The 50692-nt window shown below is 64.0% G+C and carries 54 protein-coding genes and 6 pseudogenes; 32 read left to right on the forward strand and 28 right to left on the reverse strand.

The features are described from left to right. Window positions 1-155 precede the first annotated feature (155 nt). The 6 genes and pseudogenes from JW805_18230 to JW805_18255 all read right to left on the reverse strand — a co-directional run bounded on the left by JW805_18230 (window position 156) and on the right by JW805_18255 (window position 7047). A pseudogene (locus tag JW805_18230) lies at window positions 156-1216 on the reverse strand (restriction endonuclease). Then, a complete protein-coding gene (locus JW805_18235) occupies window positions 1213-2997 on the reverse strand; it encodes an N-6 DNA methylase (GenBank protein ID MBN2973948.1) in 1785 nt (594 codons plus the stop codon). The pseudogene JW805_18230 and the gene JW805_18235 overlap by 4 nt, the downstream one beginning before the upstream one ends. After that, on the reverse strand, window positions 2994-3992 hold the full coding sequence (locus tag JW805_18240; protein MBN2973949.1) for a hypothetical protein: 999 nt from the start codon (window positions 3990-3992) through the stop codon (window positions 2994-2996). The genes JW805_18235 and JW805_18240 overlap by 4 nt, the downstream gene beginning before the upstream one ends. Window positions 3993-4063: 71 nt before the next feature. Next, complete coding sequence (locus JW805_18245; GenBank protein ID MBN2973950.1) at window positions 4064-4642, reverse strand: recombinase family protein; 579 nt, start codon at window positions 4640-4642, stop codon at window positions 4064-4066. Between the two features lie 87 nt (window positions 4643-4729). After that, entirely contained in the window at window positions 4730-5560 is an 831-nt protein-coding gene (locus tag JW805_18250; GenBank protein ID MBN2973951.1) for an AAA family ATPase, read from the reverse strand. Window positions 5561-5694: 134 nt separating this feature from the next. Beyond that, window positions 5695-7047: pseudogene (locus JW805_18255) on the reverse strand (DDE-type integrase/transposase/recombinase). Between the two features lie 147 nt (window positions 7048-7194). Between JW805_18255 and JW805_18260 the strand changes: the two are divergent. Next, window positions 7195-7788 carry a recombinase family protein gene (locus tag JW805_18260; protein MBN2973952.1) on the forward strand — a complete coding sequence of 198 codons (594 nt, stop codon included), beginning with the start codon at window positions 7195-7197 and terminating at the stop codon, window positions 7786-7788. Beyond that, entirely contained in the window at window positions 7785-8579 is a 795-nt protein-coding gene (locus JW805_18265; GenBank protein ID MBN2973953.1) for a hypothetical protein, read from the forward strand. The genes JW805_18260 and JW805_18265 overlap by 4 nt, the downstream gene beginning before the upstream one ends. Before the next feature lie 102 nt (window positions 8580-8681). Here the strand turns inward: JW805_18265 and JW805_18270 are convergent, their stop codons facing one another. The 3 genes from JW805_18270 to JW805_18280 all read right to left on the reverse strand — a co-directional run bounded on the left by JW805_18270 (window position 8682) and on the right by JW805_18280 (window position 10286). Then, window positions 8682-9185 carry a DsrE family protein gene (locus JW805_18270; GenBank protein ID MBN2973954.1) on the reverse strand — a complete coding sequence of 168 codons (504 nt, stop codon included), beginning with the start codon at window positions 9183-9185 and terminating at the stop codon, window positions 8682-8684. A gap of 70 nt (window positions 9186-9255) precedes the next feature. Continuing rightward, a complete protein-coding gene (locus tag JW805_18275; GenBank protein ID MBN2973955.1) occupies window positions 9256-9663 on the reverse strand; it encodes a helix-turn-helix transcriptional regulator in 408 nt (135 codons plus the stop codon). Then, entirely contained in the window at window positions 9663-10286 is a 624-nt protein-coding gene (locus JW805_18280) for a peroxiredoxin (GenBank protein MBN2973956.1), read from the reverse strand. The genes JW805_18275 and JW805_18280 overlap by 1 nt, the downstream gene beginning before the upstream one ends. A gap of 79 nt (window positions 10287-10365) precedes the next feature. On the opposite strand from JW805_18280, the gene JW805_18285 reads away from it, so the two are divergent. The 10 genes from JW805_18285 to JW805_18330 are packed head-to-tail and all read left to right on the forward strand — an operon-like array spanning window position 10366 to window position 17602. Next, window positions 10366-11289: an MBL fold metallo-hydrolase gene (locus tag JW805_18285; protein MBN2973957.1), complete on the forward strand. Its 924-nt coding sequence runs from the start codon at window positions 10366-10368 to the stop codon at window positions 11287-11289. Between the two features lie 20 nt (window positions 11290-11309). Then, window positions 11310-11726 (forward strand): YeeE/YedE family protein, encoded by a 417-nt coding sequence (locus JW805_18290; protein MBN2973958.1) that lies wholly within the window; start codon window positions 11310-11312, stop codon window positions 11724-11726. After that, window positions 11726-12151: a YeeE/YedE family protein gene (locus tag JW805_18295; GenBank protein ID MBN2973959.1), complete on the forward strand. Its 426-nt coding sequence runs from the start codon at window positions 11726-11728 to the stop codon at window positions 12149-12151. Before JW805_18290 ends, JW805_18295 begins: the two co-directional genes overlap by 1 nt. 18 nt (window positions 12152-12169) lie before the next feature. Continuing rightward, window positions 12170-12604 carry a TIGR01244 family phosphatase gene (locus JW805_18300; GenBank protein MBN2973960.1) on the forward strand — a complete coding sequence of 145 codons (435 nt, stop codon included), beginning with the start codon at window positions 12170-12172 and terminating at the stop codon, window positions 12602-12604. After that, window positions 12601-13833, forward strand: a complete 1233-nt coding sequence (locus JW805_18305; GenBank protein ID MBN2973961.1) for an NAD(P)/FAD-dependent oxidoreductase — start codon at window positions 12601-12603, stop codon at window positions 13831-13833. The genes JW805_18300 and JW805_18305 overlap by 4 nt, the downstream gene beginning before the upstream one ends. Then, on the forward strand, window positions 13830-14612 hold the full coding sequence (locus JW805_18310; GenBank protein ID MBN2973962.1) for a sulfite exporter TauE/SafE family protein: 783 nt from the start codon (window positions 13830-13832) through the stop codon (window positions 14610-14612). Before JW805_18305 ends, JW805_18310 begins: the two co-directional genes overlap by 4 nt. Beyond that, window positions 14612-15421 carry a TlpA family protein disulfide reductase gene (locus tag JW805_18315; protein MBN2973963.1) on the forward strand — a complete coding sequence of 270 codons (810 nt, stop codon included), beginning with the start codon at window positions 14612-14614 and terminating at the stop codon, window positions 15419-15421. Before JW805_18310 ends, JW805_18315 begins: the two co-directional genes overlap by 1 nt. Then, window positions 15418-16047, forward strand: coding sequence for a DsbA family protein (locus JW805_18320; protein ID MBN2973964.1), 630 nt, complete (start codon window positions 15418-15420; stop codon window positions 16045-16047). Before JW805_18315 ends, JW805_18320 begins: the two co-directional genes overlap by 4 nt. A gap of 2 nt (window positions 16048-16049) precedes the next feature. After that, complete coding sequence (locus tag JW805_18325; protein MBN2973965.1) at window positions 16050-16691, forward strand: DsbA family protein; 642 nt, start codon at window positions 16050-16052, stop codon at window positions 16689-16691. A 44-nt stretch (window positions 16692-16735) separates the two neighbouring features. Next, complete coding sequence (locus tag JW805_18330; protein ID MBN2973966.1) at window positions 16736-17602, forward strand: MBL fold metallo-hydrolase; 867 nt, start codon at window positions 16736-16738, stop codon at window positions 17600-17602. Window positions 17603-18321: 719 nt separating this feature from the next. Here the strand turns inward: JW805_18330 and JW805_18335 are convergent. Continuing rightward, window positions 18322-19584, reverse strand: a complete 1263-nt coding sequence (locus JW805_18335) for a cytochrome P450 (protein ID MBN2973967.1) — start codon at window positions 19582-19584, stop codon at window positions 18322-18324. Window positions 19585-19914: 330 nt separating this feature from the next. On the opposite strand from JW805_18335, the gene JW805_18340 reads away from it, so the two are divergent. Both JW805_18340 and JW805_18345 read left to right on the forward strand, forming a co-directional pair. After that, window positions 19915-20523, forward strand: coding sequence for a cation transporter (locus JW805_18340; GenBank protein ID MBN2973968.1), 609 nt, complete (start codon window positions 19915-19917; stop codon window positions 20521-20523). Between the two features lie 157 nt (window positions 20524-20680). Beyond that, complete coding sequence (locus JW805_18345; GenBank protein ID MBN2973969.1) at window positions 20681-21052, forward strand: PRC-barrel domain-containing protein; 372 nt, start codon at window positions 20681-20683, stop codon at window positions 21050-21052. A gap of 156 nt (window positions 21053-21208) precedes the next feature. Here the strand turns inward: JW805_18345 and JW805_18350 are convergent, their stop codons facing one another. Next, window positions 21209-21877 (reverse strand): hypothetical protein, encoded by a 669-nt coding sequence (locus JW805_18350; GenBank protein ID MBN2973970.1) that lies wholly within the window; start codon window positions 21875-21877, stop codon window positions 21209-21211. A gap of 63 nt (window positions 21878-21940) precedes the next feature. Beyond that, on the reverse strand, window positions 21941-24856 hold the full coding sequence (traA, locus tag JW805_18355; GenBank protein ID MBN2973971.1) for a Ti-type conjugative transfer relaxase TraA: 2916 nt from the start codon (window positions 24854-24856) through the stop codon (window positions 21941-21943). Between the two features lie 111 nt (window positions 24857-24967). Between traA and JW805_18360 the strand changes: the two genes are divergently transcribed. The 5 genes from JW805_18360 to JW805_18380 all read left to right on the forward strand — a co-directional run bounded on the left by JW805_18360 (window position 24968) and on the right by JW805_18380 (window position 27792). Then, window positions 24968-25258 (forward strand): hypothetical protein, encoded by a 291-nt coding sequence (locus JW805_18360; GenBank protein MBN2973972.1) that lies wholly within the window; start codon window positions 24968-24970, stop codon window positions 25256-25258. A gap of 115 nt (window positions 25259-25373) precedes the next feature. Further along, window positions 25374-25697: a conjugal transfer protein TraD gene (locus JW805_18365; GenBank protein ID MBN2973973.1), complete on the forward strand. Its 324-nt coding sequence runs from the start codon at window positions 25374-25376 to the stop codon at window positions 25695-25697. After that, complete coding sequence (locus JW805_18370; protein MBN2973974.1) at window positions 25648-25959, forward strand: conjugal transfer protein TraD; 312 nt, start codon at window positions 25648-25650, stop codon at window positions 25957-25959. Before JW805_18365 ends, JW805_18370 begins: the two co-directional genes overlap by 50 nt. Next, window positions 25940-26224, forward strand: a complete 285-nt coding sequence (locus JW805_18375; GenBank protein ID MBN2973975.1) for a hypothetical protein — start codon at window positions 25940-25942, stop codon at window positions 26222-26224. The genes JW805_18370 and JW805_18375 overlap by 20 nt, the downstream gene beginning before the upstream one ends. Then, entirely contained in the window at window positions 26224-27792 is a 1569-nt protein-coding gene (locus JW805_18380) for a type IV secretory system conjugative DNA transfer family protein (GenBank protein ID MBN2973976.1), read from the forward strand. Before JW805_18375 ends, JW805_18380 begins: the two co-directional genes overlap by 1 nt. A 567-nt stretch (window positions 27793-28359) precedes the next feature. Here the strand turns inward: JW805_18380 and JW805_18385 are convergent. From JW805_18385 to JW805_18445, 13 genes and pseudogenes are all read right to left on the reverse strand, one after another. Beyond that, a complete protein-coding gene (locus tag JW805_18385; protein ID MBN2973977.1) occupies window positions 28360-29313 on the reverse strand; it encodes a replication initiator protein A in 954 nt (317 codons plus the stop codon). Beyond that, window positions 29310-29636 (reverse strand): hypothetical protein, encoded by a 327-nt coding sequence (locus tag JW805_18390; protein ID MBN2973978.1) that lies wholly within the window; start codon window positions 29634-29636, stop codon window positions 29310-29312. Before JW805_18390 ends, JW805_18385 begins: the two co-directional genes overlap by 4 nt. Next, window positions 29633-30286, reverse strand: a complete 654-nt coding sequence (locus tag JW805_18395) for a ParA family protein (protein ID MBN2973979.1) — start codon at window positions 30284-30286, stop codon at window positions 29633-29635. The genes JW805_18390 and JW805_18395 overlap by 4 nt, the downstream gene beginning before the upstream one ends. 229 nt (window positions 30287-30515) lie before the next feature. Next, the gene (locus JW805_18400; protein ID MBN2973980.1) at window positions 30516-30824 is read right to left on the reverse strand and encodes a DUF1971 domain-containing protein; all 309 of its coding nucleotides are present in this window, start codon (window positions 30822-30824) and stop codon (window positions 30516-30518) included. Further along, window positions 30821-31267, reverse strand: coding sequence for a hypothetical protein (locus tag JW805_18405; protein MBN2973981.1), 447 nt, complete (start codon window positions 31265-31267; stop codon window positions 30821-30823). The genes JW805_18400 and JW805_18405 overlap by 4 nt, the downstream gene beginning before the upstream one ends. A gap of 243 nt (window positions 31268-31510) precedes the next feature. Continuing rightward, a complete protein-coding gene (locus JW805_18410) occupies window positions 31511-32329 on the reverse strand; it encodes an NYN domain-containing protein (GenBank protein MBN2973982.1) in 819 nt (272 codons plus the stop codon). Between the two features lie 221 nt (window positions 32330-32550). Beyond that, complete coding sequence (locus JW805_18415) at window positions 32551-33132, reverse strand: hypothetical protein (GenBank protein ID MBN2973983.1); 582 nt, start codon at window positions 33130-33132, stop codon at window positions 32551-32553. A gap of 155 nt (window positions 33133-33287) precedes the next feature. Further along, window positions 33288-34349: a restriction endonuclease gene (locus JW805_18420; GenBank protein MBN2973984.1), complete on the reverse strand. Its 1062-nt coding sequence runs from the start codon at window positions 34347-34349 to the stop codon at window positions 33288-33290. Continuing rightward, entirely contained in the window at window positions 34346-36130 is a 1785-nt protein-coding gene (locus JW805_18425) for an N-6 DNA methylase (GenBank protein ID MBN2973985.1), read from the reverse strand. Before JW805_18425 ends, JW805_18420 begins: the two co-directional genes overlap by 4 nt. After that, window positions 36127-37125 carry a hypothetical protein gene (locus JW805_18430; GenBank protein ID MBN2973986.1) on the reverse strand — a complete coding sequence of 333 codons (999 nt, stop codon included), beginning with the start codon at window positions 37123-37125 and terminating at the stop codon, window positions 36127-36129. The genes JW805_18425 and JW805_18430 overlap by 4 nt, the downstream gene beginning before the upstream one ends. Window positions 37126-37196: 71 nt before the next feature. After that, a complete protein-coding gene (locus tag JW805_18435) occupies window positions 37197-37775 on the reverse strand; it encodes a recombinase family protein (protein ID MBN2973987.1) in 579 nt (192 codons plus the stop codon). An 87-nt stretch (window positions 37776-37862) separates the two neighbouring features. Continuing rightward, the gene (locus JW805_18440) at window positions 37863-38693 is read right to left on the reverse strand and encodes an AAA family ATPase (protein MBN2973988.1); all 831 of its coding nucleotides are present in this window, start codon (window positions 38691-38693) and stop codon (window positions 37863-37865) included. Between the two features lie 134 nt (window positions 38694-38827). Then, window positions 38828-40180, reverse strand: a pseudogene (locus tag JW805_18445) (DDE-type integrase/transposase/recombinase). A gap of 147 nt (window positions 40181-40327) precedes the next feature. On the opposite strand from JW805_18445, the gene JW805_18450 reads away from it, so the two are divergent. Both JW805_18450 and JW805_18455 read left to right on the forward strand, forming a co-directional pair. After that, on the forward strand, window positions 40328-40921 hold the full coding sequence (locus JW805_18450; protein MBN2973989.1) for a recombinase family protein: 594 nt from the start codon (window positions 40328-40330) through the stop codon (window positions 40919-40921). Continuing rightward, complete coding sequence (locus tag JW805_18455; protein ID MBN2973990.1) at window positions 40918-41712, forward strand: hypothetical protein; 795 nt, start codon at window positions 40918-40920, stop codon at window positions 41710-41712. The genes JW805_18450 and JW805_18455 overlap by 4 nt, the downstream gene beginning before the upstream one ends. A 102-nt stretch (window positions 41713-41814) precedes the next feature. Here JW805_18455 and JW805_18460 read toward each other — a convergent pair whose 3' ends face one another. The 3 genes from JW805_18460 to JW805_18470 all read right to left on the reverse strand — a co-directional run bounded on the left by JW805_18460 (window position 41815) and on the right by JW805_18470 (window position 43419). Then, the gene (locus JW805_18460) at window positions 41815-42318 is read right to left on the reverse strand and encodes a DsrE family protein (protein MBN2973991.1); all 504 of its coding nucleotides are present in this window, start codon (window positions 42316-42318) and stop codon (window positions 41815-41817) included. A 70-nt stretch (window positions 42319-42388) separates the two neighbouring features. Continuing rightward, on the reverse strand, window positions 42389-42796 hold the full coding sequence (locus tag JW805_18465; protein MBN2973992.1) for a helix-turn-helix transcriptional regulator: 408 nt from the start codon (window positions 42794-42796) through the stop codon (window positions 42389-42391). Continuing rightward, complete coding sequence (locus tag JW805_18470) at window positions 42796-43419, reverse strand: peroxiredoxin (protein MBN2973993.1); 624 nt, start codon at window positions 43417-43419, stop codon at window positions 42796-42798. The genes JW805_18465 and JW805_18470 overlap by 1 nt, the downstream gene beginning before the upstream one ends. Before the next feature lie 79 nt (window positions 43420-43498). Between JW805_18470 and JW805_18475 the strand changes: the two genes are divergently transcribed. From JW805_18475 to JW805_18525, 11 genes and pseudogenes are all read left to right on the forward strand, one after another. Then, window positions 43499-44422 (forward strand): MBL fold metallo-hydrolase, encoded by a 924-nt coding sequence (locus JW805_18475; GenBank protein ID MBN2973994.1) that lies wholly within the window; start codon window positions 43499-43501, stop codon window positions 44420-44422. 20 nt (window positions 44423-44442) lie between these two features. Continuing rightward, window positions 44443-44859, forward strand: a complete 417-nt coding sequence (locus JW805_18480) for a YeeE/YedE family protein (protein MBN2973995.1) — start codon at window positions 44443-44445, stop codon at window positions 44857-44859. After that, window positions 44859-45284 (forward strand): YeeE/YedE family protein, encoded by a 426-nt coding sequence (locus JW805_18485; GenBank protein ID MBN2973996.1) that lies wholly within the window; start codon window positions 44859-44861, stop codon window positions 45282-45284. The genes JW805_18480 and JW805_18485 overlap by 1 nt, the downstream gene beginning before the upstream one ends. 18 nt (window positions 45285-45302) lie before the next feature. Then, window positions 45303-45737 carry a TIGR01244 family phosphatase gene (locus JW805_18490; protein MBN2973997.1) on the forward strand — a complete coding sequence of 145 codons (435 nt, stop codon included), beginning with the start codon at window positions 45303-45305 and terminating at the stop codon, window positions 45735-45737. Beyond that, window positions 45734-46965, forward strand: a pseudogene (locus JW805_18495) (NAD(P)/FAD-dependent oxidoreductase). Before JW805_18490 ends, JW805_18495 begins: the two are co-directional and overlap by 4 nt. Continuing rightward, a pseudogene (locus JW805_18500) lies at window positions 46962-47745 on the forward strand (sulfite exporter TauE/SafE family protein). Before JW805_18495 ends, JW805_18500 begins: the two co-directional pseudogenes overlap by 4 nt. Beyond that, window positions 47745-48068 carry a prolipoprotein diacylglyceryl transferase gene (locus tag JW805_18505; GenBank protein ID MBN2973998.1) on the forward strand — a complete coding sequence of 108 codons (324 nt, stop codon included), beginning with the start codon at window positions 47745-47747 and terminating at the stop codon, window positions 48066-48068. Before JW805_18500 ends, JW805_18505 begins: the two are co-directional and overlap by 1 nt. 974 nt (window positions 48069-49042) lie before the next feature. Next, window positions 49043-49180 carry a hypothetical protein gene (locus JW805_18510; protein ID MBN2973999.1) on the forward strand — a complete coding sequence of 46 codons (138 nt, stop codon included), beginning with the start codon at window positions 49043-49045 and terminating at the stop codon, window positions 49178-49180. 99 nt (window positions 49181-49279) lie between these two features. Beyond that, window positions 49280-49588: a thioredoxin domain-containing protein gene (locus JW805_18515; GenBank protein ID MBN2974000.1), complete on the forward strand. Its 309-nt coding sequence runs from the start codon at window positions 49280-49282 to the stop codon at window positions 49586-49588. 7 nt (window positions 49589-49595) lie between these two features. Then, window positions 49596-49826, forward strand: a complete 231-nt coding sequence (locus tag JW805_18520; protein ID MBN2974001.1) for a hypothetical protein — start codon at window positions 49596-49598, stop codon at window positions 49824-49826. 44 nt (window positions 49827-49870) lie between these two features. Then, a pseudogene (locus tag JW805_18525) lies at window positions 49871-50692 on the forward strand (MBL fold metallo-hydrolase).

Consider the following 50692-nt stretch of genomic DNA (forward strand, 5'->3'; position numbering starts at 1 on the left):
GGTCTATCCTTTCGTTTGCTGCGCAGCAAGATGACCGCGAAATTTACAAGTTCAAGCGATATAAGAATAAAGACAAATAGCGAGGATAAATAGGATCGAGAACTGGAACGACTGCAGCGGAAGCGAGGATAAATGTGAACATTACCTCGCTGTCGCTACGGCCGGCCGCGCAGGCTCTCTCGGGCCTCGCTGAATACCATCAGCCGCTCAGGCTCCGCCGCGAACCAAGCGTAGCTGCCCCATGCGAGGCTATCGACCGTCTTCTTGAACGGCCCGGCGCTGCGATCGAGATAGGCGGTGACGAACGCGACGTGCTCGGCCGGGAAACCCGCTTCGGCGACCAGCTCCTCCAGTGCCTCCTTGCGGCGTTGGCTGATCGGACCATCGGTCGCGACCACCTCCACGAACACCAGCAGCGGATGCACCGGGCCAAGATCGACCAGGATCGTATCCGGCAAGTTCTTGTCGGCCTGGATGGCAAGGCCAATCGATCGCGCCAGCGCATCGTCGCGCGCGACCACCTTGTTCCCGCTCTCGCTGAGAAACACCACGGCCGGGGCGGTGAGAAAGGCGGGTGCGAACACCTCCACCACTGCCTTAGTGATCTCGGAACTCGGCCCCGGCTTCATTCGGCGCGTCTCCCCATTGGGGAAGGTGACAAGCACCTGGTCCGCGCTGACGCCCGCGCCCTGGCGCACAATCGCCAATCGGGCGAGCGCGCCCTTGTTCAACGCTTCGGCCTGCCATGCCGCGATGCGAGCCTGCAGCGCCTCGCCAGTGAGGCAGGATCGAACAATGCGGCAAAGCTCGCCTTCAGAGCGTAGCGCGGCTTGCTCGATGTGGTGGGAAGGTCCGTGCGCTCAATCACGGCACCGATTGCCACCAGCCCCTCGCGCAAGGTTTCGTCGCGGATCGGCTCACGGGTGTTGTCTTGATACCAGCGCCGGCCCTCTGTCTGGCTGCCAGTACGTAAGACCCCTGTCGCATAGGCGGTGCGGCTCGCATCATCGACAAGGCCGCCTGCTCGTCGGTCATGCGATAGACGTGCTTGGGACCAAGCATCGTCCCGCTGCCCTCGATCGCGTCGATATAGAGCGCGACGAACACCGTGCTCGCGGCCAGCATCCGGGTAAGATAGGCGCGGTTGGGCGGCGCCATCGGGGAAGATCTCCTGCAGGCGGGCGTGAACCTCATCGCGGGTCAGCATCGGCATCATGGCGCAACCTGCCCATAAAGCCGCGCGAGTTCGTCCTCGATCTCGGCACTGCAGGCTCCCCGGCCAACCAGGGCCTCCACCTGTCTCATCGCCGCAGGAGAGGGCAGGGGCAGCGCCTCCATCTCAAACGCCGACACGGCAACGCTACCGTTGATGCAGCGGAAGAGCTGGTCAACGATCCGGCTGTTCAGCACCGCCGCAACCGTCGCTGGCGATACGGCGGGACGTGCGACCGGGCGGACCATGTTCAGATGGTTCTCGACCACCACACCGCCGTGCTGGGCAATGAAGTCAGCCGGCAACTCGGCCGCGATCAGCCGACGTGCCTGCTCCTTGGCGGTGGTGCGCTGAACGAGGACGCACGCCTCCTCGACCAACAGCCAGACGTCGCCACGCTCGATCTTGAAATAGGGCGCGTGATTGCGCTTCTCGGCTCGGAACGCGAACCGGCCGTCTGCAGACACGGCTTCGGCCCATATGAGCGGATGCACGCCGCGGGCAGAGCGCTGCCGCATCTGGTCCTTATAGCGGTTCCACACCAAGGGACCGGTGGACACGCTGTAGCCCCAATCGGCAAGCCGCGCCGGCATAGTCTCGGCCTTGGCTATCAGCGCGCTGTGGCACGGCTCACGCGGTGCAAGCCAAGGCTGCGATGCGGGGGAGGGGAGGGCGATCGTGCCGTTGCGGATGAGGCGTGCCTCGCGTTCGCTCGTAACCTCGACATAATGGACCTGGGCGCGGCCGGGCTTGGCGCCGCGCCGATAGGCGGCCAGCAACGTCTCCTGCAGGACGTCCTCGAATACACCACGACGCGCATGAACGAAGTCGATCGCCGCCGGGGGCGCCTCCTTCGCCATCAGCTCACGCAGCGCGGAATAATAATGGCCGGACAGGAAACTGGTGGGGGTGAGATAGGCGATGGTGCCGCCCTTCTTGGTCCAGCGCACGGCAATGTCGGTGAAGACGCCATAGAGGTTCGCGTGACCGTAAAGGCCGCGCGCGAAGCGCTGGCGCTGCGCTGGGGTGAGGGTGACACGACCATAAGGCGGATTACCAATCACCAGGTCGAAGCGGGCGGTGGGCGCTTCCTCCAGCGTGTCGGCAACGCGCACGACAGTCGGCGCGGCACGTCCTGCAGCCGCGGTCACGTCCGCCAGCAGCAGCTCTATCGCGTTTTGCCCGAAGCCCGCGGCATAGGGGTCCAGCTCCAGCCCGACCAGGCGCGTGCCGATCTGTCGAAGCACGAACGCCGGCTCGGCTTCGGGAAGCGCGGCAATCATCCGTTCGGCTGCAGGCAACAGGAACGCGCCCCCGCCACTCGCCGGGTCCAGCACGCGAGCGCGGGTCCAGTCGATCCCCTGTTCCTCGGCCATGTCGAGCAATCGGTTCGCCAGCGCCGGCGGGGTGTAGAACGCCCCCAATGCCCCACGCTCCCGAGTAGCGAGCAAAGTCGTGTAGAGCCCGGTCAGGAAATAGACGGCCTCCGCGATCGGCAACGGTGCGGCCTCACGTCCCACGGCCAGCGCCAGCCCGGTGACGGCGCGATCAAGCCGACCGTAGGGCTTGGCGAAGGGCGGGCTGAGGCTCGCCTGAGGCCGCGCCTCGGCGCGATACGTCTCGATAGCGACGCGGGTGAACAGCGCCGCCATGTCGCGACGCTTCGGCTCGGGCAGCGTCTCAGCCCATGCTCGCGCAAGCTGGCGCGCGCGCGCAAGCTCGTAGCGTTGCGCCTCAAGGTCTGCGGGTTGGACAAGCGGGTGGGTAGATGCTGCGGAAATCATGGCCAAAGCTCATTGACGCGATCGATAGGGGGAGTGCCAATGGCCTCGGGTGCTAGAAGGGTGAACGTCTCTCCGTCACATTCAATCGTTGATCCTCGAACTGTGTACGTCTCCTCAAGCTCCGAGTTTGCCCATTCGCAGAGGCTGGGAAGCCAATCGGGTTTCAGGTTTTGAAGCGCTCCACGGTGTATCTCCGCCGCATCATTGAGATACTGCCTGCCCCGCCGCAGGTGGGCAAACGCCTTCGCCAGACTTACGGCATCGGACTTGTTTTCGAAGATGGCTACAGCGCAGCCGACCTCCGTGATTGCTCCATTGAGCGGGTGCGTCGGAGTTTGCCCAAGAAACATGCCCGGGTAGGGGATGCGAGCGACGACGATGACCTCTGTCTCAACATAGGTCTCTTCCCGGCCTTGGCGGTTCACACGCTTTCGCTTGCGACGGCGTTCTCGCTCTAGCCGCCCCTCACTCCTTTTGGCTTCCCCGGCCAGGACACCAAAAAGCTCTTGGGCGCGAAAGGCCGGCATCCATTTCGCGAGAAGATTGGTCCTCTGGTGCCATTCCCGGACCAGCGGCATGATCTGCTCTATCGCATCACAAGCTGGCTTCACGCGAGCTAGGTAATGAGCATGTTGAACCCGCCGGTCATAGTCGGCGACGGCCGCGTGCCATGCTCCGTCACCAAAATGCTTCTCGCCGCAATTCAGTCCGATGCGAGCCTGCTCACCGCCTTCGATCTCCACTCGAAACCCGCGATTATGGAGCTGGTGCTGCTTGCACGCTGCACACCGAACCTTGGTGTTGGTGGTGTCCCGTGTGTCGTACCCAGAGATAACGCGAACGATCTTCGCACCAGTGGGCAGCGGGAAGACGAGCCCATGGTCGCTATCGACGGAGTCCGTCAGTCCTGCTGCGGCGAGCACCTGCCATCGGATTTCCTCTTCGGCCTGTACGGCCGTTTCCAGAAGCTCGGTTGATGACGCCATGTCGCTCATAGGAACAACAGTAGAACGATTGTGCTCGGCTGAGAACTGCCGGTCTTCGTCGTGGGGTCGAAGACCAGCGATCACGCGATTGCGCCAATCCGCGCCCGGTGCGCGCGCAACACGCGCTGCACGGTCGATCGCGACACGCGAAACAAGCTGGCGAGCTGGGCAGGGGAGCCTTGGCCGGATTCTGCCTTGGCGATGATCTCGGCGCGCTGAGGTCCGGTAAGGCTCGGCCGTCGTCCAAGGTGCCGCCCCGCCTTACGCGCGTGCGCCAGTCCGTTCATGGTCCGCTCGCGGATCATGGCGCGCTCAAACTCGGCGAACGCGCCCAGCATCTGCGTCATCAATCGGCCCGGCGCGGTGGTGGTGTCGATCGCCTCCGTCACCGATCGGAATCCCGCGCCTGCGACGGTGATCGCCTCAAGGGTGAACAGTAGATCGCGAAGCGAGCGCGACAGCCGGTCGAGCTTCCACACCACGAACACGTCGCCGGCCTTCAACGCGCCGATCGCGCGCGCCAGCTCGGGACGGTCAGCTCGGCCGCCCGATGCCTCCTCCTGGTAGATGGGATCGCACCCGGCATCGCGGAGCGCGCGAAGCTGCGGGTCTATGTCCTGGGAGTCGCCTCGGGACACGCGGGCATAGCCGATTTCCATGCCTTCATTCTGGCACGGGGTTGTGACACCTGCAAACCCTTGGAAAAGCTGTGTGGCTTTCAGCGGTAAATGTCACGAATGTCAGCACTAGGTGACGCCGATGACGAGGGTGCTGCGGGCGGCTTCCACGACATCCTCGCTGATGGTTGCGAGGCCGTTGATCTTCAGCACGCGCTCGATCTGCACGAACAGGCGGTGCAGTAGCCGGAAATTGCCACCTGTGATCCGAACGATGGCCGCGACCGCTTGCGCGTCGGTGAAATCGGCGTCGTCGAGGGCAAGGCCGAGGTCGCGCCAGCGGCGGGTCAGCACGAAGGTCAGCTCCGCATCCTGCAACGGCCGATATTGGTGGGCGAAGCCGACCCGGCTGAAGAGCTGGGGATAGCGCGCCATGCGCTTTTCGATACCGGGCATCCCGATCAGGATGAGCCCGATCCCCTGCCGATCGAACACGTCACGCATGTATTCCAGCGCCGTCGTCGACAGGCGCTCGGCTTCATCGACGATCACCATTTCGACGTAGCGGGTATGACGACTGACATAACGGACCTGTCCGACTTTCTGAGGCCGGACGTGTTCGTCGATGCAATGGTCCACTCGGTCGAGCAGCCGGGGCAGATCCTGCCGCAGTTCGCGCAACGTGCTGCCGACCGAAGGTGTGTAGAAAACCGCACGTGCCTGAGCGAGGTGGGCATAGATTTCCAGGTCGGATGGATCGCGTGGTCCCCAAACGGTGAGCAGGGGCGCAGCCTTGTGCCATCGGGCATACCGGCAGGCCGAGAGCGTTTTGCCGACGCCCGCTGGGCCATGACACAGGCCGATGTAGCGATGCTTCCGAACGGCGTCGGCGAACTCGATGAAGCGGCGGTGCTCTTGGGTCGAGATGAAGCTGGTCGCGCGCGTACTGCCGGCGGTCATCAGTCGCCCTCATAATAGGTGCGTAGCTTCGGCCGGCTTGGTGGCGGCGCCGGAGTCGCTGCGGAGACCGGCGCCAATTCAGGCAATCGCGCCGGTTTCGCGATCGGAGCCGGAGTGCGCAGGATCGCTGGAAGATAGTCTATAACGCTCGATTGCTTCTCCCTGATCTCCTGCCGCAGGCGACGCCGATGCGCGATCCGCGCCGCCTGGATGTCCTTTAGGGTGACACTGTTCGCGGCATGATCCGCATCGATCGCCCGGCACAGGAACACGTTGCGATGGAACACGCGGACTTCGCCCATGTCGCGGGGGTCGTAGCGGATCGTCACCGGCTCGCCGACGTAGGCTGCCAGCGTCGGATCGAAGTAGCGCAATCCCTCGAAGCGGATGCCGTCGCGGTGAACGGTGCGGGGCTTGGCGACCATGACCAGCAGCATGTCCAGTTCGGCAAGCGTCTCCGGCATCCGGGGCAACCAGCCATCGCCCCGCCATGCGGCTATCGGTGCCGCCCCGATCGAACGGTGGGGACGCGCATTATAGGTCGAGATGATCCAGGCGCCGATCGCCGCGTCCAGTTCGGCCAGTGAAAGGGCCGGTGGGGATACCGTCTTGCCGGCGCGCAGGTTGCCGGGGAGTTCGGCCAGCAGTTCGGTGTTGATGGTCCGGAACAGCCGCTCGATCTTGCCACGCCCCTGCGGACGGGCGACGGCTGAGTAGATCAGCCTGATACGCAGATCGGCCGCGGCCTGTTCGAGGTGGAGGCTGGTGAAGTCCGATCCGTGATCGACGTGCAGCACATCGGGAATGCCGCACACCGGCCATGCCGGATCGGCCTTGCGCCAGATGGCCTGGCGCAGCGCGAGCGACGTATTGAGCGCGGATGGCGCGCCGAGAAACACCATGTAGCCTGCGATCACGCGGGAATGATCGTCCACCACCGTCGTCAGCCACGGCCGTGTCGGCCTGCCACGAGCATCGAGGATGAGGATGTCGAGTTCGGTGTGGTCGGCCTGCCAGATCGCGTTCGGGCGATCGGCGCGATGACGATGGACCATCTCGTATTTGTCGCGGAAAGCGGCAGCGCCCTCATGCGCGAGCGTCAGCATCGCAGGATCGATCCGGCGCACGATATCGCGAACGCTGCCGTAGGACGGCGTGTGCCATCCATATTCGCTAGCGACATGCACAACGCGACGATGGATGGTTGCGATCGAGGCCGGCGGCTTCGTCAGCGCCATGCCCTGGATCAGTTGGACCAGACCCTCCGGGAACGTCCGTGTGCCAGCTTCCGGACGAAGCGGCCGCGCGAGGCCCATTGGACCGTTGGCGGTATAGCGAGCGAGCCATCGCTGGACGGTGCGCAGCGAAACACCGGCATCGGCCGCGACTTTGGCCAGCGACGCGCCACCATGCAGATGGGCGCGAAGTGCCGCCATTCGCCGCGCCACCTCCGCGCCTCCTGTCTCCGATCTTCGACCATCCGCCATGGTGATCGCCCCCTGTCCGATAGAGGATCGTTCAGCGGACTCGGCCGGTCGATCTCCAACAGCACGGAAAGCGGCCGAAAGCCGAGTCTCACATAGATGGTACCATATGTTTTGCGGTGATGGGGCCTTATACGTTACACTCCGGCTATGACGCACACGCTGATCGGCTATGCCCGCTGCTCGACCGACAAACAGGACCTTGCCGCCCAGCATGACGCGCTGCTCAAGCTCGGGGTGGCGGCCGATCGCATCTACACCGACAAGGGGCTCACCGGCACGAACCGGGATCGCCCCGGCCTCGACCAAGCACTAGCCGCAGTACGAAGCGGCGACACGCTGGTAGTGCCCAAGCTTGACCGGCTCGCGCGATCAGTTCCGGACGCGCGCGCGATCGGGGACGGCCTTGCTGCCCGTGGGGTGAAGCTACAGCTTGGTGCCAGCGTCCACGATCCGGCTGACCCGATGGGTAAGCTGTTCTTCAACATCCTTGCCACCTTTGCCGAGTTCGAGGCGGACCTCATCAAGCTCCGCACCCGCGAGGGCATGGCGGTCGCCCGCGCTAAGGGGAAGCTGCGTGGGAAGAAGCCCAAGCTGTCCGATCGGCAGCAGAAGGAGCTTCGTCGCATGTACGATACCGACGACTACTCGATCAGCGACCTCGCCGAGCTGTTCTCGATTTCCCGGCCGACCGTTTATCGAACGCTCGGCAGGCATGCTGCCACAGCGGCGGCAGCGGCATGAATCTCACCGAACAACAAGATGCGAGTAGTGCTCGCCGCTTCGACTTCATCCTTCGCCAAGGGCTGTGGCTGGTTTCACTTCTAGCATCCATCACGCTGCCCGTTGTTTACTTTTCACGTCCGTTTGCGCCGGTTACACCCGGCCTCACCAGTATTCTCGGTTGGGGTAGCCTCTTAGGCGTGATAGCTGGCTTGGGGTCTGCGGCTTTTTATGTTCCTCTGATGCGGCGTCAGTCTACCATTGGCCGCATCGGTTATTGGCTTACCTCGGCCATGATGGGTGCTTTCGCCGGTTGGGCAGCACTGGGTCTGCTGAATGACCGTGGTGGCACCCCTCTCGGAGATGTCGAACTGCCGATCGCCCGCGTCGAGCAGGCAGGTGATCAGTTCAGCATTTATACTATGCTACCTTCCTCACCCTCAAATATTATGCGGATATCATCGACCGAAATCATTGGCCTTCCTGTTGCCGGCCAATGCCTGTTCGGCAGATTGCGACGTGGTCTGTTCGCGGCTTCCTGGCTGTCGCGCCTTTCGGTTACGTCATGTTCGGCAAAGCGAGGTGAAGCAGGAACGAACGTGCTGATGCCGATAAATCGATGGATGGACTGGCGCTGGCACAAACCACGATCCTTCAGGCTGGACGGATCTCACCAAGCCTATGATGAGGCCCTTCCTCAGAGCGCAACGTGCCGGACCGAGCGGGAAAGCTGGCTTTATCAGTGCTTCCCCAAAGGAGCAGGCCGCAGGAGGCGACAATCAGTGATGTCACTTCGTGACATTTACCGCTGAAAGCTACAAAGCTGGGGCAGGGGGTTGGTGTCAGAACCGACCGGTTATGACACCAGCAGCGTTACGGACTAGAACGGCGAAACAGTAAACGTGTCGGCGTGATCAGTCGGGGATCAGTGCCCAACCACGCAGTTGCAAAGTCGCCATAGTCGTCAGCGCAGACACGTCAGTTTCGACACTCTTTCCTACCGTAGCGGGGTCGATCCCGTTTCCGATAAGAGCTTGGCTGCATACCCGAACGGATACACCCGCCTTTTTCAACGCCTCAATTAAGGCAAGGTTGGGATTCGCAGCTACTCCCGTCTTTGTCGCATAGGCGCGATCTTCGGTAACGATGGGCGTCGCCGGACCGTGGACGATCACGACGACATCGCCTTGTTCTGGACGAACGCCATCGTTGCCCAGCAGGTTCAAAAAGCGGGCGACCTTCTCCAGCGATGGATTGATTTTATCCGGCGTTGCCGCGGCCTTGGTCACATTGAACAGCACGCGATAGCGCAACTTGCGATCGGGCCGTTCCGCAGCACCTTCGACGGGTGTGATCGCGCCATATCCCGGTATCACCGCCTGCCTAGGCACGCCGGCTGAAGCACTGACGCTGCTCATGAGTGACAAGCATCCTGCAAGAGCAATGATTGGCATACGCATCCGCTTTTTCCTTCTTCAGCCGAAATGATCAGCCAACTCTCGCAAAAACGGCCGCACCGATGTTTTGCGGTCGAACCACGGACGGCGTCTCGCGCGGTCGCACTGGGCGGGGGGCCGGGGCCGTTTGGGGAGCCGACAGATCGTCGGCTCCGAACATCGCCTCCAGGGTTCGCACACACAGTGCGGCTGCATCGTCGGCAAGACGGTAGTGAACCTGCTTCGCCTCACGCCTGGTCTTCACCAGATCGGCGCGCCGCAGCTCGGCAAGCTGCTGACTGAGCGCTGGTTGGGTCACGCCCGTGGCCGCCTCGATGTCCGCCACCTGCCGTTCGCCACCCAGCAGATAGGACAGGATCATAAGGCGCTGCGGCTGCGCGAACACGCGCAGCTTCTCGACTGCAACGTCGGCAAGCGCGCGGGACTGGTAGATCGCCATCACCGGTCAGCCTTCGTCTGGTGAAACCAGTCGGCGCCTGCGTTCCCCGGCAAAGCGGGAGGCAGGAGCACGTCGTCGCCCGGCTGCCAGTCAGCGGGCGTATAGGCCTCGCCATCGGCCGAACGCTGCAACGCCCTGACCGTGCGAAGCATCTCGTCGACCGAGCGCCCGACATTCATCGGATACCAGCTGAGTGCGCGGATAATGCCTTTGGGATCGATGAAGTAGGTTGCACGTACCGTTGAGGCATCGCCAGCCTGCTCGTCGAGCATGCCGTAGGCATACCCAACCGCCATCGACGGATCCTCGATCACCGGAAACGGCACCTCGACATCAAAAACGTCGTGGATCGCGCGAAGCCAGGCGACATGAGAGTAGAGGCTGTCGACCGACAGCCCCAACAATACGCAATCCAGCTCCTCGAATTGAGGGGCCGCTTTAGCCAAGGCCACAAACTCGCTCGTGCAAACCGGCGTGAAGTCAGCAGGGTGCGAGAAAAACACAATCCAGCGCCCACGATACTGATCGAGCGCAATCTCGCCCTGAGTGGTGCGGGCGGTGAAGTTCGGGGCTGCATCCCCGATGCGCAGCGAGCGCGGCATGTTCGCTTCCATCATTTCCATTCCTCCCAAATGGCACGAACACCCCGTTGACGCAATACGCTTACACAGCTACATAAACCATGAGTTTGTTTAAATGGAGATGGTCATGGACCCGGTTTTGAGCGAAGCCAACGCCCAGATCAGACGCGCAAAAGCGGCCGGATCGCCGGTCGTTCAGTCCTTCTTTGATGAGCCTACCAACACAGCGACCTACGTCGTTTGGGACGTGGCGACGAAAAAGGCTGCGATCGTCGACAGCGTCCTCGATTTTGACGCCGCGGCTGGCCGGACCAAAACCGCGTCGGCGGACGCAGTGATCGCTTACGTGCGGGATCAGGGACTGACGGTCGATTGGCTGCTGGAAACCCATGCTCATGCCGATCACCTGTCTGCGGCACCTTATCTTCAGCAGGCGCTTGGCGGGCAGCTCGCGATCGGTCGTGAGATCATCCGGGTTCAGAACGTGTTCGGCAAAATCTTCAACGCCGGCACCGATTTTGAGCGCAACGGTTCCGAGTTCGACCGGCTGTTCGAGGACGGCGACCGCTTTGCCATCGGCAACATCGACGCCATTGCGCTGCACGTGCCCGGCCATACGCCGGCGGACATGGCCTATGCGATTGGGGACGCGGTCTTCACCGGCGATACGCTCTTCATGCCCGATTACGGCACCGCGCGGGCAGACTTCCCTGGTGGCGACGCACGCCAGCTATTCCGCTCGATCCGCCGGCTCATGCAGCTGCCGGACGAGACGCGCCTGTTCCTCTGCCACGACTACAAGGCGGTGGGTCGCGACCAATATGTCTGGGAGACGACTGTAGGCGCACAGCGTGTCGGCAACGTGCATGTCCACGAAGGGGTCAGCGAAGACGACTTCGTCGCGATGCGGACCAGTCGCGACGCCACCTTGTCGATGCCGAAGCTCATCCTGCCCTCGATCCAGGTGAACATGCGCGGTGGTCATCTGCCGGAGCCGGAAGCCAACGGCACCCGCTACCTCAAAATTCCGCTGGATGCGCTGTGATGCCAGGCTTTCCCCATGCCATGCCGCTCGAAGGCTTCATCGGCGGGCTGATGATCGGTGTCGCCGCGGCGATCATGCTGCTGGGCAACGGGCGCATCGCCGGTGTCAGCGGCATGTTCGCAAGAGTTTTGGGTCTTACCGATGGAGGTCCACCATGGGCCCTCGCGCTGCTCTTTACCGCGGGTCTGCCCTTGGGCGCGGGTATTGCTGCGGCCAGTTTGGGCGTGAAAGCCAGCTTTCCGGCATCGCTTTCGCTGATTGCCGTCGCCGGTCTGGTCGTCGGTATCGGAACGCGGCTTGGGTCCGGGTGCACCAGTGGTCACGGCGTATGCGGCCTGTCCCGCCTGTCGCCCCGGTCCATCGCCGCGACCGTCACGTTCATGGCGACCGGCGTCGTCACGGTCACGATCATGCGTCTGTCCGGGGTGATACTGTGATGCGCCAGAACCTCATTTCACTCGCTAGCGGGACGCTGTTCGGCGCCGGCCTTGCCATCTCCGGAATGATCGATCCGGCGCGGGTGCGCGCGTTCCTCGATGTCACCGGCGCGTGGGACCCGACCTTGGCGTTCGTCATGGCAGGCGCGATCCTGCCGATGGCGATAGCCTGGTTCGTCGTGCGGCGTCGCTCGACCCCGATCGCGGCCGAACAATTCCACACGCCCGCCACCTCGCCGATCGACCGGCGCCTCATCGGCGGTGCGGCCTTGTTCGGCATAGGCTGGGGCATCGTCGGATTGTGCCCAGGTCCCGCCATTGCCGCACTGGCGATCCAGCCTCTGCCGGCACTGGTCTTCATCGCTGCAATGGCCCTCGGCGTTGCCGTCCACCGCTTTGCATTCACTTCCCGCCGTTCGGCCTGATCAGACAGGAGACATCACATGGCTTTCAAGCAGATCACCTCGTCCTTCTCTGCCGCCCCCCAGCTGACGCAAGACGACCTCGCCGCTGCCGCGAAGGCAGGATATCGCTCGATCATCTCAAGCCGCCCGGACGGCGAGGAGGCGGGCCAGCCAAGCGCGGAAGAAATGGCCCGAATGGCAGGCGACCACGGTCTCGCGTTTGCCCATGTCCCTATCGTACCGGGCAAGGCGACTGACGCCGATGCGGATCGCATGAAGGAGGCGCTAGCCACGCTGCCACAGCCGACGCTCGGCTTCTGCCGTAGCGGGACGCGCGCGGCGACCTTGTGGGCGTTGGCCGAGGCCGATCGCGCCGACCCGGCGACGATCGTCGACCAAGCAAAGGCAGCCGGGTACGACCTTGCCGATCTCACGCCTGCGCTGAAGCGCCGTTCCGAAAGGGCTGATCAATGACCTACGACATCGTCATCATCGGGGGCGGTGCCGCCGGCATCGCGACCGCTTCCAGCATTCTGAAGCGCAACGCCAAAGTGACGATCGCGGTCGTCGATCCGGCGACCGACCATTATTACCAGCCCGGCTGGACGATGGTGGGGGCCGGCGTCTTCACTCCCGAACAGACGCGCAAGGCCGAATCCGACATAATGCCAAAGGGCGTTAAGTGGGTACGGTTGCCCGCCGTTGCCATCGACCCCGACCGTAACACGGTCGAGCTCGAAGACGGTGACACATTGACCTATCGCGTTCTGGTCGTCGCGCCCGGGCTGCGCCTGGCGTGGGAGAAGATCGAAGGGCTGCCTGAGGCTCTCGGCCGCAACGGCGTCACCTCCAACTATCGCTACGATCTGGCACCCTACACCTACCAGCTCGTCAAGGAATTGCGGCAGGGGCGGGCGCTGTTCTCGCAGCCACCCATGCCGATCAAGTGCGCCGGCGCACCGCAGAAAGCGATGTATCTCTCCTGCGACATCTGGCGGGATAGCGGCGTTCTCCCAGCTATCGACGTCGAGTTCCATAATGCCGGCGCAGCCCTGTTCGGGGTCCCGACCTACGTCCCGGCGCTGATGGAATATGTCGAGAAGTACGGTATCGATCTCAGGCTTGAGTCCAACCTGGTCGCGGTCGACGCCGATCGCCGCGTCGCCACGTTCGAGCGCAAGCAGGACGGCGTCTCCGAGCGGATCGAACGTGAGTTCGATATGCTCCATGTCGTGCCACCTCAGGTGTCACATGCGGTCGTCGCAAATAGCCCGCTTGCGGCTGCGAGCGGCTTCGTCGAGGTCGACGAGACTACGCTGCGGCACAAGCGATTTGAAAACATCTTTGGCCTTGGCGATGCCGCTGGCACCAGCAACGCCAAGACCGCCGCTGCTGCTCGCGTCCAGGCGCCCGTGGTCGCAGTCAACGCGCTGGCCGCGCTCGACGGCAGACCCCCCGTTGCCGATTATAATGGTTACGGCTCATGCCCGCTCACGGTCGAACGCGGTAAGATCGTCCTCGCCGAGTTCGGCTATGGCGGAAAGCTGCTGCCCAGCTTCCCATCCTGGCTGCTGGACGGAACGCGTCCGACGCGCACCGCGTGGTTCCTGAAAGAGCGGATGCTGCCCCCGATCTACTGGCAGGGCATGCTGAAAGGCCGTGAGTGGATGGCCGCTCCACACGAGATCGGCAAGGCGGCATGATCCTCGAACCAATCCAGTATCTGCTTGGCGCCTTGTCCGGCAGCCTGGTCGGATTCACCCTCGGGCTCGTCGGTGGCGGTGGCTCGATCCTCGCCGTGCCGCTCATGGTGTATCTGGTGCGCGTTCCCGACGCGCACCTCGCCATCGGTACGAGCGCGTTTGCCGTGGCGGCCAATGCCGCGACCGGTCTGATCGGTCATGCCAAGGCTCATACCGTAAAATGGCGGTGCGGCGGCATGTATGCGACTGCCGGCGTCATCGGTGCGCTACTCGGATCCACCGCGGGCAAGGCCGTCGATGGCGGCAAGCTCCTCTTTCTATTCGCGCTCGTCATGATCGTCGTCGGCGTTGTGATGCTGCGCGGGCGGGGTGACGCTGGTAATCCCGGTGCAGAATGCAACCGGGAGAAGGCGCCCAAGGTGCTGGGTTATGGCCTCGGCACCGGACTGTTTTCAGGCTTCTTTGGCATCGGTGGTGGCTTCCTGATCGTTCCCGGACTGATTGGATCGACGGGCATGCCGATCCTCAACGCCGTCGGCACGTCGCTGATCGCCGTCACCGCGTTCGGGCTAACGACCGCTGCCAACTACGCGTTCTCCGGGCTTGTGGATTGGCCGCTCGCCTTCGCCTTCATCGGCGGTGGAGTTATCGGCGGGTTGATCGGCACGCGGATCGCTAAGCGTCTGGGCACGGGCAGTACGCTCACCACGGTTTTCGCAATGCTGATCTTCGTGGTCGCAGCCTATATGCTCTGGAAGAGCGCAGGCGCGTTTCTGTGATGGGCAGCGCAATTGCCATCGGGCCGCTGATGATGGCGGTCGATCGCGGATTGGCGGTTCTGTGCGTCGCCGTGTTCCTCGGTTTGACGGCGCTGGCGGGACGGTTCCGCTTCCCGCGAGTGTCGATGGTCGCGACCAGTGCTATTGTCGTCGGGCTGGTGACGGCCCGGATCGGCTATGTCGCGACGCATTGGGCGAGCTACGCCGATGCTCCACTTTCCATCCTAGCTATATGGCAGGGAGGCTTCTCGGCCGTCGCCGGCCTCGCCGGCGCTGCGGTAACGCTGGCGTTCCGGCTCGGCCGAACGCGCGCTCTGGCGATAGGCTGGGCAGCGCTTGCCGTAGCTGGCGGCCTCTGGTTCACGCTTCAGGCGCTGATCCCGCCCGTGACCTACGGCCCCTTTCCCTATCATCTCGCCCTAACGACGCCATCCGGCGCTCCGCTCCCGCTTGATCGTTTCCGGGGTCGTCCCTTCGTGGTCAATCTGTGGGCGACATGGTGCGGCCCATGCCGGCGCGAGCTGCCGATGCTCGATGCTGCTGCGTCGCGCCGTGGAGAGGTTCCGATTCTGCTCGCCGATCAGGGTGAGGCGCCGGCGACCGTTACCCAGTTCCTTACCCGCGAAGGCATCGGTGCCGGCAACGTCGCGCTTGATCCCGACCGTAGGCTTTCCCGAGCCTTCGAAGTCGCCGGCTATCCCGCAACCGCCTTCGTCGCCGCGAATGGCACGATCGTGCAGCTTCAGCTCGGAGAGTTGTCGCGCGCCGCGCTCGCCGATGGAATTGATAAGGCAAGGAAACACCGATGAACCGCCGCAACCTTCTCTTTCGCGGCGCTCTAGCCGCGCTTGCTTTCGCCGTGCCGATGACACCTGCGGTCGGGCAGCAGCAGCCTGATTTGTCGCGCAAGGCAGTCGTCGACGATCCCGTAGCCCCCAAGCGGGCCGGCACCGCCTATGACGTCACCGTTGTCGAGTTCTTCGACTACAACTGCCCCTATTGCCGTCGCATGGAGCCGGTGCTGAACGCGCTGCTTCGCTCCGACCCGAAGGTCCGGATCGTGTATCGGGATTGGCCAATATTCGGACCCGCCTCCCGTGAGGCGTCCCGGGCGGCCGTCGCGAGCCAGTGGCAGGGCAGGCATGCCGCCTTCCATGGAGCGCTGCTTGCCTCGCCGGCGCGGCTCGACAGCGCCGGTATCAGGGCAGCTGCTGTGAAAGCCAAGGTGGATTGGCCGCGTCTGCAACGTGACCTGAAGACGCGTGGCGCGGAAATCGATGCGCTGCTCGCACGCACCAATGCGATTGCCGAAGCGATCGGGTTCAATGGGACGCCGGCGCTGATCGTCGGCTCGCAGGTCGTGGCCGGCGCGGTCGATCTGCCGGCGCTCCGCCGCCTCGTCGCCACGGCGCGCAGCAAGCCCGGAGGGCGTTGAGCGTGCCGGGGCCACTCAGTCGGAGGCAGGCGGTCGGGCTCGGCGCTGTAGTCGTGGGGGGCTGGGCGGTCGGACAGGTGCTGCGGCGCACCGCCCCGATTGGGCGTGACGTTGGTCCGACCGCCGACCTGATCCTGACAGGCGGCAGTTCGCCTGAGCACGGTCCTGCCGACGCGACGTTGCGGCTTGCCGTTTTCACCGATTATCGTTGCCCGGCCTGCCGTCACGCCTTCCCCGCGTTGGAAGAGGCCGTGCGACGCGATGGCAAAATTAGGGTCATCTACAAGGATTGGCCGATCTTCGGTCCACCGTCTGAACGTGCCGCGAGCGTTGCGCTCAGCTGTGCCGAACAGGGCATCTACCCGGTCGTCCATCGCCAGCTGATGGCCGACAACCGTACGATTGACGACGACATGCTGCGGGACGTCGTAATCGGCGCTGGCGGTGACTGGCTGAGCGCAACGACGTGGCTTGCTTCGCATGCACAGGCTGTCGCGGCGCGCCTGCGTGCGAACGGCCAAGAGGCCTATTCGATCGGCTTGGCCGGCACCCCGGGCTTTCTTGCCGGACGCATGCTGGTGATGGGCGCGATCGATCCGGGTGATTTCGAGCGGTTGTTCGCGCGGGCGCGGGCAGAAAGCTAACAGAGCGAGAGGATGAAAACATGATCGAGTATAAGCACGATGGTATGACCGTTGCGTCGCTCCATGATGAGCGCACTGGTAGCTTCCAATATGTTGTCGTCGACGACACTACGAAGACGGCTGCGATCATCGATCCAGTTCTGGATTTTGACCCGCGCGCTGGTGCGACCGCGACCCGAAACGCGGATCTTATCCTCGACTATGTGCGCGAAAAGGGGCTAACCGTCGAATGGGTGCTCGACACCCACCCACACGCCGATCATTTTTCAGCCGTTCCGTACCTCACCGGCAAGACCGGTGGCAAAACCGCGATCGGCAACAAGGTCGTGGAAGTGCAAAAGCTGTGGCGGGACATCTACTGCCTGCCCGATCTCGCCGTCGACGGCAGCCAGTGGGACCGGTTGTTTGCGGATGGCGAGCGTTTCCGGATCGGCACGCTCGATGCTCATGTCATGCTGTCGCCGGGCCATACGCTTGCCTCGATCACTTATGTCGTCGGTGACGCCGCGTTCGTTCACGATACGCTGATGGTTCCCGATAGTGGCACAAGCCGAGCGGACTTCCCGGGTGGTGATGCTCATTCGCTGTGGTGCTCGATCCGCGCCATCCTCGATCTGCCACCCGAAACCGCAACCTATGTTGGGCATGACTATGGCAAGGATGGCAGGGACGTACTTGGTCGCTCGACCGTCGCCGATCAGCGTCGCGACAACATCCATGTTCACGATGGCATCGACGAAGCCGAGTTCGTCGCGACCCGCGAGAAACGCGACGCATCGCTCCCACTACCCGACCTGATGCTCGCCGCGCTTCAGGTGAACATACGTGGCGGCCGGCTGCCGGATGCGGACAAGTGTGGGACGGCGTTTCTCAAGGTGCCTCTGAACCGGTTTGGACCTGGTGCTTCATAGCTCAGTCCGCGCTAGGGCAGCTGCTGTTTCAAGTGTCAGAACCGAACGGTTATGACCCTCGGAGGGAGGGCGGCGGTATTCGACCATGCCGGCTCGGAAAGCTGCCCGGGCGCTAACCACCGCTTTTTGCCGTCCGTAAGCCAACGGATCAGCATTGCGCGTCGGTCGCACCGAATGTGGTTTCTGTCTCACGGAGCGTGCGTTCCCCGCATCGATCCGTCTCACGCAATGCGAGCCGAAAACCGCCCTATATTGCAGTTCCGGGCGATCATCATTGCGAGCCGCTACATCTATTGCAGTTCCGGGCGATCATCATTGCGAGCCGCTACAGCTATTCGGCATCGCGCTGCTGCTCCGGCTGAGGCTCGGCCTATGGGGGGCGCTAGCGCTGGCCGGCCTGTTCACCGTCGAAGTCGGGCTCACGCTGAACTTCCTCGGCGGCGAGGCCCAAACGATCGCGAGCCTCACATGGCTGTCCTGGGCGTATCTGGCGCTATCGGCCGCGGTGGTGGCAGCGAACGCGAAGTCACTCGGGGCATCTGTTGGCGGTGGGCCTCTTCACCAGTCACCCCGAAGCCTATCCGTCGCACGCCGCTCCGGCCGCCGCCGAGCAGTCATGAACGAACAACGTAGCCAAGCACCGCCGCGAGCGCGATAAGAATGGCGGCAGCATCGAACACGCCAGGCAAAGTGGCGCTCATCACATAAGATCGCCCTCGTTATAGAATGTGCCTTGGACCGGTTGTCGCGGCCCGAACGTCACGAATTATCATGCCGCTATGCGGGAGCGCCGGTAAACGGGACCAAGCGATGCCGAGGTCCTGCTCGGGCACATCGTAGGTGATTTCCGTGGACAGAAAGCGGACTGCAATCTTCATCAGCTCGACCGTGACCGGTTCGCCCGGGCAGCGATGATGGACATGCGCTTCGCCGCCCCCCTGAGGAATGAAGCCGAATGCGCCACCATCATCCTCTTGGAAGCGTTCCGGACGGAATTCGTCCGGCCCCGACCAGGTGCGCGCATCGCGATCCGTGCCGAACAGGTCGAGCATCGCGCGCCGCCCCTTCGGGAAGTGCATGCCTCGCCACGTGAACCCGGTGCGCACCCGTGCCGCCACAGCCGGGAAAAAGGGGTAAAAGCGCCGCACCTCTTGAACAAACGCATCCAGGTCGGTGTCATCGCCGGCGCGGAAGCGTGCCCTCCACTCGGGGTGCAGATGAAGCGCGTGCGCGGCGAACGTGATGAAGACCGCCACCGCGACTGTTGGCCGCAACACGTTCAGGAGTTCGACCGCCGCGATGCGGAGCGATAAGGGCTGCCCTCCAAGATCGCGGTGCGAGGCTATCGCGCCGAGGGCGGACCCTGGCGGCGTCTCGATGCGAGAGACGCGGGCGTCGTGGATGAGATTAGACAGCCAGCGCTCGGCGCGGCGGCGGGCCAAGCGCGAGCGCAAATGCCGAGGGCCGATGCTCGCCGCGGCATCAAACATGGCTACGAGCTGCCGGGTTCGACGGCGCACTTCGGTTTCGGCGAGCGGCACGCCCGCCCAGGCGCACACGGCGCGCGCAAGAGGCTCGTGTAGCGCATCGTATAGCACGATCTCGCTCCTGGAGCGCCATCGGGTCGCGGCGACGGCAAGCTCCTCGCCGAATCGAGTGCCGAGCGCCACCACCCGGTCCTGGGTCATCAGCGATACGAACAACGCCTTGCGGTGGCGGTGTTCCTCGCCATCGAGTCCCTGAACGCCGCCCTTGCCGAGCAGCGTCGCCCGAACCGGCTCGGGCATCGCGCCCTGACGCGCGAACCGCGCCTCGTCGTAGAAGAGCTCGGCGGCATCGGAGCCGCTCATGCAGATGGTCGGCCGGAGCAGAAGGCGGGTCCTGAAAGCGTCGGACCCATAGCGGCGACACCGTGTCGCGATGTAGCGGTACGGATCGCGCAGCAATCGAGCCGTCGCGTCGAGGGTCGGTTCCTGAGGCATCTTCGTCATGCTCGTCTCCCCCCGCGGTCCGGGCATCACGATGTGCGGTCCATCGGTCGTCGAAAAGTAGTGTCACTGCTCCTGAACCGCGCCGCCACATCCGCCAAGTTGAAAGCCGGCCACAGGATCGGCTGAAAGCTTGACCGCACCTGAGTAAAGAGGACAGACCAAACGATGGCGCTCGGCGTTGGTCGGTAAGCTTGCCTCATAAGCCGCACTCTGATGCCGGCTATGACACTTCGCAATCCGCAGGGAAACTCGATACCCCGCTATCAATTAAACGTTTTTAGTCGGCGTCCTCGCACTGCTGACGTTCGAGGAGATTATAGGATGGCTGCCGCTACCGATCGTCAAGCACCGGACGAACGACGCACGCTCTGGATCGTGCTGCTGCTGAACGTCGCCATTGCAGCGGGCTTCTTCGCCGCCGGGCTCTTTGCGGACTCCAGCGCCCTGATCGCGAACGGCGTGGACAACCTGTCGGACACGGCCGTGTACGCGCTCAGTCTCATAGCGCTCAGCCACGGGCAGACCTGGAAGAGGCGCGCCGCGACCGCGTCGGGCGTCATGCTGCTGATTTTCGCCGGCGGCATCCTGATTGACGTCGGCCGCCGCTATATCCAGGGCAGCGAACCGATCGGGCCGACGATGATGGTCATGTCGGCGGTTGCCGGCGTCGTGAACTACATCTGCCTGCGGCTGCTTCAGCGGCTGAAGCAGAAGGACGTGAACCTCCGCGCCGCCACCACCTTCAGCTTCAACGACTTCATCTCGAACGGGGGCATCCTGATCGCCGGCGTGCTGGTGTTTTGGCTTGGAAGCAACTGGCCCGACCTGCTGGTCGGGCTCGCGACCGCCCTCATCGCGATCAAGGGCGGCATCGAAATCCTGCGCGACGCACGCGCTGAAACCAAGAACGACGAGGGCAGGACATCATGACCGGCTCTGTTGCGTAGATCGGCGCAGGCGCTCGTCGGATAGTTAGATAACGGCACACCCAAGAGCGATGCACCGGGTTCGCAATCCGTCCGGCTGCAACCGTTCGGTCGGATACCCTGCCGGGCTCCTTCGTTCTGGCCAAGGAAGGAGAATTTGCATGGCTGACAACAACGTGGAAACCGACGAAACCGATCGTCTGATCGCCTCCAACAAGGTCGAGGGCACCGCCGTCTATGACCGCGAGGGCAACAAGCTCGGCTCGGTTTACAACTTCATGGTCGATAAGCGATCGGGCAAGGCCGAATATGCCGTCATGTCGTTCGGCGGCTTCCTGGGCATGGGCGACGACTATCACCCGCTGCCTTGGGATCAGCTCACCTACGATACCGACAAGGGCGGCTATGTCGTCAATCTTACCAAGGAACAGCTTGAAGGCGGCCCGCGCTACAGCGCCGGCAACGAGCCGGCATTCGATCGGGCCTACGGCCAACAGGTCTATGGCTATTACGGGTCGAGCTACAATTACTGAGCTGATGGGCGGCGGGTTGGCCCGCCGCCCATCATTCTCCTGACTGCGCGAGAGGCGCAATCGTGCCCGCGACCCACGCCCGATTAGACGCCCGCGCCGCTTCGGTGGCTTGCCTGGTCGACGCGACCTCGCCGCGCTGCTGACGTTGATAATCAATCAGTCCGTCGCCCTCGGCTCCTCCGGCCTAATCCTGACCGTGCATCGCGCCGGCTCGCCCGCCTTGTTCGCCGCTCGCTGGCAGCGCTCAAGCGCTTCCTCGTTGCCCCGGCCGATCACCGCGCCCGCCACCATCGCGTTCCAGGTGTCAGGCCCGTTCACCGTCGCCAACCGGCGCGCGCCCTCCCATGCCGACCCGCCAAGCGTCCGCGCCGCCATGCTTTCCGGCCATCGCCAGCTATCCGGCGTCGCCCGCAAGATCGGCCCCGCGAGCAACGTCCATAGCACGACCCCGACGAGGACGCCGCCGATTGCCACCAACCCCAACCAACGGTTCTGCTGGTCGCCGGTCCGCCCGGACACGACATAGGCGTGAAGCTGCCGCGTCATGTCGTCCAGACCCTTCCTCGCGGTCGCCAGCGCGGCCTGATCCTCGCGCCTAGCGGCAGCTCCGGCTGCGACGATGCGTTGCGTCATCTGCTCGGGCGTCATCGCCAGCGCCGGCGCTGTTTTCAGGAACTGACCGATGCGCCCGATATTTTCGGCCGCCGTGTTCAAGCCGCGCTGCAACTCGCCCAACGTCTCGGTATAGTCGGGCACGTCGATCGCGCCGCGCTCGGCCGCCAAGCCCTCCACGGCGCGGCGCAACAACGCCAGCTCGCCGCGCATGGCCTCAAACGCCTCGGCCGCGTCTGCTCCGCCCTGGTCGTCCTCGTCCGCCACCTGTCCCCCTTACCGGCTCATACCACGGTCGCGGTCACGCCCGATGCTGAGCGACCGCGCCAGCTCCTGCCCGATTGACCGGCTCCGCTCCATTTTCAGCTCCAACTCGGGCAAGCGGCGACGCAGCGCGGATTCGAGCTGCGGGTCGCGATGCAGCCCGCCCGCAATGGCCTCCATGCGCTTGCCGAGTTTTTCCGCGCCCGCGCGGTCGCCGGCACGCTCCATGCTGGCGACTGCCTCCTTCATGCCCTGCCACTGCTCCACGAACCGGCCCGCGCGCTTCTCCGGGTCGATGCGGACCTGACGCTCGGTTTCCATCGCCTTCGCCGCGCCGCCCGTGTTCCCCTCGGCCGCGTCGCGTGCGAGCCGGGGGTCACGCTCGATCGCGCTGGCGAGGTCGCGCGCGCCGTGCGGCCGCACCTGGTCGAGCGCGTCGCCGGCCTTCACCAGCGCCTGTTCCTGGTGCGCCAGCACCGGCAAGCCCTTATCCCGCATCCGGCCTATATCCGCTGCGGCGCGCCCATAGCGTTCGATCGCGCGGGCCTGCGAGGGTGCCAGCGATCGATCGGCCGCGACACGCTCGGGCGACGTCGCCCGCTCCGCTGCCGGTTTCGGCCGGAAGCCGTCGAACATGCCCCTGGCCTTGTCGCGGACCTTCGCCACCAATTGGCGCGCGCGTTCCGGGAACCGGATCTCGCGCCGATCGGCGAACGCGCGGGCCTGGTCCTGCTCGGGCCGAGCATAGTCGCCCGCCATCTCCTTGCCCCGATCACGCGACAGGGCGCGGACGAGCTGGCGCTGATCGGCGAAGTCGTCGCGGCCATAATGAAGCTGCACGCCGTCGCGGTGCCGAGATAGCCCGACATAGGCGCTGTGGCGGTCCATGCCGGGGGTGGCGAGGACGTGGGCGCTATCGACCGTCACGCCCTGCGATTTGTGGAACGTCGCCGCGTAACCATGATCGACATGGGCATAGTCCTTGGTGTCGAACGCGACCCCGCGCCCGTCATCGAGGCGCACCGCCATGCCCTCGGGCGATACCCGCTCGATCGTTGCGAGCGTACCGTTCTTCACCCCCATGCCGCGCTCGTTGCGCAGGAACATGATGCGGTCGCCGGTTGCGAACTGGCGCTCGCCGCGCTCGGCCTTCACCGTCACGTCGTCGCCAAGGTCGCCGGATGCGCGCAATCGGTCGCGCGCCTCGCCATTGAGGCTCTGCACCTCGGCATTGGTGTGGGTGAGGATGATGCGGGTCTTGCCCGGCTCGGCCTGGCGCGCGCGATCCCAACCGTCCACCAGCTCGCCGCGCGCCTGCTCCCGCGTGTCGGCCGCGTGGACCATGCCCTTGTCGTCATAGGCATGGATTGCCTCGCCCGTACGCCCGGTCGCCAGCGCGCGCGTCGCGTCGCGCTGCCAATCCTCGCGTTGCCGGCGTATCTCGGTGATCTCGGCCGCGCCGTGGCGCTCGGCGACGCTGCGGAACGCCGCGCCGGCCTCGATCGCCTGCAACTGCTCGGGGTCGCCCACCATCACGACCTTGGCCCCGGCGTCGCGGGCCTGGCTCAACACGCGCTCCATCTGGCGCGAGCCGATCATGCCGGCCTCGTCCACGACCAGCACGTCCTTCGGACCCAGCTGCTCGCGCCCCTGCCCCCACGCATGTTCAAGGCTGGCAATGGTGCGTGAGGCTATGCCCGATCCACCCTCCAGATTTTCGGCCGCAATGCCGGACAGCGCCGCGCCGCGAACGGTGTAGCCCGCCTGCTCCCATCCATCGCGCGCGACGCCCAACATGGCGGATTTGCCGGTGCCGGCATAGCCGATCACATTGGCGATGCCGCTTGGCCCGGTTATATGCTCCAGCGCGGCTCGCTGCTCGTCTCCGAGCACGAGTCCTTCACTCCCGGCAGCGGCGCTCGCTCTGCTCAGCATCGCGGCCGGGAGACCATGATCCCTCCGCGCCGCCAGCTCGTCTCCAGCACGCTCAAGCCGTGCTTCGGTCGCGATCATCTCGCGGGACGTGAACCGCTCCTGGTCGCGCCCATCCTTCCCCAATGCGACCAGCTCGGGGCTGGCGCGCACCGCCCCCATCACTTGGTCGAACTGCTCCTTGCCGTCGCTATGCCGGAACGCGAACGTCGCAAGGTCGCGGGTGGTGAACGTGGCCTGCTGCCGCGTGATCGCGTCCAACGCGACATTGGGATTGGCGATGATCCGCTCACCGTTCTCGCGGGCGATGCGCGTGTGATCCTCGATCCGCTCCGCCTCAAGCCCTTGGCTTGGTCGCCGTGATGCTGCGGGTCCGATCTTGTGCTGCGGCTCCAGCCCGATCCCCTGCGCCTCATAGGAGCGATGATCGATCCGACCCTCAAGCCCAAGCTCGGCCATGCGCTCATTGACGTGCGCGCTCCACGCTTCGCGCCAGTCCTTTAACAGCTCGGTGCTGTTCCAGTCGCGGTTCTTCTTTCCGAACCCCTCCGGCCCTACGTCGCGCATCGTCATCATGACATGCGCGTGCGGCTTGGGCGTGCCGTCCTTCGCCTTGTCCCAATGCACGTTCAGGTCCGCGACCATCCCGCGATCGACAAACTGCTTCTTCACGAAATCGCGGGCGAGCTGGACGCCCTGCTTCTCGTTCATCTCGCGCGGAATCGAGAACTCCACCTCGCGGGCAAGCTGCGCGTCCTTGCGCTTCTCGCCTGCCTCCACCTCGTTCCACAGCGTCGTGCGATCGTTTAAACGCTCCGGCGCGCCTTCCGGCAACATCACCTCGGAGTGGATGACGCCCGCCTTGTTCGAGAAATCGTGATCGCGGTTGAGTCGGTCGTCGTGCAGCTCGGATGCGGAACGATAGGCGGCGCTCGCAACGGCGCTCGATCCGTTCGCGCGGCTCACAACCTTGGCGGAGAAATGGTAGATCGCCATGACGCCTGCGATACTGCCTTACTTAGCGCACGTCGGCAACGACGTATAAGCGCGCACTCATCCTCCGCTTCGCTCCTGCTGATTGACTTGCTGTCTCTCGGTGAGGCTGGCATGCTGCCCTTCAAGGAAGGCGACATGACGATGATCCGGATTTACAGGGAATCAGGCGAGGCACCTGTCGCCACAATCGACGGCATGCGCTTGCTTAAGGGTGACGGTGACACGCAAATCGCTTCGATCGACAATGACAAGGTTTACGGCGGCTCGGGCCGGATTCAGCTCCTCTACATTGCAGGCGATCGCGTGTTCAAAGGCATGGGCAGCATGCAACTCGCTCGCATCGATCGCGGCAGGGTTTGTGCTGGAACGTCAGGCCCTCAGCTCGCGGCCTTCGAGGAATGACAGATTACCGATGATGCCGGCGCGGTGATCGGCCACATCGACCATCCAGTCACCGCCGCCGAGCTGGCAGCGGTGCTTCATCTCGTGTTCGCAATCTTCTGAGGGAGAAACGGATATGCGAAAGGTGCGAAACTACGATGCGGAGCTGAAGGCGCTGGAGGACAAGGCGCGTGCCTTGAAGGCGCGCCGTGTCGAGCAGCTCGGCCAGCTCGTCACCGCCACCGGGGCCGATGCGCTCGACATGGAAACGCTAGCCGGTGCGCTGCTCGATGCCGTCGCGTTGAAGAATGCGGAAACGAAGGAGGCGTGGCGCGTGAAAGGCGCTGCCTTCTTTCAGCGGCGCGCGCGCAAAACTGGCCGGGCTGCTGGCAGCAACGGCGACGACGGCAATGCGCAACCGGGCGCTGATCCAGCGTCTGGAAGCGGCGCAGCGTCGTAACGATACGCGGGCCTGGGTCGTGCAACGCCGCGAACGCACCCGTCACCTGATCGAGCTGGGCGGCCTCGTCCAGAAAGCCGGCCTGGTCGAACTCGCCGACGACGATCGCGCGACGATCTACGGCGCGCTGCTTGAGCTGGTCGGCCGCGCTCGCAGCGACGATGCGGGCGACACGCTCACACTCTGGAAGCGGCGCGGCAAACGCGCGTTCGACGCGGAAAGCGAAGTGACGGAGAGAGGCGATGGCGCTCCTGGATATTGAGGCGATCCGCAGGCAAATCCGCGCCCTGGATTTCGTGCGCGGCACCCCGGCCGAAGTTGCCATGTGGCGCGACGATGATGCGGACTCGCGCGCCAATCTCGCCATCGAAGGCATGGCGCTGGAAACGGACGAGCACCTGCTGTTCGACATGCTACGCGACGAGGCCGTGCCCCCTGCCCTCGCCACCCAAATCGTCCTCAAGCTGCTGGCCCATCCCGACGCCGATCCGGCGCTGGCGATCACGCCGCTGGAACGGGTCTGCTGATGGCGGGGCCGCTCATCGGCGGGCGTCGGCCGATCAGCTGGCGGCTCGCGATCGTCGTCTCGTTCGTCGCGGCCTATGCGACCGCGCGATGGCTGGAAGGCATCTTCGGCGTCGGACAGATTTCCGGCACCGTGTCGTTCCTGGTCCTGGTCGGCCTGATCGGCGCAACCTGGTGGATCAACAGCCGGGCCGGCAAGCGTCGCAATGAGCTGCTGGGCTCGGCCCGCTTTGGCGACCGCGCCGACGTGCGCAAGCTGGAGACGAGCGGAGATCTCCTGATCGGTCGCGGCAAGGAATCCGGCAAGCTGCTCTGCTATGACGGCGCGGCACACCTGCTGACGATAGCACCCACCCGATCGGGCAAGGGCGTCGGCACGATCATCCCCAACCTGCTCCTGCTCGACCGCTCGGTGGTCTGCATCGACCCCAAGGGCGAGAATGCCCGCGTCACGGCCCGTGCGAGGTCGAGGAAGGGCCTTGTGTGGTGCCTGGACCCCTTCGGCGTCTCCGGGCGTCCTGCGGCCCGCTACAACCCCTTGGCGCAGCTTGATCCCGCCAGCCCAGACCTCGCGGAAGATGCGCAGACGATCGCCGACGCGCTGGTCCATGATGCGCCGGGGCAATCGGGCGAGGCGCACTGGAACGAGGAAGCCAAGGCGCTGATCGCCGGCGTGATCCTGCACACCGTCGTCCACGAGCCGCCTGTCCGCGCCACGCTCGCCACCGTGCGCGACAAGCTCACCCGCGATCCCGCCGCTTTCGCCGCGCTGCTCGCGGACATGCAGGCCAGCACCGGCGCGCATGGCCTGATCGCGCGCGCCGCCAATCGCCAGCTCGGCAAATCCGATCGCGAAGCGGCGGGCGTGCTGTCATCCGCCCAGCGCCACACCCACTTTCTCGACAGCCCGCGCCTGGTCGAAAGCACCTCGGCTTCCGATTTCCGGTTCGCGGACCTGAAGGAACAGCCCGGCACCGTGTTCCTGTGCCTGCCGCCCGATCGGCTCGATACCTATGCCCGCTGGCTGCGGCTGCTGGTCGCGCAGGCTGTCACCGACATGGCGCGCTCCCCTGCCCGGCCGACAAGCCCCGTGCTGTTCCTGCTCGATGAGTTCGCCGCCCTCGGCCGACTGGAGCCGGTGGAGCGCGCGATGGGGCTGATGGCGGGCTACGGCCTCCAGCTCTGGCCGATCCTCCAGGACATGCACCAGCTCCGCGCCCTCTATGGCGAGCGCGCCGGCACCTTCCTGTCCAATGCCGGCGTGATCCAGACGTTCGGGGTCAACGATCACGCCACCGCCGACATGCTCTCGCGCACGATTGGAGACACGACGTTGGAATATGCGACCCTCAGCACGTCGCGCGGCACGGGCTGGGGTGAAAATCGCGCCGGTCCCTCGGAAAGCGTCAGCACGCATGTCACGGCGCGGCGGCTCGTCACGCCCGACGAAATCATGCGGATGCCGGCCGATACGCTCCTGTTGCTGCGCCAGGGGGAACGCCCGCTCTGGGCCTCCAAAATCCGTTACTATGACCAGCGCGAGTTCGCCGGCCTGTTCGATCCGGCGTGATCGCACACACCATTCCTGGAAGGTCGAACGGTGAGCTTTGGGGTAGCGCCCTACCTCCCTCGCCGCCGGCGGAACGCTGAAGGCACACACCGCCGGTTTCGCTTGGCTTCTTTCGGAAGCCCTGCGGCCGATAGGCCGCTCTGGTGACGGCGTTAGCCGGCACGGATCGAAAGCGCATTGGCCGTAGGCCAATTCCGTTTGTTCTCTTGGTTTTGCGATCGGGATGCGCCCGCGGTTAAGAGATTCTGTTAAATAGGAATCGTTAAAGAAGTTAAGCCGCCAAAAAACCGGAATCTTGCTTTTACAATCAATCACTTACTGAGTCGTCCGGTGGGTGAAACCCCGTGATTCGGTGTGTGATACCCCGATAGTCCGGTGGGTGAAACCCCGACGCCATGGTGTGTGAAACCCCGAGACTCTGGAGCCGAAAAGAGGTCTTCCCGCGCCAGTTATCCACAGCCTGACTGGGCTCAGGCATCAACCGGAGCGTGTCAGGGCCCAGGCAGCATCGCTGGCCGGTGGGTGATCCCCCGATAGTTGGAGCTGCGGTGTGTGAAACCCCGATAGTCAGCGTCGGCCAGCAAGCCGGTCCATGTGCGCGTCGATCTCCTCGGCCCGCTTGCGCTCGGCGTCGAAACGGGCGCGCCGTTCCTCCTCGGCACGCATCCTCTCGGCAAGCGCAAGCGCCTCGGCCTCGCCGCGAAGTCTGAAGAGCACGGCCGGACTTTTATCCGTCGTCTCGGTCAGTTCCATCGCATAGTCGGGGAGTTGGTCGGCCTCGATCACGCGCCGGAGCATTCGATTGAACTCCTTGGGCTGGGCGTCGCTGCCGGTCTTGTCGCGAAGCAACTCGACGCGGCACACCCATCCGCCGCGCTGCGTGCCGGCGTGCTTGCGGGCGATACGATACAGCGCCCGCTCAAGCCCGCCGGAGAGCAGGAAATAGTCGGGGTGCATGGTGAGCAGTGACTTCTCGTTGACGATGCCCTCATAGACCCAATCCGAGAGGGTCAGCGTCATGCCACGCGGCTGCTCCGTCTCGGCGTCGGTGTCGAAGGTCCAGCTATCGAGCCAGTTGAAGCCGGCCTTCTGCCGGCGCTTCGTGGCGCGGATCGAAGTCGTGATGGAGGTCGTCTGTAGCCGGAGGAGCGCGGCTTGCAGCTCCTGATAGTCCCTGCCCCCTGTGCTGCGCTTGATCGCCCGCAGCAGGTCGTAGGGCGTGGTTGTCAGCGTGCGGGGCAGATCGTTCAGCCCCTGCTGCTTCATGCGGTTGAGCGTGGACGCAGCCCATATCAGGATATCGGCATCCCAGATCGTGGCCATGCCGTAGTCGGGAATGGCCTGGACGCGCACCCAGGCATCGCCATCCGGGCTGCGATACTCGATCGGCTTCAGCCGCTTGCGCTTCTGGAGCGAGAAGAACGGCCGCTCCATGACCTCCCGCTGGTCCTTGAGCGGAAGATCGCCGAGCGCCGGAATGAACAGATCGAACTCGGGATTGGGATCGCGCCGCTTGCTCACGGCGCGAACCTGGTATGTCCCCGCTGGACCAGATACTGGCGCAGCAACCGCTCGGTGATGACGGTAAGGGGCTCCCCGCCCTCCTCGACGCTGAGTTGGCGCAGCGTGCGGTGCATGTCCTCGGGAATGTGGATCAGCACCGGCTTCTTGCCGGGATGGCTGCTGCGCCGGGCGGGTGCTGCCGGGGCCGGTGGTTCGGCCGTGCGCCGCGACCGGCGCGGGGCGGCGGGCTGCGGCGCGGGAGGTGCGTCGGCCACGGGAGCCGGTGCCTCGGGCTCGTCATCGAAGATGCCGGCGAGCGCGGAAGTTTTCTTCGCCATCATCCAACCTCGCTTACTTGCTTAGTCGTAAAGCCGCTTAGTCGCTTAGCCTCGCTATAGGCGGCGCGCAACTCGGCCGCCGCCTTGCTGTCCGGGTCCGTCTCGGCCGCCGTTCTGCCGAGCGGCGTGGCCTTGTAGAAATCCTTGCGGAAGTGGAGGCGGCTGTCGAACATCGTCACGCCCTTCGCCGCGAAGCCGGCATGGGCCTCCTGCCCCTCCCCGCCCTGATGCGGAACCTGCGTTAGTATGACGGCGAACGGCGTGCCTGCCTGCTGCACCTGCTTGACGGTCTGCAGCACCGAATGAACGTCCAGCCCTCGCGGCGCGACAGGAATGATGACGAAATCCGCCTGCTCGGCTGCGAGCAAGGCAATGTCCTTGGAGTTCGCCGGCGTGTCGATGATGATGAGGTCGATCTTGCCGCTGCTACGCCCGCGCGAGACGTGGAGCGGTAGGCCAGCGACGCTGCTGTCCTTCACCATCACGTCGTCGTCGTCGCGGCGTTCCGACCAGTAGAGCGCCGATCCCTGGCGATCGTCGGCATCGAGGATGACGACGGACGCTCCTTCCCGAGCGGCTTCCACGGCGAAGCCCGTCGACAGGGTAGTTTTTGATTGTCCGCCCTTCTGCGCGATGACAGCCCAGACCTGCATATATGCTCCTACTAAGCGGCTAAGCGATTTATACTGCTTAACCGCTTAGTATGCAATCTGCCGTCGCTTGGCTCGCCTAGATCAACATGCGGTCCTCAGCGTCACATCAATCAGGTTGGTGCCTTAATGTTGATCGAGTTCGATGCCGGCCCTGGAGCCCGGATCGCCATCCGAAGAGAGCCAAGACTGCCGCTTATCTAATTAATCGCTTAGTCGCTTAATAGCTTAGTTAGCTGGCCGCTTTTCGGTAGAACTCGACATGGAAGCGGACAGGGCCGAGCGGTGCGACATGATGCAGGATGGTGGGCTCCACGATCCCCGGCGCTCCTTCATGTGTGAGCACCGCTTCGAACGGATCGCGCCGGGAATCTGTCACTCGGTAGCTCAGGCTACCGCTCTCCACCTTGATAACCCCCCACACTCCGTCCTTGGTCGAATGATCGCTCAGCAGTCCCTTGGGAACAGTCTCTTCGGTGAAGGTATCGGTGCGCTTGTGGTATTCCAGTCCCTCAGGAAGGAGGGCAGCTGTAGCGGTCATGCCGCCTCAGCTGCGTAAAGCTCCACCTCACGGTTGATGAGGATATCCGCCAGGAACCAGTAGGCCTCGCCCCACGCGTTCAGAATGTCGTCGGTTGCAGCCTCGCCCAACACGTCACGAATCGCCGGCAGGAGCGCGTTGGCGACCGCAGGATAGTGTTCGGGCTTGATATGGGTCTCGACATGGCGCGCGGCGATGCGTTCGATCGCAGGCTTCAACGCGTCCAGCTTATCGACGTTCTGCGCAAAGGCGAGGATCGCCGCGGCAAGCCGCTTCGGCTGAGCGCCGGACTCGTGAGCCGCCATGTCGAACAAAGCCTTGATCTCGGGATCGACGAACAAGCGCTGGTACATGCGTGTGGTGATATCCACGCCATGCTGCTGGAGCGCCGGAGCCGTCGCTTTGACCAACGCCATCGTTTCGGGGGAGAGTGGCTTTGACATGCTGAGAGGCTCCGGATTGCAGACTTAGCGAGAAAACGCTCGGTGGGCGGGGCAGGTTTCCGACCGGACCGATCCTCACCTTTGCCGATGACGTGATGTATCACGAATTGCCGCGCCAGTCGCGAATGTCCTGAGTTCCGCGACAGCTGGGCAGTGCCGCTCACCCAGCGGGTTCGGTGTCGCAAAAGTCAGTCGCTTCCGCTGCTACTTCGCTGGGCATTAGCGCCATGAACGCTTAGCCGATCAGACCGCAGCCTCAGAAGGTACCGGCGCCGCCTGCACCAGACGAATAAACGCGGACCGCAGCGTTGTTCGCTCAGGATTTGAGAGAGTGGCTTGCTGATAGTGAATGCGGCCGACACGCAGAAGCGCTCGATCGTAATCCGGCGGGACTTGTGTGCTCGATGCAAATGCTGCCTGAAGAGCTGCCAGCTCTTGAGCTTCAAGTGCCGCAATAATGGGCTCAATCAGGCCATCGAGCCCTGTGTTTGCGGTCGCCGCACTTGCCGCTGCGGGGGTTGCTGGTGGCGCATAGGACAAGAAGGCGCTGATAGCCGCTTTGTCCCATTCAGTCGTGGTATCCGACTCCTGCTTCAACGAACGGCTTTGATTGGCCCGGGAAGGCTCGATTCCTAGAAGATGAACCCGCACACCAAACTGCTGCGCGAGAACGACACCGACGCGCACATCTTCGTCACCGGACACAAGAACAACATCGGTGATTGCCTGGTTACGTGCCAGCTCCACCATGTCGGTAACGATCAGTGCATCAACACCCTTCTGCTCGCCAGCCGAGTTAATCTGGCCGAGCCGCACCTTGATGTCATCGGAGTCAGCCAGAGCTGCCTGCTCCGGCGTAGGCCGACCCAGCCGCATTGCATCGTACCAGTAGATGCGGAGCAGGGGCAGGTCGCATTGCGCCTTCGCGACTTCCCTCAGCGCTTGCACGACCTTGGAAATGTCGAGCGTGATCGTCTCCCGGCTCTGCCGGGTGCCCGTTAGGAGTACTGAGCCCTGCGCGAACAGGTAACCCGCATCGACAAAAACCGCCGAACGACGCATTGCGTAGCCCCCAAATAGCAAAGGGCGCCCGCAGGCGCCCTCTTAGTACCAGTGCGCTGGACGTGCGTAATCTCCGCCCCGCGCTACAGCGTCGTAGATAGGCGCATGCCTGCAGGTTTGTCAAGTACGCGTTAGCACGCGCGTGCCTGCAGGTACGCGTCTATCGGCCTCGCCCGCCAGACACGGGCATAGTAGCCGATCACCGCCGCCAAACTACAGCCTCAGAAGCCGCCGTTGATGAGGCGCTGCACCTTCTCCATTTCCCTGGCGGCTCGCATCATTGGGCTGTCCTGCAGTTCGCGCATCAGACGCACCGTTGGGTTGTTCTGAAGCTCCTCGATGGCGCGCATCGTGGGGCTGTTCCGGAACTCCTCAATCGCTCGCAGGGCCGGACTTTCCTGGTATCGACGAGCTGCCTCCTGAGCCGCCCGCATCCCCGGGCTGTTCATCATCTCCTGAGCGGCACGGAAACCTGGCCCCAACGCCTCCTGCATCTTCCGGTGAGCCTCCGCGATGTGGCGGCCCGTGCGGGGAGAGTAGGGCGCGCTCACGCGGCGTGCTGGCATCGATGCGGCTGCGCGCCTAGCCTGAGCCTCCGCCATATACTGGGCCTTGCCCGCCTTCCATTTCACCTGCAGCCGCCGAATGCTCGACGGCTCGGGCTTGTCGAGAGCACGCCGGATCGCGGTCGTTGGCCGAAGCGACGGGTTCGCCACGATCATGTCCGCCACCTTCTTGAGGGTGGGACCGTCGTTCAGGCCAGTGCCAACCGGCCGGCCACGGCTCCGCTTGTTGCTATTCATGGTCTATCCTTTCGTTTGCTGCGCAGCAAGATGACCGCGAAATTTACAAGTTCAAGCGATAAGAAATAAAGACAAATAGCGAGGATAAATAGGATCGAGAACTGGAACGACTGCAGCGGAAGCGAGGATAAATGTGAACATTACCCTCGCTGTCGCTACGGCCGGCCGCGCAGGCTCTCTCGGGCCTCGCTGAATACCATCAGCCGCTCAGGCTCCGCCGCGAACCAAGCGTAGCTGCCCCATGCGAGGCTATCGACCGTCTTCTTGAACGGCCCGGCGCTGCGATCGAGATAGGCGGTGACGAACGCGACGTGCTCGGCCGGGAAACCCGCTTCGGCGACCAGCTCCTCCAGTGCCTCCTTGCGGCGTTGGCTGATCGGACCATCGGTCGCGACCACCTCCACGAACACCAGCAGCGGATGCACCGGGCCAAGATCGACCAGGATCGTATCCGGCAAGTTCTTGTCGGCCTGGATGGCAAGGCCAATCGATCGCGCCAGCGCATCGTCGCGCGCGACCACCTTGTTCCCGCTCTCGCTGAGAAACACCACGGCCGGGGCGGTGAGAAAGGCGGGTGCGAACACCTCCACCACTGCCTTAGTGATCTCGGAACTCGGCCCCGGCTTCATTCGGCGCGTCTCCCCATTGGGGAAGGTGACAAGCACCTGGTCCGCGCTGACGCCCGCGCCCTGGCGCACAATCGCCAATCGGGCGAGCGCGCCCTTGTTCAACGCTTCGGCCTGCCATGCCGCGATGCGAGCCTGCAGCGCCTCGCCAGTGAGGGCAGGATCGAACAATGCGGCAAAGCTCGCCTTCAGAGCGTAGCGCGGCTTGCTCGATGTGGTGGGAAGGTCCGTGCGCTCAATCACGGCACCGATTGCCACCAGCCCCTCGCGCAAGGTTTCGTCGCGGATCGGCTCACGGGTGTTGTCTTGATACCAGCGCCGGCCCTCTGTCTGGCTGCCAGTACGTAAGACCCCTGTCGCATAGGCGGTGCGGCTCGCATCATCGACAAGGGCCGCCTGCTCGTCGGTCATGCGATAGACGTGCTTGGGACCAAGCATCGTCCCGCTGCCCTCGATCGCGTCGATATAGAGCGCGACGAACACCGTGCTCGCGGCCAGCATCCGGGTAAGATAGGCGCGGTTGGGCGCGCCATCGGGGAAGATCTCCTGCAGGCGGGCGTGAACCTCATCGCGGGTCAGCATCGGCATCATGGCGCAACCTGCCCATAAAGCCGCGCGAGTTCGTCCTCGATCTCGGCACTGCAGGCTCCCCGGCCAACCAGGGCCTCCACCTGTCTCATCGCCGCAGGAGAGGGCAGGGGCAGCGCCTCCATCTCAAACGCCGACACGGCAACGCTACCGTTGATGCAGCGGAAGAGCTGGTCAACGATCCGGCTGTTCAGCACCGCCGCAACCGTCGCTGGCGATACGGCGGGACGTGCGACCGGGCGGACCATGTTCAGATGGTTCTCGACCACCACACCGCCGTGCTGGGCAATGAAGTCAGCCGGCAACTCGGCCGCGATCAGCCGACGTGCCTGCTCCTTGGCGGTGGTGCGCTGAACGAGGACGCACGCCTCCTCGACCAACAGCCAGACGTCGCCACGCTCGATCTTGAAATAGGGCGCGTGATTGCGCTTCTCGGCTCGGAACGCGAACCGGCCGTCTGCAGACACGGCTTCGGCCCATATGAGCGGATGCACGCCGCGGGCAGAGCGCTGCCGCATCTGGTCCTTATAGCGGTTCCACACCAAGGGACCGGTGGACACGCTGTAGCCCCAATCGGCAAGCCGCGCCGGCATAGTCTCGGCCTTGGCTATCAGCGCGCTGTGGCACGGCTCACGCGGTGCAAGCCAAGGCTGCGATGCGGGGGAGGGGAGGGCGATCGTGCCGTTGCGGATGAGGCGTGCCTCGCGTTCGCTCGTAACCTCGACATAATGGACCTGGGCGCGGCCGGGCTTGGCGCCGCGCCGATAGGCGGCCAGCAACGTCTCCTGCAGGACGTCCTCGAATACACCACGACGCGCATGAACGAAGTCGATCGCCGCCGGGGGCGCCTCCTTCGCCATCAGCTCACGCAGCGCGGAATAATAATGGCCGGACAGGAAACTGGTGGGGGTGAGATAGGCGATGGTGCCGCCCTTCTTGGTCCAGCGCACGGCAATGTCGGTGAAGACGCCATAGAGGTTCGCGTGACCGTAAAGGCCGCGCGCGAAGCGCTGGCGCTGCGCTGGGGTGAGGGTGACACGACCATAAGGCGGATTACCAATCACCAGGTCGAAGCGGGCGGTGGGCGCTTCCTCCAGCGTGTCGGCAACGCGCACGACAGTCGGCGCGGCACGTCCTGCAGCCGCGGTCACGTCCGCCAGCAGCAGCTCTATCGCGTTTTGCCCGAAGCCCGCGGCATAGGGGTCCAGCTCCAGCCCGACCAGGCGCGTGCCGATCTGTCGAAGCACGAACGCCGGCTCGGCTTCGGGAAGCGCGGCAATCATCCGTTCGGCTGCAGGCAACAGGAACGCGCCCCCGCCACTCGCCGGGTCCAGCACGCGAGCGCGGGTCCAGTCGATCCCCTGTTCCTCGGCCATGTCGAGCAATCGGTTCGCCAGCGCCGGCGGGGTGTAGAACGCCCCCAATGCCCCACGCTCCCGAGTAGCGAGCAAAGTCGTGTAGAGCCCGGTCAGGAAATAGACGGCCTCCGCGATCGGCAACGGTGCGGCCTCACGTCCCACGGCCAGCGCCAGCCCGGTGACGGCGCGATCAAGCCGACCGTAGGGCTTGGCGAAGGGCGGGCTGAGGCTCGCCTGAGGCCGCGCCTCGGCGCGATACGTCTCGATAGCGACGCGGGTGAACAGCGCCGCCATGTCGCGACGCTTCGGCTCGGGCAGCGTCTCAGCCCATGCTCGCGCAAGCTGGCGCGCGCGCGCAAGCTCGTAGCGTTGCGCCTCAAGGTCTGCGGGTTGGACAAGCGGGTGGGTAGATGCTGCGGAAATCATGGCCAAAGCTCATTGACGCGATCGATAGGGGGAGTGCCAATGGCCTCGGGTGCTAGAAGGGTGAACGTCTCTCCGTCACATTCAATCGTTGATCCTCGAACTGTGTACGTCTCCTCAAGCTCCGAGTTTGCCCATTCGCAGAGGCTGGGAAGCCAATCGGGTTTCAGGTTTTGAAGCGCTCCACGGTGTATCTCCGCCGCATCATTGAGATACTGCCTGCCCCGCCGCAGGTGGGCAAACGCCTTCGCCAGACTTACGGCATCGGACTTGTTTTCGAAGATGGCTACAGCGCAGCCGACCTCCGTGATTGCTCCATTGAGCGGGTGCGTCGGAGTTTGCCCAAGAAACATGCCCGGGTAGGGGATGCGAGCGACGACGATGACCTCTGTCTCAACATAGGTCTCTTCCCGGCCTTGGCGGTTCACACGCTTTCGCTTGCGACGGCGTTCTCGCTCTAGCCGCCCCTCACTCCTTTTGGCTTCCCCGGCCAGGACACCAAAAAGCTCTTGGGCGCGAAAGGCCGGCATCCATTTCGCGAGAAGATTGGTCCTCTGGTGCCATTCCCGGACCAGCGGCATGATCTGCTCTATCGCATCACAAGCTGGCTTCACGCGAGCTAGGTAATGAGCATGTTGAACCCGCCGGTCATAGTCGGCGACGGCCGCGTGCCATGCTCCGTCACCAAAATGCTTCTCGCCGCAATTCAGTCCGATGCGAGCCTGCTCACCGCCTTCGATCTCCACTCGAAACCCGCGATTATGGAGCTGGTGCTGCTTGCACGCTGCACACCGAACCTTGGTGTTGGTGGTGTCCCGTGTGTCGTACCCAGAGATAACGCGAACGATCTTCGCACCAGTGGGCAGCGGGAAGACGAGCCCATGGTCGCTATCGACGGAGTCCGTCAGTCCTGCTGCGGCGAGCACCTGCCATCGGATTTCCTCTTCGGCCTGTACGGCCGTTTCCAGAAGCTCGGTTGATGACGCCATGTCGCTCATAGGAACAACAGTAGAACGATTGTGCTCGGCTGAGAACTGCCGGTCTTCGTCGTGGGGTCGAAGACCAGCGATCACGCGATTGCGCCAATCCGCGCCCGGTGCGCGCGCAACACGCGCTGCACGGTCGATCGCGACACGCGAAACAAGCTGGCGAGCTGGGCAGGGGAGCCTTGGCCGGATTCTGCCTTGGCGATGATCTCGGCGCGCTGAGGTCCGGTAAGGCTCGGCCGTCGTCCAAGGTGCCGCCCCGCCTTACGCGCGTGCGCCAGTCCGTTCATGGTCCGCTCGCGGATCATGGCGCGCTCAAACTCGGCGAACGCGCCCAGCATCTGCGTCATCAATCGGCCCGGCGCGGTGGTGGTGTCGATCGCCTCCGTCACCGATCGGAATCCCGCGCCTGCGACGGTGATCGCCTCAAGGGTGAACAGTAGATCGCGAAGCGAGCGCGACAGCCGGTCGAGCTTCCACACCACGAACACGTCGCCGGCCTTCAACGCGCCGATCGCGCGCGCCAGCTCGGGACGGTCAGCTCGGCCGCCCGATGCCTCCTCCTGGTAGATGGGATCGCACCCGGCATCGCGGAGCGCGCGAAGCTGCGGGTCTATGTCCTGGGAGTCGCCTCGGGACACGCGGGCATAGCCGATTTCCATGCCTTCATTCTGGCACGGGGTTGTGACACCTGCAAACCCTTGGAAAAGCTGTGTGGCTTTCAGCGGTAAATGTCACGAATGTCAGCACTAGGTGACGCCGATGACGAGGGTGCTGCGGGCGGCTTCCACGACATCCTCGCTGATGGTTGCGAGGCCGTTGATCTTCAGCACGCGCTCGATCTGCACGAACAGGCGGTGCAGTAGCCGGAAATTGCCACCTGTGATCCGAACGATGGCCGCGACCGCTTGCGCGTCGGTGAAATCGGCGTCGTCGAGGGCAAGGCCGAGGTCGCGCCAGCGGCGGGTCAGCACGAAGGTCAGCTCCGCATCCTGCAACGGCCGATATTGGTGGGCGAAGCCGACCCGGCTGAAGAGCTGGGGATAGCGCGCCATGCGCTTTTCGATACCGGGCATCCCGATCAGGATGAGCCCGATCCCCTGCCGATCGAACACGTCACGCATGTATTCCAGCGCCGTCGTCGACAGGCGCTCGGCTTCATCGACGATCACCATTTCGACGTAGCGGGTATGACGACTGACATAACGGACCTGTCCGACTTTCTGAGGCCGGACGTGTTCGTCGATGCAATGGTCCACTCGGTCGAGCAGCCGGGGCAGATCCTGCCGCAGTTCGCGCAACGTGCTGCCGACCGAAGGTGTGTAGAAAACCGCACGTGCCTGAGCGAGGTGGGCATAGATTTCCAGGTCGGATGGATCGCGTGGTCCCCAAACGGTGAGCAGGGGCGCAGCCTTGTGCCATCGGGCATACCGGCAGGCCGAGAGCGTTTTGCCGACGCCCGCTGGGCCATGACACAGGCCGATGTAGCGATGCTTCCGAACGGCGTCGGCGAACTCGATGAAGCGGCGGTGCTCTTGGGTCGAGATGAAGCTGGTCGCGCGCGTACTGCCGGCGGTCATCAGTCGCCCTCATAATAGGTGCGTAGCTTCGGCCGGCTTGGTGGCGGCGCCGGAGTCGCTGCGGAGACCGGCGCCAATTCAGGCAATCGCGCCGGTTTCGCGATCGGAGCCGGAGTGCGCAGGATCGCTGGAAGATAGTCTATAACGCTCGATTGCTTCTCCCTGATCTCCTGCCGCAGGCGACGCCGATGCGCGATCCGCGCCGCCTGGATGTCCTTTAGGGTGACACTGTTCGCGGCATGATCCGCATCGATCGCCCGGCACAGGAACACGTTGCGATGGAACACGCGGACTTCGCCCATGTCGCGGGGGTCGTAGCGGATCGTCACCGGCTCGCCGACGTAGGCTGCCAGCGTCGGATCGAAGTAGCGCAATCCCTCGAAGCGGATGCCGTCGCGGTGAACGGTGCGGGGCTTGGCGACCATGACCAGCAGCATGTCCAGTTCGGCAAGCGTCTCCGGCATCCGGGGCAACCAGCCATCGCCCCGCCATGCGGCTATCGGTGCCGCCCCGATCGAACGGTGGGGACGCGCATTATAGGTCGAGATGATCCAGGCGCCGATCGCCGCGTCCAGTTCGGCCAGTGAAAGGGCCGGTGGGGATACCGTCTTGCCGGCGCGCAGGTTGCCGGGGAGTTCGGCCAGCAGTTCGGTGTTGATGGTCCGGAACAGCCGCTCGATCTTGCCACGCCCCTGCGGACGGGCGACGGCTGAGTAGATCAGCCTGATACGCAGATCGGCCGCGGCCTGTTCGAGGTGGAGGCTGGTGAAGTCCGATCCGTGATCGACGTGCAGCACATCGGGAATGCCGCACACCGGCCATGCCGGATCGGCCTTGCGCCAGATGGCCTGGCGCAGCGCGAGCGACGTATTGAGCGCGGATGGCGCGCCGAGAAACACCATGTAGCCTGCGATCACGCGGGAATGATCGTCCACCACCGTCGTCAGCCACGGCCGTGTCGGCCTGCCACGAGCATCGAGGATGAGGATGTCGAGTTCGGTGTGGTCGGCCTGCCAGATCGCGTTCGGGCGATCGGCGCGATGACGATGGACCATCTCGTATTTGTCGCGGAAAGCGGCAGCGCCCTCATGCGCGAGCGTCAGCATCGCAGGATCGATCCGGCGCACGATATCGCGAACGCTGCCGTAGGACGGCGTGTGCCATCCATATTCGCTAGCGACATGCACAACGCGACGATGGATGGTTGCGATCGAGGCCGGCGGCTTCGTCAGCGCCATGCCCTGGATCAGTTGGACCAGACCCTCCGGGAACGTCCGTGTGCCAGCTTCCGGACGAAGCGGCCGCGCGAGGCCCATTGGACCGTTGGCGGTATAGCGAGCGAGCCATCGCTGGACGGTGCGCAGCGAAACACCGGCATCGGCCGCGACTTTGGCCAGCGACGCGCCACCATGCAGATGGGCGCGAAGTGCCGCCATTCGCCGCGCCACCTCCGCGCCTCCTGTCTCCGATCTTCGACCATCCGCCATGGTGATCGCCCCCTGTCCGATAGAGGATCGTTCAGCGGACTCGGCCGGTCGATCTCCAACAGCACGGAAAGCGGCCGAAAGCCGAGTCTCACATAGATGGTACCATATGTTTTGCGGTGATGGGGCCTTATACGTTACACTCCGGCTATGACGCACACGCTGATCGGCTATGCCCGCTGCTCGACCGACAAACAGGACCTTGCCGCCCAGCATGACGCGCTGCTCAAGCTCGGGGTGGCGGCCGATCGCATCTACACCGACAAGGGGCTCACCGGCACGAACCGGGATCGCCCCGGCCTCGACCAAGCACTAGCCGCAGTACGAAGCGGCGACACGCTGGTAGTGCCCAAGCTTGACCGGCTCGCGCGATCAGTTCCGGACGCGCGCGCGATCGGGGACGGCCTTGCTGCCCGTGGGGTGAAGCTACAGCTTGGTGCCAGCGTCCACGATCCGGCTGACCCGATGGGTAAGCTGTTCTTCAACATCCTTGCCACCTTTGCCGAGTTCGAGGCGGACCTCATCAAGCTCCGCACCCGCGAGGGCATGGCGGTCGCCCGCGCTAAGGGGAAGCTGCGTGGGAAGAAGCCCAAGCTGTCCGATCGGCAGCAGAAGGAGCTTCGTCGCATGTACGATACCGACGACTACTCGATCAGCGACCTCGCCGAGCTGTTCTCGATTTCCCGGCCGACCGTTTATCGAACGCTCGGCAGGCATGCTGCCACAGCGGCGGCAGCGGCATGAATCTCACCGAACAACAAGATGCGAGTAGTGCTCGCCGCTTCGACTTCATCCTTCGCCAAGGGCTGTGGCTGGTTTCACTTCTAGCATCCATCACGCTGCCCGTTGTTTACTTTTCACGTCCGTTTGCGCCGGTTACACCCGGCCTCACCAGTATTCTCGGTTGGGGTAGCCTCTTAGGCGTGATAGCTGGCTTGGGGTCTGCGGCTTTTTATGTTCCTCTGATGCGGCGTCAGTCTACCATTGGCCGCATCGGTTATTGGCTTACCTCGGCCATGATGGGTGCTTTCGCCGGTTGGGCAGCACTGGGTCTGCTGAATGACCGTGGTGGCACCCCTCTCGGAGATGTCGAACTGCCGATCGCCCGCGTCGAGCAGGCAGGTGATCAGTTCAGCATTTATACTATGCTACCTTCCTCACCCTCAAATATTATGCGGATATCATCGACCGAAATCATTGGCCTTCCTGTTGCCGGCCAATGCCTGTTCGGCAGATTGCGACGTGGTCTGTTCGCGGCTTCCTGGCTGTCGCGCCTTTCGGTTACGTCATGTTCGGCAAAGCGAGGTGAAGCAGGAACGAACGTGCTGATGCCGATAAATCGATGGATGGACTGGCGCTGGCACAAACCACGATCCTTCAGGCTGGACGGATCTCACCAAGCCTATGATGAGGCCCTTCCTCAGAGCGCAACGTGCCGGACCGAGCGGGAAAGCTGGCTTTATCAGTGCTTCCCCAAAGGAGCAGGCCGCAGGAGGCGACAATCAGTGATGTCACTTCGTGACATTTACCGCTGAAAGCTACAAAGCTGGGGCAGGGGGTTGGTGTCAGAACCGACCGGTTATGACACCAGCAGCGTTACGGACTAGAACGGCGAAACAGTAAACGTGTCGGCGTGATCAGTCGGGGATCAGTGCCCAACCACGCAGTTGCAAAGTCGCCATAGTCGTCAGCGCAGACACGTCAGTTTCGACACTCTTTCCTACCGTAGCGGGGTCGATCCCGTTTCCGATAAGAGCTTGGCTGCATACCCGAACGGATACACCCGCCTTTTTCAACGCCTCAATTAAGGCAAGGTTGGGATTCGCAGCTACTCCCGTCTTTGTCGCATAGGCGCGATCTTCGGTAACGATGGGCGTCGCCGGACCGTGGACGATCACGACGACATCGCCTTGTTCTGGACGAACGCCATCGTTGCCCAGCAGGTTCAAAAAGCGGGCGACCTTCTCCAGCGATGGATTGATTTTATCCGGCGTTGCCGCGGCCTTGGTCACATTGAACAGCACGCGATAGCGCAACTTGCGATCGGGCCGTTCCGCAGCACCTTCGACGGGTGTGATCGCGCCATATCCCGGTATCACCGCCTGCCTAGGCACGCCGGCTGAAGCACTGACGCTGCTCATGAGTGACAAGCATCCTGCAAGAGCAATGATTGGCATACGCATCCGCTTTTTCCTTCTTCAGCCGAAATGATCAGCCAACTCTCGCAAAAACGGCCGCACCGATGTTTTGCGGTCGAACCACGGACGGCGTCTCGCGCGGTCGCACTGGGCGGGGGGCCGGGGCCGTTTGGGGAGCCGACAGATCGTCGGCTCCGAACATCGCCTCCAGGGTTCGCACACACAGTGCGGCTGCATCGTCGGCAAGACGGTAGTGAACCTGCTTCGCCTCACGCCTGGTCTTCACCAGATCGGCGCGCCGCAGCTCGGCAAGCTGCTGACTGAGCGCTGGTTGGGTCACGCCCGTGGCCGCCTCGATGTCCGCCACCTGCCGTTCGCCACCCAGCAGATAGGACAGGATCATAAGGCGCTGCGGCTGCGCGAACACGCGCAGCTTCTCGACTGCAACGTCGGCAAGCGCGCGGGACTGGTAGATCGCCATCACCGGTCAGCCTTCGTCTGGTGAAACCAGTCGGCGCCTGCGTTCCCCGGCAAAGCGGGAGGCAGGAGCACGTCGTCGCCCGGCTGCCAGTCAGCGGGCGTATAGGCCTCGCCATCGGCCGAACGCTGCAACGCCCTGACCGTGCGAAGCATCTCGTCGACCGAGCGCCCGACATTCATCGGATACCAGCTGAGTGCGCGGATAATGCCTTTGGGATCGATGAAGTAGGTTGCACGTACCGTTGAGGCATCGCCAGCCTGCTCGTCGAGCATGCCGTAGGCATACCCAACCGCCATCGACGGATCCTCGATCACCGGAAACGGCACCTCGACATCAAAAACGTCGTGGATCGCGCGAAGCCAGGCGACATGAGAGTAGAGGCTGTCGACCGACAGCCCCAACAATACGCAATCCAGCTCCTCGAATTGAGGGGCCGCTTTAGCCAAGGCCACAAACTCGCTCGTGCAAACCGGCGTGAAGTCAGCAGGGTGCGAGAAAAACACAATCCAGCGCCCACGATACTGATCGAGCGCAATCTCGCCCTGAGTGGTGCGGGCGGTGAAGTTCGGGGCTGCATCCCCGATGCGCAGCGAGCGCGGCATGTTCGCTTCCATCATTTCCATTCCTCCCAAATGGCACGAACACCCCGTTGACGCAATACGCTTACACAGCTACATAAACCATGAGTTTGTTTAAATGGAGATGGTCATGGACCCGGTTTTGAGCGAAGCCAACGCCCAGATCAGACGCGCAAAAGCGGCCGGATCGCCGGTCGTTCAGTCCTTCTTTGATGAGCCTACCAACACAGCGACCTACGTCGTTTGGGACGTGGCGACGAAAAAGGCTGCGATCGTCGACAGCGTCCTCGATTTTGACGCCGCGGCTGGCCGGACCAAAACCGCGTCGGCGGACGCAGTGATCGCTTACGTGCGGGATCAGGGACTGACGGTCGATTGGCTGCTGGAAACCCATGCTCATGCCGATCACCTGTCTGCGGCACCTTATCTTCAGCAGGCGCTTGGCGGGCAGCTCGCGATCGGTCGTGAGATCATCCGGGTTCAGAACGTGTTCGGCAAAATCTTCAACGCCGGCACCGATTTTGAGCGCAACGGTTCCGAGTTCGACCGGCTGTTCGAGGACGGCGACCGCTTTGCCATCGGCAACATCGACGCCATTGCGCTGCACGTGCCCGGCCATACGCCGGCGGACATGGCCTATGCGATTGGGGACGCGGTCTTCACCGGCGATACGCTCTTCATGCCCGATTACGGCACCGCGCGGGCAGACTTCCCTGGTGGCGACGCACGCCAGCTATTCCGCTCGATCCGCCGGCTCATGCAGCTGCCGGACGAGACGCGCCTGTTCCTCTGCCACGACTACAAGGCGGTGGGTCGCGACCAATATGTCTGGGAGACGACTGTAGGCGCACAGCGTGTCGGCAACGTGCATGTCCACGAAGGGGTCAGCGAAGACGACTTCGTCGCGATGCGGACCAGTCGCGACGCCACCTTGTCGATGCCGAAGCTCATCCTGCCCTCGATCCAGGTGAACATGCGCGGTGGTCATCTGCCGGAGCCGGAAGCCAACGGCACCCGCTACCTCAAAATTCCGCTGGATGCGCTGTGATGCCAGGCTTTCCCCATGCCATGCCGCTCGAAGGCTTCATCGGCGGGCTGATGATCGGTGTCGCCGCGGCGATCATGCTGCTGGGCAACGGGCGCATCGCCGGTGTCAGCGGCATGTTCGCAAGAGTTTTGGGTCTTACCGATGGAGGTCCACCATGGGCCCTCGCGCTGCTCTTTACCGCGGGTCTGCCCTTGGGCGCGGGTATTGCTGCGGCCAGTTTGGGCGTGAAAGCCAGCTTTCCGGCATCGCTTTCGCTGATTGCCGTCGCCGGTCTGGTCGTCGGTATCGGAACGCGGCTTGGGTCCGGGTGCACCAGTGGTCACGGCGTATGCGGCCTGTCCCGCCTGTCGCCCCGGTCCATCGCCGCGACCGTCACGTTCATGGCGACCGGCGTCGTCACGGTCACGATCATGCGTCTGTCCGGGGTGATACTGTGATGCGCCAGAACCTCATTTCACTCGCTAGCGGGACGCTGTTCGGCGCCGGCCTTGCCATCTCCGGAATGATCGATCCGGCGCGGGTGCGCGCGTTCCTCGATGTCACCGGCGCGTGGGACCCGACCTTGGCGTTCGTCATGGCAGGCGCGATCCTGCCGATGGCGATAGCCTGGTTCGTCGTGCGGCGTCGCTCGACCCCGATCGCGGCCGAACAATTCCACACGCCCGCCACCTCGCCGATCGACCGGCGCCTCATCGGCGGTGCGGCCTTGTTCGGCATAGGCTGGGGCATCGTCGGATTGTGCCCAGGTCCCGCCATTGCCGCACTGGCGATCCAGCCTCTGCCGGCACTGGTCTTCATCGCTGCAATGGCCCTCGGCGTTGCCGTCCACCGCTTTGCATTCACTTCCCGCCGTTCGGCCTGATCAGACAGGAGACATCACATGGCTTTCAAGCAGATCACCTCGTCCTTCTCTGCCGCCCCCCAGCTGACGCAAGACGACCTCGCCGCTGCCGCGAAGGCAGGATATCGCTCGATCATCTCAAGCCGCCCGGACGGCGAGGAGGCGGGCCAGCCAAGCGCGGAAGAAATGGCCCGAATGGCAGGCGACCACGGTCTCGCGTTTGCCCATGTCCCTATCGTACCGGGCAAGGCGACTGACGCCGATGCGGATCGCATGAAGGAGGCGCTAGCCACGCTGCCACAGCCGACGCTCGGCTTCTGCCGTAGCGGGACGCGCGCGGCGACCTTGTGGGCGTTGGCCGAGGCCGATCGCGCCGACCCGGCGACGATCGTCGACCAAGCAAAGGCAGCCGGGTACGACCTTGCCGATCTCACGCCTGCGCTGAAGCGCCGTTCCGAAAGGGCTGATCAATGACCTACGACATCGTCATCATCGGGGGCGGTGCCGCCGGCATCGCGACCGCTTCCAGCATTCTGAAGCGCAACGCCAAAGTGACGATCGCGGTCGTCGATCCGGCGACCGACCATTATTACCAGCCCGGCTGGACGATGGTGGGGGCCGGCGTCTTCACTCCCGAACAGACGCGCAAGGCCGAATCCGACATAATGCCAAAGGGCGTTAAGTGGGTACGGTTGCCCGCCGTTGCCATCGACCCCGACCGTAACACGGTCGAGCTCGAAGACGGTGACACATTGACCTATCGCGTTCTGGTCGTCGCGCCCGGGCTGCGCCTGGCGTGGGAGAAGATCGAAGGGCTGCCTGAGGCTCTCGGCCGCAACGGCGTCACCTCCAACTATCGCTACGATCTGGCACCCTACACCTACCAGCTCGTCAAGGAATTGCGGCAGGGGCGGGCGCTGTTCTCGCAGCCACCCATGCCGATCAAGTGCGCCGGCGCACCGCAGAAAGCGATGTATCTCTCCTGCGACATCTGGCGGGATAGCGGCGTTCTCCCAGCTATCGACGTCGAGTTCCATAATGCCGGCGCAGCCCTGTTCGGGGTCCCGACCTACGTCCCGGCGCTGATGGAATATGTCGAGAAGTACGGTATCGATCTCAGGCTTGAGTCCAACCTGGTCGCGGTCGACGCCGATCGCCGCGTCGCCACGTTCGAGCGCAAGCAGGACGGCGTCTCCGAGCGGATCGAACGTGAGTTCGATATGCTCCATGTCGTGCCACCTCAGGTGTCACATGCGGTCGTCGCAAATAGCCCGCTTGCGGCTGCGAGCGGCTTCGTCGAGGTCGACGAGACTACGCTGCGGCACAAGCGATTTGAAAACATCTTTGGCCTTGGCGATGCCGCTGGCACCAGCAACGCCAAGACCGCCGCTGCTGCTCGCGTCCAGGCGCCCGTGGTCGCAGTCAACGCGCTGGCCGCGCTCGACGGCAGACCCCCGTTGCCGATTATAATGGTTACGGCTCATGCCCGCTCACGGTCGAACGCGGTAAGATCGTCCTCGCCGAGTTCGGCTATGGCGGAAAGCTGCTGCCCAGCTTCCCATCCTGGCTGCTGGACGGAACGCGTCCGACGCGCACCGCGTGGTTCCTGAAAGAGCGGATGCTGCCCCCGATCTACTGGCAGGGCATGCTGAAAGGCCGTGAGTGGATGGCCGCTCCACACGAGATCGGCAAGGCGGCATGATCCTCGAACCAATCCAGTATCTGCTTGGCGCCTTGTCCGGCAGCCTGGTCGGATTCACCCTCGGGCTCGTCGGTGGCGGTGGCTCGATCCTCGCCGTGCCGCTCATGGTGTATCTGGTGCGCGTTCCCGACGCGCACCTCGCCATCGGTTACGAGCGCGTTTGCCGTGGCGGCCAATGCCGCGACCGGTCTGATCGGTCATGCCAAGGCTCATACCGTAAAATGGCGGTGCGGCGGCATGTATGCGACTGCCGGCGTCATCGGTGCGCTACTCGGATCCACCGCGGGCAAGGCCGTCGATGGCGGCAAGCTCCTCTTTCTATTCGCGCTCGTCATGATCGTCGTCGGCGTTGTGATGCTGCGCGGGCGGGGTGACGCTGGTAATCCCGGTGCAGAATGCAACCGGGAGAAGGCGCCCAAGGTGCTGGGTTATGGCCTCGGCACCGGACTGTTTTCAGGCTTCTTTGGCATCGGTGGTGGCTTCCTGATCGTTCCCGGACTGATTGGATCGACGGGCATGCCGATCCTCAACGCCGTCGGCACGTCGCTGATCGCCGTCACCGCGTTCGGGCTAACGACCGCTGCCAACTACGCGTTCTCCGGGCTTGTGGATTGGCCGCTCGCCTTCGCCTTCATCGGCGGTGGAGTTATCGGCGGGTTGATCGGCACGCGGATCGCTAAGCGTCTGGGCACGGGCAGTACGCTCACCACGGTTTTCGCAATGCTGATCTTCGTGGTCGCAGCCTATATGCTCTGGAAGAGCGCAGGCGCGTTTCTGTGATGGGCAGCGCAATTGCCATCGGGCCGCTGATGATGGCGGTCGATCGCGGATTGGCGGTTCTGTGCGTCGCCGTGTTCCTCGGTTTGACGGCGCTGGCGGGACGGTTCCGCTTCCCGCGAGTGTCGATGGTCGCGACCAGTGCTATTGTCGTCGGGCTGGTGACGGCCCGGATCGGCTATGTCGCGACGCATTGGGCGAGCTACGCCGATGCTCCACTTTCCATCCTAGCTATATGGCAGGGAGGCTTCTCGGCCGTCGCCGGCCTCGCCGGCGCTGCGGTAACGCTGGCGTTCCGGCTCGGCCGACGCGCGCTCTGGCGATAGGCTGGGCAGCGCTTGCCGTAGCTGGCGGCCTCTGGTTCACGCTTCAGGCGCTGATTCCCGCCCGTGACCTACGGCCCCTTTCCCTATCATCTCGCCCTAACGACGCCATCCGGCGCTCCGCTCCCGCTTGATCGTTTCCGGGGTCGTCCCTTCGTGGTCAATCTTGGGCGACATGGTGCGGCCCATGCCGGCGCGAGCTGCCGATGCTCGATGCTGCTGCGTCGCGCCGTGGAGAGGTTCCGATTCTGCTCGCCGATCAGGGTGAGGCGCCGGCGACCGTTACCCAGTTTCCTTACCCGAAGGCATCGGTGCCGGCAACGTCGCGCTTGATCCCGACCGTAGGCTTTCCCGAGCCTTCGAAGTCGCCGGCTATCCCGCAACCGCCTTCGTCGCCGCGAATGGCACGATCGTGCAGCTCAGCTCGGAGAGTTGTCGCGCGCCGCGCTCGCCGATGGAATGATAAGGCAAGGAAACACCGATGAACCGCCGCAACCTTCTCTTTCGCGGCGCTCTAGCCGCCGCTTGGCTTTCGCCGTCCGATGACACCTGCGGTCGGGCAGCAGCAGCCTGATTTGTCGCGCAAGGCAGTCGTCGACGATCCCGTAGCCCCCAAGCGGGCCGGCACCGCCTATGACGTCACCGTTGTCGAGTTCTTCGACTACAACTGCCCTATTGCCGTCGCATGGAGCCGGTGCTGAACGCGCTGCTTCGCTCCGACCCGAAGGTCCGGATCGTGTATCGGGATTGGCCAATATTCGGACCCGCCTCCCGTGAGGCGTCCCGGGCGCCGTCGCGAGCCAGTGGCAGGGCAGGCATGCCGCCTTCCATGGAGCGCTGCTTGCCTCGCCGGCGCGGCTCGGACAGCGCCGGTATCAGGGCAGCTGCTGTGAAAGCCAAGGTGGGATTGGCCGCGTCCTGCAACGTGACCTGAAGACGCGTGGCGCGGAAATCGATGCGCTGCTCGCACGCACCCAATGCGATTGCCCGAAGCGATCGGGTTCAATGGGACGCCGGCGCTGATCGTCGGCTCGCAGGTCGTGGCCGGCGCGGTCGATCTGCCGGCGCTCCGCCGCCTCGTCGCCACGGCGCGCAGCAAGCCCGGAGGGCGTTGAGCGTGCCGGGGCCACTCAGTCGGAGGCAGGCGGTCGGGCTCGGCGCTGTAGTCGTGGGGGCTGGGCGGTCGGGACAGGTGCTGCGGCGCACCGCCCCGATTGGGGCGTGACGTTGGTCCGACCGCCGACCTGATCCTGACAGGCGGCAGTTCGCCTGAGCACGGTCCTGCCGACGCGACGTTGCGGCTTGCCGTTTTCACCGATTATCGTTGCCCGGCCTGCCGTCACGCCTTCCCCGCGTTGGAAGAGGCCGTGCGACGCGATGGCAAAATTAGGGTCATCTACAAGGATTGGCCGATCTTCGGTCCACCGTCTGAACGTGCCGCGAGCGTTGCGCTCAGCTGTGCCGAACAGGGCATCTACCCGGTCGTCCATCGCCAGCTGATGGCCGACAACCGTACGATTTGACGACGACATGCTGCGGGACGTCGTAATCGGCGCTGGCGGTGACTGGCTGAGCGCAACGACGTGGCTTGCTTCGCATGCACAGGCTGTCGCGGCGCGCCTGCGTGCGAACGGCCAAGAGGCCTATTCGATCGGCTTGGCCGGCACCCCGGGCTTTCTTGCCGGACGCATGCTGGTGATGGGCGCGATCGATCCGGGTGATTTCGAGCGGTTGTTCGCGCGGGCGCGGGCAGAAAGCTAACAGAGCGAGAGGATGAAAACATGATCGAGTATAAGCACGATGGTATGACCGTTGCGTCGCTCCATGATGAGCGCACTGGTAGCTTCCAATATGTTGTCGTCGACGACACTACGAAGACGGCTGCGATCATCGATCCAGTTCTGGATTTTGACCCGCGCGCTGGTGCGACCGCGACCCGAAACGCGGATCTTATCCTCGACTATGTGCGCGAAAAGGGGCTAACCGTCGAATGGGTGCTCGACACCCACCCACACGCCGATCATTTTTCAGCCGTTCCGTACCTCACCGGCAAGACCGGTGGCAAACCGCGATCGGCAACAAGGTCGTGGAAGTGCAAAAGCTGTGGCGGGACATCTACTGCCTGCCCGATCTCGCCGTCGACGGCAGCCAGTGGGACCGGTTGTTTGCGGATGGCGAGCGTTTCCGGATCGGCACGCTCGATGCTCATGTCATGCTGTCGCCGGGCCATACGCTTGCCTCGATCACTTATGTCGTCGGTGACGCCGCGTTCGTTCACGATACGCTGATGGTTCCCGATAGTGGCACAAGCCGAGCGGACTTCCCGGGTGGTGATGCTCATTCGCTGTGGTGCTCGATCCGCGCCATCCTCGATCTGCCACCCGAACCGCAACCTATGTTGGGCATGACTATGGCAAGGATGGCAGGGACGTACTTGGTCGCTCGACCGTCGCCGATCAGCGTCGCGACAACATCCATGTTCACGATGGCATCGACGAAGCCGAGTTCGTCGCGACCCGCGAGAAACGCGACGCATCGCTCCCACTACCCGACCTGATGCTCGCCGCGCTTCAGGTGAACATACGTGGCGGCCGGCTGCCGGATGCGGACAAGTGTGGGACGGCGTT

The organism is Roseomonas aeriglobus (genome assembly GCA_016937575.1).
Taxonomy (GTDB): Bacteria; Pseudomonadota; Alphaproteobacteria; order Sphingomonadales; family Sphingomonadaceae; genus Sphingomonas; species Sphingomonas aerigloba.

Excerpts from the sequence above, each read along its gene's own strand:
- JW805_18415 (MBN2973983.1), bottom strand. The coding sequence starts at position 33,132 with ATGAATAGCAACAAGCGGAGCCGTGGCCGGCCGGTTGGCACTGGCCTG.
- JW805_18370 (MBN2973974.1), top strand. The coding sequence starts at position 25,648 with ATGCGCAACCGGGCGCTGATCCAGCGTCTGGAAGCGGCGCAGCGTCGT.
- JW805_18350 (MBN2973970.1), bottom strand. The coding sequence starts at position 21,877 with ATGCGCGGCGAGCTGGCGTTGTTGCGCCGCGCCGTGGAGGGCTTGGCG.
- JW805_18435 (MBN2973987.1), bottom strand. The coding sequence starts at position 37,775 with ATGGAAATCGGCTATGCCCGCGTGTCCCGAGGCGACTCCCAGGACATA.
- JW805_18345 (MBN2973969.1), top strand. The coding sequence starts at position 20,681 with ATGGCTGACAACAACGTGGAAACCGACGAAACCGATCGTCTGATCGCC.
- JW805_18470 (MBN2973993.1), bottom strand. The coding sequence starts at position 43,419 with ATGGAAATGATGGAAGCGAACATGCCGCGCTCGCTGCGCATCGGGGAT.
- JW805_18365 (MBN2973973.1), top strand. The coding sequence starts at position 25,374 with ATGCGAAAGGTGCGAAACTACGATGCGGAGCTGAAGGCGCTGGAGGAC.
- JW805_18405 (MBN2973981.1), bottom strand. The coding sequence starts at position 31,267 with ATGTCAAAGCCACTCTCCCCCGAAACGATGGCGTTGGTCAAAGCGACG.
- JW805_18300 (MBN2973960.1), top strand. The coding sequence starts at position 12,170 with ATGGCTTTCAAGCAGATCACCTCGTCCTTCTCTGCCGCCCCCCAGCTG.
- JW805_18265 (MBN2973953.1), top strand. The coding sequence starts at position 7,785 with ATGAATCTCACCGAACAACAAGATGCGAGTAGTGCTCGCCGCTTCGAC.
- JW805_18430 (MBN2973986.1), bottom strand. The coding sequence starts at position 37,125 with ATGAGCGACATGGCGTCATCAACCGAGCTTCTGGAAACGGCCGTACAG.
- JW805_18420 (MBN2973984.1), bottom strand. The coding sequence starts at position 34,349 with ATGATGCCGATGCTGACCCGCGATGAGGTTCACGCCCGCCTGCAGGAG.
- JW805_18440 (MBN2973988.1), bottom strand. The coding sequence starts at position 38,693 with ATGACCGCCGGCAGTACGCGCGCGACCAGCTTCATCTCGACCCAAGAG.
- JW805_18455 (MBN2973990.1), top strand. The coding sequence starts at position 40,918 with ATGAATCTCACCGAACAACAAGATGCGAGTAGTGCTCGCCGCTTCGAC.
- JW805_18235 (MBN2973948.1), bottom strand. The coding sequence starts at position 2,997 with ATGATTTCCGCAGCATCTACCCACCCGCTTGTCCAACCCGCAGACCTT.
- JW805_18410 (MBN2973982.1), bottom strand. The coding sequence starts at position 32,329 with ATGCGTCGTTCGGCGGTTTTTGTCGATGCGGGTTACCTGTTCGCGCAG.
- JW805_18380 (MBN2973976.1), top strand. The coding sequence starts at position 26,224 with ATGGCGGGGCCGCTCATCGGCGGGCGTCGGCCGATCAGCTGGCGGCTC.
- JW805_18245 (MBN2973950.1), bottom strand. The coding sequence starts at position 4,642 with ATGGAAATCGGCTATGCCCGCGTGTCCCGAGGCGACTCCCAGGACATA.
- JW805_18280 (MBN2973956.1), bottom strand. The coding sequence starts at position 10,286 with ATGGAAATGATGGAAGCGAACATGCCGCGCTCGCTGCGCATCGGGGAT.
- JW805_18275 (MBN2973955.1), bottom strand. The coding sequence starts at position 9,663 with ATGGCGATCTACCAGTCCCGCGCGCTTGCCGACGTTGCAGTCGAGAAG.
- JW805_18290 (MBN2973958.1), top strand. The coding sequence starts at position 11,310 with ATGCCGCTCGAAGGCTTCATCGGCGGGCTGATGATCGGTGTCGCCGCG.
- JW805_18240 (MBN2973949.1), bottom strand. The coding sequence starts at position 3,992 with ATGAGCGACATGGCGTCATCAACCGAGCTTCTGGAAACGGCCGTACAG.
- JW805_18520 (MBN2974001.1), top strand. The coding sequence starts at position 49,596 with ATGCTGCGGGACGTCGTAATCGGCGCTGGCGGTGACTGGCTGAGCGCA.
- JW805_18465 (MBN2973992.1), bottom strand. The coding sequence starts at position 42,796 with ATGGCGATCTACCAGTCCCGCGCGCTTGCCGACGTTGCAGTCGAGAAG.
- JW805_18250 (MBN2973951.1), bottom strand. The coding sequence starts at position 5,560 with ATGACCGCCGGCAGTACGCGCGCGACCAGCTTCATCTCGACCCAAGAG.
- JW805_18505 (MBN2973998.1), top strand. The coding sequence starts at position 47,745 with ATGGGCAGCGCAATTGCCATCGGGCCGCTGATGATGGCGGTCGATCGC.
- JW805_18450 (MBN2973989.1), top strand. The coding sequence starts at position 40,328 with ATGACGCACACGCTGATCGGCTATGCCCGCTGCTCGACCGACAAACAG.
- JW805_18480 (MBN2973995.1), top strand. The coding sequence starts at position 44,443 with ATGCCGCTCGAAGGCTTCATCGGCGGGCTGATGATCGGTGTCGCCGCG.
- JW805_18295 (MBN2973959.1), top strand. The coding sequence starts at position 11,726 with ATGCGCCAGAACCTCATTTCACTCGCTAGCGGGACGCTGTTCGGCGCC.
- JW805_18330 (MBN2973966.1), top strand. The coding sequence starts at position 16,736 with ATGACCGTTGCGTCGCTCCATGATGAGCGCACTGGTAGCTTCCAATAT.
- JW805_18310 (MBN2973962.1), top strand. The coding sequence starts at position 13,830 with ATGATCCTCGAACCAATCCAGTATCTGCTTGGCGCCTTGTCCGGCAGC.
- JW805_18475 (MBN2973994.1), top strand. The coding sequence starts at position 43,499 with ATGGTCATGGACCCGGTTTTGAGCGAAGCCAACGCCCAGATCAGACGC.
- JW805_18400 (MBN2973980.1), bottom strand. The coding sequence starts at position 30,824 with ATGACCGCTACAGCTGCCCTCCTTCCTGAGGGACTGGAATACCACAAG.
- JW805_18510 (MBN2973999.1), top strand. The coding sequence starts at position 49,043 with ATGCGATTGCCCGAAGCGATCGGGTTCAATGGGACGCCGGCGCTGATC.
- JW805_18460 (MBN2973991.1), bottom strand. The coding sequence starts at position 42,318 with ATGAGCAGCGTCAGTGCTTCAGCCGGCGTGCCTAGGCAGGCGGTGATA.
- JW805_18335 (MBN2973967.1), bottom strand. The coding sequence starts at position 19,584 with ATGCCTCAGGAACCGACCCTCGACGCGACGGCTCGATTGCTGCGCGAT.
- JW805_18490 (MBN2973997.1), top strand. The coding sequence starts at position 45,303 with ATGGCTTTCAAGCAGATCACCTCGTCCTTCTCTGCCGCCCCCCAGCTG.
- JW805_18360 (MBN2973972.1), top strand. The coding sequence starts at position 24,968 with ATGCTGCCCTTCAAGGAAGGCGACATGACGATGATCCGGATTTACAGG.
- JW805_18260 (MBN2973952.1), top strand. The coding sequence starts at position 7,195 with ATGACGCACACGCTGATCGGCTATGCCCGCTGCTCGACCGACAAACAG.
- JW805_18340 (MBN2973968.1), top strand. The coding sequence starts at position 19,915 with ATGGCTGCCGCTACCGATCGTCAAGCACCGGACGAACGACGCACGCTC.
- traA (MBN2973971.1), bottom strand. The coding sequence starts at position 24,856 with ATGGCGATCTACCATTTCTCCGCCAAGGTTGTGAGCCGCGCGAACGGA.
- JW805_18390 (MBN2973978.1), bottom strand. The coding sequence starts at position 29,636 with ATGATGGCGAAGAAAACTTCCGCGCTCGCCGGCATCTTCGATGACGAG.
- JW805_18285 (MBN2973957.1), top strand. The coding sequence starts at position 10,366 with ATGGTCATGGACCCGGTTTTGAGCGAAGCCAACGCCCAGATCAGACGC.
- JW805_18270 (MBN2973954.1), bottom strand. The coding sequence starts at position 9,185 with ATGAGCAGCGTCAGTGCTTCAGCCGGCGTGCCTAGGCAGGCGGTGATA.
- JW805_18395 (MBN2973979.1), bottom strand. The coding sequence starts at position 30,286 with ATGCAGGTCTGGGCTGTCATCGCGCAGAAGGGCGGACAATCAAAAACT.
- JW805_18425 (MBN2973985.1), bottom strand. The coding sequence starts at position 36,130 with ATGATTTCCGCAGCATCTACCCACCCGCTTGTCCAACCCGCAGACCTT.
- JW805_18375 (MBN2973975.1), top strand. The coding sequence starts at position 25,940 with ATGGCGCTCCTGGATATTGAGGCGATCCGCAGGCAAATCCGCGCCCTG.
- JW805_18320 (MBN2973964.1), top strand. The coding sequence starts at position 15,418 with ATGAACCGCCGCAACCTTCTCTTTCGCGGCGCTCTAGCCGCGCTTGCT.
- JW805_18315 (MBN2973963.1), top strand. The coding sequence starts at position 14,612 with ATGGGCAGCGCAATTGCCATCGGGCCGCTGATGATGGCGGTCGATCGC.
- JW805_18305 (MBN2973961.1), top strand. The coding sequence starts at position 12,601 with ATGACCTACGACATCGTCATCATCGGGGGCGGTGCCGCCGGCATCGCG.
- JW805_18485 (MBN2973996.1), top strand. The coding sequence starts at position 44,859 with ATGCGCCAGAACCTCATTTCACTCGCTAGCGGGACGCTGTTCGGCGCC.